The 56,044-nt window shown below is 73.0% G+C and carries 53 protein-coding genes (2 of these 53 cut by a window edge); 23 read left to right on the top strand and 30 right to left on the bottom strand.

The annotated features are described in order from the left end of the window. A protein-coding gene (locus ACWAT2_RS04560; RefSeq protein ID WP_402373345.1) for an ABC transporter substrate-binding protein crosses the window boundary here: on the bottom strand, positions 1-805 show its 5' portion. The gene continues 611 nt to the left of window position 1, outside the view; the window shows 805 of its 1,416 coding nt (coding positions 1-805); it begins with the start codon at positions 803-805; its stop codon lies beyond the left edge, outside the window. A gap of 156 nt (positions 806-961) precedes the next feature. On the opposite strand from ACWAT2_RS04560, the gene ACWAT2_RS04555 reads away from it, so the two are divergent. Then, entirely contained in the window at positions 962-1,918 is a 957-nt protein-coding gene (locus ACWAT2_RS04555; protein WP_402373342.1) for a sugar-binding transcriptional regulator, read from the top strand. Next, complete coding sequence (locus ACWAT2_RS04550) at positions 1,915-3,000, top strand: protein kinase family protein (protein ID WP_402373340.1); 1,086 nt, start codon at positions 1,915-1,917, stop codon at positions 2,998-3,000. The genes ACWAT2_RS04555 and ACWAT2_RS04550 overlap by 4 nt, the downstream gene beginning before the upstream one ends. On the opposite strand, the gene ACWAT2_RS04545 is transcribed toward ACWAT2_RS04550, so the two are convergent. The 4 genes from ACWAT2_RS04545 to ACWAT2_RS04530 form a co-directional block, all read right to left on the bottom strand. Next, entirely contained in the window at positions 2,983-4,245 is a 1,263-nt protein-coding gene (locus ACWAT2_RS04545; protein ID WP_402373337.1) for a type II toxin-antitoxin system HipA family toxin, read from the bottom strand. The two genes, ACWAT2_RS04550 and ACWAT2_RS04545, sit on opposite strands and share 18 nt — an antisense overlap. After that, positions 4,242-4,544, bottom strand: a complete 303-nt coding sequence (locus tag ACWAT2_RS04540; RefSeq protein WP_402373335.1) for a helix-turn-helix domain-containing protein — start codon at positions 4,542-4,544, stop codon at positions 4,242-4,244. The genes ACWAT2_RS04545 and ACWAT2_RS04540 overlap by 4 nt, the downstream gene beginning before the upstream one ends. Before the next feature lie 74 nt (positions 4,545-4,618). Continuing rightward, positions 4,619-6,109: a mannitol dehydrogenase family protein gene (locus tag ACWAT2_RS04535; protein WP_402373332.1), complete on the bottom strand. Its 1,491-nt coding sequence runs from the start codon at positions 6,107-6,109 to the stop codon at positions 4,619-4,621. Positions 6,110-6,202: 93 nt separating this feature from the next. Further along, positions 6,203-8,329, bottom strand: a complete 2,127-nt coding sequence (locus ACWAT2_RS04530; protein ID WP_402373331.1) for a prolyl oligopeptidase family serine peptidase — start codon at positions 8,327-8,329, stop codon at positions 6,203-6,205. A 172-nt stretch (positions 8,330-8,501) separates the two neighbouring features. On the opposite strand from ACWAT2_RS04530, the gene ACWAT2_RS04525 reads away from it, so the two are divergent. Continuing rightward, a complete protein-coding gene (locus tag ACWAT2_RS04525) occupies positions 8,502-9,674 on the top strand; it encodes an FAD-dependent oxidoreductase (protein WP_402373329.1) in 1,173 nt (390 codons plus the stop codon). Positions 9,675-9,702: 28 nt separating this feature from the next. Here the strand turns inward: ACWAT2_RS04525 and ACWAT2_RS04520 are convergent, their stop codons facing one another. Then, entirely contained in the window at positions 9,703-11,733 is a 2,031-nt protein-coding gene (locus ACWAT2_RS04520; protein ID WP_402373327.1) for a bifunctional copper resistance protein CopD/cytochrome c oxidase assembly protein, read from the bottom strand. 431 nt (positions 11,734-12,164) lie between these two features. On the opposite strand from ACWAT2_RS04520, the gene ACWAT2_RS04515 reads away from it, so the two are divergent. Further along, on the top strand, positions 12,165-13,415 hold the full coding sequence (locus ACWAT2_RS04515) for an ATP-binding protein (RefSeq protein ID WP_402373324.1): 1,251 nt from the start codon (positions 12,165-12,167) through the stop codon (positions 13,413-13,415). 13 nt (positions 13,416-13,428) lie between these two features. Here ACWAT2_RS04515 and ACWAT2_RS04510 read toward each other — a convergent pair whose 3' ends face one another. The 6 genes from ACWAT2_RS04510 to ACWAT2_RS04485 form a co-directional block, all read right to left on the bottom strand. After that, on the bottom strand, positions 13,429-14,898 hold the full coding sequence (locus ACWAT2_RS04510) for a dihydrolipoamide acetyltransferase family protein (RefSeq protein WP_402373321.1): 1,470 nt from the start codon (positions 14,896-14,898) through the stop codon (positions 13,429-13,431). A 23-nt stretch (positions 14,899-14,921) separates the two neighbouring features. Next, on the bottom strand, positions 14,922-15,929 hold the full coding sequence (locus ACWAT2_RS04505; protein WP_402373318.1) for an alpha-ketoacid dehydrogenase subunit beta: 1,008 nt from the start codon (positions 15,927-15,929) through the stop codon (positions 14,922-14,924). Then, the gene (gene pdhA, locus ACWAT2_RS04500; protein WP_402373316.1) at positions 15,926-17,080 is read right to left on the bottom strand and encodes a pyruvate dehydrogenase (acetyl-transferring) E1 component subunit alpha; all 1,155 of its coding nucleotides are present in this window, start codon (positions 17,078-17,080) and stop codon (positions 15,926-15,928) included. Before pdhA ends, ACWAT2_RS04505 begins: the two co-directional genes overlap by 4 nt. A 229-nt stretch (positions 17,081-17,309) precedes the next feature. After that, complete coding sequence (locus ACWAT2_RS04495; protein WP_402373313.1) at positions 17,310-17,894, bottom strand: PIN domain-containing protein; 585 nt, start codon at positions 17,892-17,894, stop codon at positions 17,310-17,312. A gap of 31 nt (positions 17,895-17,925) precedes the next feature. Then, positions 17,926-18,447, bottom strand: coding sequence for a helix-turn-helix domain-containing protein (locus tag ACWAT2_RS04490; protein ID WP_402373311.1), 522 nt, complete (start codon positions 18,445-18,447; stop codon positions 17,926-17,928). A gap of 123 nt (positions 18,448-18,570) precedes the next feature. Continuing rightward, on the bottom strand, positions 18,571-20,196 hold the full coding sequence (locus ACWAT2_RS04485; protein ID WP_402373309.1) for an ABC-F family ATP-binding cassette domain-containing protein: 1,626 nt from the start codon (positions 20,194-20,196) through the stop codon (positions 18,571-18,573). 305 nt (positions 20,197-20,501) lie between these two features. Between ACWAT2_RS04485 and ACWAT2_RS04480 the strand changes: the two genes are divergently transcribed. Continuing rightward, entirely contained in the window at positions 20,502-22,211 is a 1,710-nt protein-coding gene (locus ACWAT2_RS04480; RefSeq protein WP_402373306.1) for a CocE/NonD family hydrolase, read from the top strand. 30 nt (positions 22,212-22,241) lie between these two features. Here ACWAT2_RS04480 and ACWAT2_RS04475 read toward each other — a convergent pair whose 3' ends face one another. Both ACWAT2_RS04475 and ACWAT2_RS04470 read right to left on the bottom strand, forming a co-directional pair. Further along, positions 22,242-23,456, bottom strand: coding sequence for a pyridoxal phosphate-dependent aminotransferase (locus ACWAT2_RS04475; protein ID WP_402373303.1), 1,215 nt, complete (start codon positions 23,454-23,456; stop codon positions 22,242-22,244). A 93-nt stretch (positions 23,457-23,549) separates the two neighbouring features. Next, positions 23,550-24,230: a pyridoxamine 5'-phosphate oxidase family protein gene (locus ACWAT2_RS04470; protein WP_402373300.1), complete on the bottom strand. Its 681-nt coding sequence runs from the start codon at positions 24,228-24,230 to the stop codon at positions 23,550-23,552. 58 nt (positions 24,231-24,288) lie between these two features. Between ACWAT2_RS04470 and pdxR the strand changes: the two genes are divergently transcribed. After that, positions 24,289-25,755, top strand: a complete 1,467-nt coding sequence (gene pdxR / locus ACWAT2_RS04465) for a MocR-like pyridoxine biosynthesis transcription factor PdxR (RefSeq protein WP_402373298.1) — start codon at positions 24,289-24,291, stop codon at positions 25,753-25,755. 36 nt (positions 25,756-25,791) lie between these two features. Beyond that, positions 25,792-26,997 carry a Fic family protein gene (locus ACWAT2_RS04460; protein ID WP_402373295.1) on the top strand — a complete coding sequence of 402 codons (1,206 nt, stop codon included), beginning with the start codon at positions 25,792-25,794 and terminating at the stop codon, positions 26,995-26,997. A gap of 12 nt (positions 26,998-27,009) precedes the next feature. On the opposite strand, the gene ACWAT2_RS04455 is transcribed toward ACWAT2_RS04460, so the two are convergent. The 3 genes from ACWAT2_RS04455 to ACWAT2_RS04445 are packed head-to-tail and all read right to left on the bottom strand — an operon-like array spanning position 27,010 to position 29,270. Beyond that, entirely contained in the window at positions 27,010-27,609 is a 600-nt protein-coding gene (locus tag ACWAT2_RS04455; protein WP_402373294.1) for a class I SAM-dependent methyltransferase, read from the bottom strand. A gap of 39 nt (positions 27,610-27,648) precedes the next feature. Beyond that, positions 27,649-28,563, bottom strand: a complete 915-nt coding sequence (locus tag ACWAT2_RS04450; protein WP_402373291.1) for a transketolase family protein — start codon at positions 28,561-28,563, stop codon at positions 27,649-27,651. Next, entirely contained in the window at positions 28,560-29,270 is a 711-nt protein-coding gene (locus tag ACWAT2_RS04445; RefSeq protein WP_402373288.1) for a thiamine pyrophosphate-dependent enzyme, read from the bottom strand. The genes ACWAT2_RS04450 and ACWAT2_RS04445 overlap by 4 nt, the downstream gene beginning before the upstream one ends. 58 nt (positions 29,271-29,328) lie before the next feature. Between ACWAT2_RS04445 and soxR the strand changes: the two genes are divergently transcribed. From soxR to ACWAT2_RS04425, 4 genes are all read left to right on the top strand, one after another. Next, entirely contained in the window at positions 29,329-29,814 is a 486-nt protein-coding gene (gene soxR, locus ACWAT2_RS04440; RefSeq protein ID WP_402373285.1) for a redox-sensitive transcriptional activator SoxR, read from the top strand. A 42-nt stretch (positions 29,815-29,856) separates the two neighbouring features. After that, entirely contained in the window at positions 29,857-31,077 is a 1,221-nt protein-coding gene (locus ACWAT2_RS04435; RefSeq protein ID WP_402373283.1) for an NAD(P)/FAD-dependent oxidoreductase, read from the top strand. A gap of 4 nt (positions 31,078-31,081) precedes the next feature. Then, positions 31,082-32,005: an RNA polymerase sigma-70 factor gene (locus ACWAT2_RS04430; RefSeq protein ID WP_402373280.1), complete on the top strand. Its 924-nt coding sequence runs from the start codon at positions 31,082-31,084 to the stop codon at positions 32,003-32,005. Positions 32,006-32,088: 83 nt separating this feature from the next. Beyond that, complete coding sequence (locus ACWAT2_RS04425; RefSeq protein WP_402373278.1) at positions 32,089-32,751, top strand: SDR family oxidoreductase; 663 nt, start codon at positions 32,089-32,091, stop codon at positions 32,749-32,751. Between the two features lie 46 nt (positions 32,752-32,797). Here the strand turns inward: ACWAT2_RS04425 and ACWAT2_RS04420 are convergent, their stop codons facing one another. Further along, positions 32,798-33,136 carry a nuclear transport factor 2 family protein gene (locus tag ACWAT2_RS04420; RefSeq protein WP_402373276.1) on the bottom strand — a complete coding sequence of 113 codons (339 nt, stop codon included), beginning with the start codon at positions 33,134-33,136 and terminating at the stop codon, positions 32,798-32,800. Between the two features lie 129 nt (positions 33,137-33,265). On the opposite strand from ACWAT2_RS04420, the gene ACWAT2_RS04415 reads away from it, so the two are divergent. Next, entirely contained in the window at positions 33,266-35,005 is a 1,740-nt protein-coding gene (locus tag ACWAT2_RS04415; protein ID WP_402373274.1) for a pyruvate dehydrogenase, read from the top strand. 4 nt (positions 35,006-35,009) lie between these two features. On the opposite strand, the gene ACWAT2_RS04410 is transcribed toward ACWAT2_RS04415, so the two are convergent. The 3 genes from ACWAT2_RS04410 to ACWAT2_RS04400 all read right to left on the bottom strand — a co-directional run bounded on the left by ACWAT2_RS04410 (position 35,010) and on the right by ACWAT2_RS04400 (position 38,122). Continuing rightward, positions 35,010-35,633 carry a hypothetical protein gene (locus tag ACWAT2_RS04410; protein ID WP_402373272.1) on the bottom strand — a complete coding sequence of 208 codons (624 nt, stop codon included), beginning with the start codon at positions 35,631-35,633 and terminating at the stop codon, positions 35,010-35,012. A 38-nt stretch (positions 35,634-35,671) separates the two neighbouring features. Beyond that, a complete protein-coding gene (hisC, locus tag ACWAT2_RS04405) occupies positions 35,672-36,748 on the bottom strand; it encodes a histidinol-phosphate transaminase (RefSeq protein WP_402373938.1) in 1,077 nt (358 codons plus the stop codon). 75 nt (positions 36,749-36,823) lie between these two features. Then, entirely contained in the window at positions 36,824-38,122 is a 1,299-nt protein-coding gene (locus tag ACWAT2_RS04400; protein ID WP_402373269.1) for a glycosyltransferase, read from the bottom strand. Between the two features lie 59 nt (positions 38,123-38,181). Between ACWAT2_RS04400 and ACWAT2_RS04395 the strand changes: the two genes are divergently transcribed. Continuing rightward, the gene (locus tag ACWAT2_RS04395) at positions 38,182-38,568 is read left to right on the top strand and encodes a phage holin family protein (protein WP_402373267.1); all 387 of its coding nucleotides are present in this window, start codon (positions 38,182-38,184) and stop codon (positions 38,566-38,568) included. A gap of 40 nt (positions 38,569-38,608) precedes the next feature. On the opposite strand, the gene ACWAT2_RS04390 is transcribed toward ACWAT2_RS04395, so the two are convergent. Then, positions 38,609-40,162: an alpha/beta fold hydrolase gene (locus tag ACWAT2_RS04390; RefSeq protein ID WP_402373264.1), complete on the bottom strand. Its 1,554-nt coding sequence runs from the start codon at positions 40,160-40,162 to the stop codon at positions 38,609-38,611. Further along, a complete protein-coding gene (locus tag ACWAT2_RS04385; RefSeq protein WP_402373262.1) occupies positions 40,159-40,389 on the bottom strand; it encodes a hypothetical protein in 231 nt (76 codons plus the stop codon). The genes ACWAT2_RS04390 and ACWAT2_RS04385 overlap by 4 nt, the downstream gene beginning before the upstream one ends. A gap of 175 nt (positions 40,390-40,564) precedes the next feature. On the opposite strand from ACWAT2_RS04385, the gene purB reads away from it, so the two are divergent. Next, positions 40,565-42,079 carry an adenylosuccinate lyase gene (purB, locus tag ACWAT2_RS04380; protein WP_402373261.1) on the top strand — a complete coding sequence of 505 codons (1,515 nt, stop codon included), beginning with the start codon at positions 40,565-40,567 and terminating at the stop codon, positions 42,077-42,079. Here the strand turns inward: purB and ACWAT2_RS04375 are convergent. Further along, positions 42,067-42,912, bottom strand: coding sequence for a helix-turn-helix transcriptional regulator (locus ACWAT2_RS04375; protein ID WP_402373258.1), 846 nt, complete (start codon positions 42,910-42,912; stop codon positions 42,067-42,069). The genes purB and ACWAT2_RS04375 overlap by 13 nt on opposite strands. Positions 42,913-43,026: 114 nt before the next feature. Between ACWAT2_RS04375 and ACWAT2_RS04370 the strand changes: the two genes are divergently transcribed. Next, on the top strand, positions 43,027-43,794 hold the full coding sequence (locus tag ACWAT2_RS04370) for an SDR family oxidoreductase (protein ID WP_402373256.1): 768 nt from the start codon (positions 43,027-43,029) through the stop codon (positions 43,792-43,794). 6 nt (positions 43,795-43,800) lie between these two features. On the opposite strand, the gene ACWAT2_RS04365 is transcribed toward ACWAT2_RS04370, so the two are convergent. Further along, complete coding sequence (locus tag ACWAT2_RS04365; protein ID WP_402373254.1) at positions 43,801-44,955, bottom strand: SH3 domain-containing protein; 1,155 nt, start codon at positions 44,953-44,955, stop codon at positions 43,801-43,803. Positions 44,956-45,133: 178 nt separating this feature from the next. On the opposite strand from ACWAT2_RS04365, the gene ACWAT2_RS04360 reads away from it, so the two are divergent. Both ACWAT2_RS04360 and ACWAT2_RS04355 read left to right on the top strand, forming a co-directional pair. Then, on the top strand, positions 45,134-45,304 hold the full coding sequence (locus tag ACWAT2_RS04360; protein WP_402373251.1) for a hypothetical protein: 171 nt from the start codon (positions 45,134-45,136) through the stop codon (positions 45,302-45,304). Between the two features lie 9 nt (positions 45,305-45,313). Further along, positions 45,314-46,921, top strand: coding sequence for a Na+/H+ antiporter NhaC family protein (locus tag ACWAT2_RS04355; protein ID WP_402373248.1), 1,608 nt, complete (start codon positions 45,314-45,316; stop codon positions 46,919-46,921). Here the strand turns inward: ACWAT2_RS04355 and ACWAT2_RS04350 are convergent. Continuing rightward, positions 46,904-47,377 (bottom strand): nitroreductase family deazaflavin-dependent oxidoreductase, encoded by a 474-nt coding sequence (locus tag ACWAT2_RS04350; RefSeq protein WP_402373245.1) that lies wholly within the window; start codon positions 47,375-47,377, stop codon positions 46,904-46,906. The genes ACWAT2_RS04355 and ACWAT2_RS04350 overlap by 18 nt on opposite strands. A gap of 67 nt (positions 47,378-47,444) precedes the next feature. Here ACWAT2_RS04350 and ACWAT2_RS04345 point away from each other — a divergent pair, with 67 nt between their 5' ends. Next, positions 47,445-47,993: a PadR family transcriptional regulator gene (locus tag ACWAT2_RS04345; RefSeq protein WP_402373242.1), complete on the top strand. Its 549-nt coding sequence runs from the start codon at positions 47,445-47,447 to the stop codon at positions 47,991-47,993. A 57-nt stretch (positions 47,994-48,050) separates the two neighbouring features. Next, positions 48,051-49,733, top strand: a complete 1,683-nt coding sequence (pgm, locus tag ACWAT2_RS04340) for a phosphoglucomutase (alpha-D-glucose-1,6-bisphosphate-dependent) (RefSeq protein WP_402373239.1) — start codon at positions 48,051-48,053, stop codon at positions 49,731-49,733. Between the two features lie 19 nt (positions 49,734-49,752). On the opposite strand, the gene ACWAT2_RS04335 is transcribed toward pgm, so the two are convergent. Beyond that, the gene (locus ACWAT2_RS04335) at positions 49,753-50,049 is read right to left on the bottom strand and encodes a GNAT family N-acetyltransferase (protein ID WP_402373237.1); all 297 of its coding nucleotides are present in this window, start codon (positions 50,047-50,049) and stop codon (positions 49,753-49,755) included. An 82-nt stretch (positions 50,050-50,131) separates the two neighbouring features. Here ACWAT2_RS04335 and ACWAT2_RS04330 point away from each other — a divergent pair, with 82 nt between their 5' ends. Further along, on the top strand, positions 50,132-50,845 hold the full coding sequence (locus tag ACWAT2_RS04330; RefSeq protein ID WP_402373235.1) for a hypothetical protein: 714 nt from the start codon (positions 50,132-50,134) through the stop codon (positions 50,843-50,845). A gap of 16 nt (positions 50,846-50,861) precedes the next feature. Here the strand turns inward: ACWAT2_RS04330 and ACWAT2_RS04325 are convergent, their stop codons facing one another. After that, positions 50,862-51,995 carry a VIT1/CCC1 transporter family protein gene (locus tag ACWAT2_RS04325; RefSeq protein ID WP_402373232.1) on the bottom strand — a complete coding sequence of 378 codons (1,134 nt, stop codon included), beginning with the start codon at positions 51,993-51,995 and terminating at the stop codon, positions 50,862-50,864. Between the two features lie 201 nt (positions 51,996-52,196). On the opposite strand from ACWAT2_RS04325, the gene ACWAT2_RS04320 reads away from it, so the two are divergent. Next, positions 52,197-52,826 carry a ribonuclease H family protein gene (locus ACWAT2_RS04320; RefSeq protein WP_402373229.1) on the top strand — a complete coding sequence of 210 codons (630 nt, stop codon included), beginning with the start codon at positions 52,197-52,199 and terminating at the stop codon, positions 52,824-52,826. Positions 52,827-52,884: 58 nt separating this feature from the next. Here the strand turns inward: ACWAT2_RS04320 and ACWAT2_RS04315 are convergent, their stop codons facing one another. Together ACWAT2_RS04315 and ACWAT2_RS04310 are read right to left on the bottom strand one after the other, a co-directional pair. Beyond that, entirely contained in the window at positions 52,885-54,345 is a 1,461-nt protein-coding gene (locus ACWAT2_RS04315) for a flotillin family protein (protein ID WP_402373226.1), read from the bottom strand. Positions 54,346-54,390: 45 nt separating this feature from the next. Then, complete coding sequence (locus ACWAT2_RS04310) at positions 54,391-54,861, bottom strand: NfeD family protein (protein ID WP_402373223.1); 471 nt, start codon at positions 54,859-54,861, stop codon at positions 54,391-54,393. Between the two features lie 116 nt (positions 54,862-54,977). Between ACWAT2_RS04310 and ACWAT2_RS04305 the strand changes: the two genes are divergently transcribed. Continuing rightward, positions 54,978-55,625 (top strand): histidine phosphatase family protein, encoded by a 648-nt coding sequence (locus tag ACWAT2_RS04305; RefSeq protein ID WP_402373221.1) that lies wholly within the window; start codon positions 54,978-54,980, stop codon positions 55,623-55,625. A gap of 4 nt (positions 55,626-55,629) precedes the next feature. After that, positions 55,630-56,044: the 5' portion of a PH domain-containing protein gene (locus ACWAT2_RS04300; protein WP_402373218.1), read on the top strand. 116 nt of this gene lie beyond the right edge of the window; the window shows 415 of its 531 coding nt (coding positions 1-415); the start codon lies at positions 55,630-55,632; its stop codon lies off the right edge, out of view.

The following is a 56,044-nucleotide window of genomic DNA, read 5'->3' as shown; positions in this document are numbered from 1 at the left end:
CGAACCCGGACGTCGCCGCACCGGGCTGGCCGTACTGCTGGACGGTGTCGACGTACGTCTCGACGGCGGCCCGGACCTCCGGGCTGTCGAGCTGCGCGTTCCAGCCCTCGTCGAACCAGCGCCCGCCGAACGTGTTGATGACGGTGCCCATCGGGGCCATGACCTCACCCCAACCGGCCAGGCCGCGCAGGCACACGCCGGCGAAGTCCTCGGCCGGGTCGTGGAGCTCGGCGGCCAGCTCGCGGACGTCCTCCCAGGTGGGCCGGTCCGGCATCTCCAGGCCACGCTCGGCGAAGAGGTCCTGCCGGTAGGCGAGGAACGACGACTCGCCGTAGAACGGCACGGAGTAGAGGTCGCCGTCGACCGAGAGTGCCTCGCGGACGCTCGGGATGAAGTCGTCCGGCTCGTACCCCTCGGTGGCGTCGGCGTACGGCTGGAGGTTCTCGATCCACCCGTTCTCGGCCCACATGGGCGTCTCGTAGTTGGAGATCATGACGACGTCGAACTCGCCGCCGCCGGTCGCGACGGACGCGGTGATCTTCGCGCGGGCCTCGTTCTCGGGGAGGCTGACGAACCGGACGTCGACTCCGGGGTGCTCGGCCCGGAAGTGGTCCTGCAGGGAGATCGCGTCCTGCATCTGCGGGTTAGAGACGATGGCGACGACGATCTGCTCCCCGTCGCCTCCGACCGCACCGGCACCGGCGCACCCGGCGGCGAGACCGAGGGTGAGGGCCGTGGCCCCGGCGGCGAGCCGTGAAGCCCTGCGTCGATCGGGTCGGCGCCGCGCGCCGGGTGGTTGGAACATCGTTGTCCTCACGTCGAGTCGATCCGCTCAGATGAGAGCAGCAGTGGTGCTCATCTGAAGCGACCATAGTTCGATATGCTCACGTGAGCAAGACCATCCGCTCAAACTTTCGCGCACCGTCGCCGAGGAGCGGCGCTGCCGGAGAGACGAGGACCCGTGACCGACCCCGAGCACACCCGCCTCCTCGTGGAGGTGAGCACGGACTACTACCTCGACGGACAGTCGAAGGTCGAGATCGCCAAGCACCGCGGGATCTCGCGGTTCCAGGTGGCCCGACTGCTCACCGAGGCCCGCGACGCCGGCGTGGTGCGCATCGAGATCGCGGCACCGGCCCACCTCGACACGGGCCGTGCCCGGCACCTCGCGGAGCGGCTCGGCGCCCAGGAGGTCGTGCTCGTCCCCGGAACCAGCGACCGGGACACGACGCGCGAGGTCCTCGCCCGCGAGCTCGCGCGCGTCATGGCCGCCCGGGTCCGCGCGGGGACGACCGTCGGCGTCTCGTGGTCGCGCACCATCGAGGCGGCGGTCCGCACCCTGGGTACCCTGCCGCCCTGCGAGGTCGTCCAGCTCGTCGGCGCCCTGCCCGTGCACGGCAGCGGCAACTCGCTCGAGCTCATCCAGCGCTTCACCAGCATGGAGGGCGTACGCACCTGGCCCGTGTGGTCACCCCTGCTCGTCGGCGACCCCGCGACGGCACGCGGCATGCGCCAGCAGCCGGAGATCGCCGCCGCGCTCGACCGAGCCGACGTGCTCGACCTCGCCGTGGTGTCGATCGGCAGCTGGAACGCCACCGGCTCCACCGTCTACCCCCAGGTCACCGACGCCGAGCGGCGCGCCGCCACCGAGGCCGGCGCCGTCGGCGAGTGCTCCGGCCGGCTCTTCGACGCCCGGGGGCGTGCGGTGGTCACGCCGCTCGACGCCCGGGTCGTCGGCGTCACCCTCGACCAGCTCGTGCGCACCCCTGAGGTGGTGGCGATCGGCTACGGCGCGGAGGCCGCCGTCGGGCTGCGGGGCGCCGTCCTGGGCGGCATCGCCACCGTGCTCGTCATGGACGACGCCGCCGCGGTCGAGCTCGAGCACCTGCTGGCGGACCCGCCCGCAGGCGCGCCGTGACCACGGCCGACAGGACCCGGAGCGCTCGCCTGGCCGCCCACGGGGCCGTCTCCACCGCGCTGTCGCTGTGCAGCGACCACCGGCTGCGCGAGCTCGTCGACGCCGCCGTGCCGATCGGTGCCGGCATCGGCGGGAAGACCCTCCGGCTGGACGTCGACGGCACGCCGGTCTTCGTCAAGCAGGTGCGCCTGACCGACCTCGAGCGGCGACCGGAGCACGTCCGCTCCACGGCGAACCTGTTCGGGTTGCCGAGCTTCTGCCACTACGGCATCGGCACCATCGGTGGGCCGGGGTGGGGCGCCTGGCGCGAGCTCGCCGTGCACACCATGACCACGGGCTGGGTGGTCGCGGGCGACCACGAGGGCTTTCCCCTGATGCACCACTGGCGTGTGCTCCCGGACGCGGGCCACCCGCTGCCCGCGGAGCTGGCCGACGTGGAGCGAGCCGTCACCTACTGGGGTGGCGGACCGGCGGTGCGCCGGCGGATCGAGGCCCTGCAGGGGTCGTCCGCGAGCCTGCTGCTGTTCCTGGAGTACATCCCCCAGACGCTGCACGACTGGCTGAGCGCCCGGATGGACGCCGGCGGCGAGGCCGCCGAGCATGCCCTCGCCTGGGTGGACGACGAGCTGAGCGCAGGCGTGTCGTTCATGAACGGCCACGGGTTGCTGCACCTGGACACCCACTTCGAGAACATCCTGACCGACGGCCACCGGCTCTACCTCGCCGACTACGGGTTGGCGATCTCCTCGCGCTTCGACCTCACGACGGACGAGGCCGCGTTCGTCGCCGAGCACGAGGCCTACGACCGGGACTACGTCGCTACGTATCTGGTGAACTGGCTGGCCGTCGCCCTGTACGAGTACCAGGGCGACGAACGGCGGGCGTTCGTGCGCGCCTGCGCCGAGGGGAGCGCCCCAGAGGGTGCGCCAGCGGCGGTCGCGGCGATCCTCGCGCGCGACGCGCCCGTCGCCGCAGTGGTGGGCGGCTTCCACCACCGCTTCCAGCAGAAGAGCCGGGAGACGCCCTACCCGCGGGAGGCAGCCCGGCAGGCGGCCCGAAGGGGGCTAAGAGCTCCGAGCTGACGCGCTCGCCTCGCGCGCGAGGCGAACTCCGGACTCGAAGACATTCCTGAACTGCCGTTGCTCACGCTCCCCGATTCCGTTCCGGGCCGCTACCGCCCGCCATCTGTCGACGACCGAGGCCACGGCCTCCATCGCATCACCGGCATCCGCCATCGACACGCCGAACTCGGCCGCCACCTCGATCAGTGCATCGAAGCGGCTCGCCCGATCCCCGCTCACGAAACCGATCGAGGTCGCGGGTGCACGGTCGTACGGGTCGGGATTGACATCGAAGGCGGGCGCCAGCCGCCATCCACCACGTGCACGGAGGAAGCCGTGGTTCCGCAGGTGATCGTCGGTGTTGTTGACCACCACGAAGAACAGGGCGCGCAGCCACAGTTCGCGCAGGTCCGCCACGACGTCGCTCCCGTGGGTCGCGAGCGACTCTGCGACCTCCAGGTAGTCGAACGATGCGCCGTCGACGCCGCCGACCAAGGACATCGCGCTCGCGTAGGCACGCCGCCGCCCTTGCCCGTCGCGGTCGAACCGGTCCAGGACCAGGACCGACCGGCCGTCGACCGTGAGTAGACGACGCCCTGGTACACGGATGCCGGCCTGCTCGGCGAGGTCGAGCATGGTCATCTCCCAGGCCATCACGTCCCAGCGGTCACCCGGGTGCGGGAACTTCGCGATCTGCAGCTGGTGACCGTCACGGACCGACGCCTTGGGCCGCGCCCCACCGAGGGAGCCGGTCCCTGCGTCGAGGAGGAGCTTGACCTCGGCAAGGTCGTCGCTGTCGCTGGCCACGCGCTCTGCTGCACGCAACAGTCTCGGCAGCTCGATGAGCCGCGGGACGTTCGGGTCGGGTGCGAGGAAGACGGCGTCGTCGGCGGCCGTGTACCGCAGCGCGCCCTGCCGGGTCAGGTCGGCGACACCGAGCAGGTAGTCGACCTCACGGACCGTCGCCGGCGCGTGGTCGTCTCGCGCCCGGTACCGAACCCGTTTGTCGATCAGGTTGCGACCCCACCGGTCCGGCGCGGTGTCGGCCAAGGCGCCCGGCAGTCCGGCGACCTGGTGGCGCGAGACGGTCACCGGCAGGTCAGGGCTGATGCTGAACGCGTCGCGCCGCCCGAGGAACGCGGGGTCGTAGACGAACGACGTGGACGTGGTGCCACGCCTCTCCGAGATGTAGGCGGTGCCGGCGCGAACGGTGTCGCCGGACAGCTGCACGTGGACGTCGATCTGGACGACTCCGGCACGGCTCATCGACGCACCCGCTGCGGCAGGGACTCGTCAGCCCGGGCCCGCCCCAGGTCCGTCTCGTAGGGGTCGAGCGCCTCGACGACGCGATCGAGCTGGCCCAGCGCACGAAGGACGGACAGGAGGACGCCGCTCCCCACGGCCGGGTCGCCGTGCTCGAGCCGACGAAGAGTGCCCCGGTTGATCCCCGCGCGCTCCGCGAGCTGCTCCGCCGTCAGCCCCTGCAGCTTGCGCCACGTGACCACGTGCTCGCCGAGCTGAGCAGCGGACCGGCGAACGCGCAGTGAGAGAGGTCGAGTCGCCATGGGTGCTCCAATGTCTGCTGTGAGCACCACTATCGCACGTAATGGTGGCTACGCCAACCATTAAGCGCCCAAAATCAACCCCCCAGCGCCTCCACCGTCGCCCGCGCGCCGTCCCGGTGCAGCGACCGCAGCGCCACGAGGTACGCCTCGGTGAACCGTGGGGAGTCGACCAGGTCGCCGAACAGCTCGCGGTCGCGCAGGAACGCGAGCGGGTCGTCGGCCTGCCGCGCCGCTGCGGCCCGGAGGCGGTCGGCCAGGCGGTCCACGATCTCGATCGGCTCGCCCTGCTCGTCGACGCCCTCGTCGTAGCGGGCCCACGCGGCGACGACGGCGGCCGCCCGGTGGATCTCGCCGTCGGCGGCCAGGTTCTCCCGCACCACGGGCAGCAGCCACTTGGGGATGCGGTCGGACGACTCGGCGCACAGCCGGGCGAGGGTGTCCCGCACGGCGGGGTTGGCGAACCGCTCGATGAGGGTGCGGCGGTAGTCGTCGAGGTCGATGCCGGGGACCGGCTGCAGCGTCGGCGTCGCCTCACGCTCCATGTAGTCGAGCAGGAACCGCACGAACGTCTGGTCGGCGCAGACCTCGTGGGCGTACCGGTAGCCGGTCAGGTAGCCGAGGTAGCACAGCGCCTGGTGGCTCGCGTTGAGCAGCCGCAGCTTCATGAGCTCGTAGGGCTCGACGTCGTCGACCACTTGCACGCCGACGTCCTCCAGCGGCGGGCGGCCGTCGACGAAGCGGTCCTCGAGCACCCACTGGGTGAAGGGCTCGGCGACGACGGGCCACGCGTCGTCGACCCCGAACCGTTCGGCCACCATCGCGCGGTCCTCGTCCGTGGTGACGGGCGTGATCCGGTCGACCATCGAGTTCGGGAACGGCACGTGCTCCTCGATCCACGCACCGAGCTCGGGGTCCTTGAGCCGCGCGAACGCACCGAACATGCGGTGCGCGACCTCGCCGTTGCCCTGGATGTTGTCGCAGCTCATCACTGTGAAGGGCGTGATGCCGCGGTCCCGGCGACGCCGCAGCGCCTCGGTCACGAGGCCGAACGAGGTGGCGGGCACGGCGCCCGGTGCGAGGTCCGCCTGGACGGCCGGGTCGGACTCGTCGAACTCCCCGGTGACCGGGTGCACGTTGTAGCCGCCCTCGGTGACCGTGAGGGAGACGATGCGGATCTGGGGCGAGGCCATCTTCTCGATGACCGCCTCCGGGTCGTCCGGGGCGAGCAGGAAGTCCACGACGGAGCCGATCACGCGGCCTTCCAGGGTGCCGTCCGGGTGCTTGAGCACCAGGGTGTAGAGGCCGTCCTGGGAGACGAGGGCGTCGCGCATCCGGGCGTCGTGCGGCAGCACCCCGACGCCGCAGATCGCCCAGTCGAGCGCCTTGCCCTGGGACATCAGCCGGTCGAGGTACATCGCCTGGTGCGCCCGGTGGAACCCTCCGACGCCGAGATGGACGATCCCCGCGCGCAGCGCGGAACGGTCGTAGCCCGGCACCTCCAGGTCGCCGGGGCCTCCCCCGGTGCCGTGCAGGGTGCCCAGGGTCTCGTCGGTGAGTGCGGTCATGGCGCGTCCTTGCTCCGTCGGGTCCAGGAAGAACCAACGTAACAGATGAGCGCTGCCGCTCGCCCAGATGAGCGACCGCCCAGTGGTGGGGCGTCAGCCGAGCGTCGTCGGCAGGACCCGGTCGCCCTCCCCCTCGGGCACCTCGAGCACGTGCTCGGCCAGGAAGGCCAGCACGCCCGAGTACCAGACCTTCGCGTGCTGTGGCGAGAGCACCCAGTGGTTCTCCTGCGGGAAGTACAGGAACCGGTGCACCGTCGACCCGTCGTCCGCCGCCGGCAGCCCGGAGTGCGTCAACAGCTCGCGCCACAACCGCAGCCCCTCGCCGATCGGTACCCGGTAGTCCTTGTCGCCGTGGATCACGAGCATCGGCGTCCGGATGTCGCCGACGTAGCGGTGCGGGCTGTGCGCCTCGGCCATCTCGGGAGTCATCTCGCGCGCCCAGTAGTACGCGTGGTCCGTCGTCGGCCCGAACTGGTCGAGCGCCCACAGCGAGGCGTGCGTGACGATCGCGCGGAACCGGTCCGTGTGCCCCGCCACCCAGTTGGCCATGTAGCCACCGAACGAGCCGCCCATCGCGGCCGTGCGCGACCCGTCGATCTCGTCGAGCGTCTCCGCTGCGTCGGTGATCGCCAGCAGGTCCGTGTAGGGCTTACCGCCCCACGCACCCCACCCGCGCTGCACGAACTCCTGCCCGTACCCGGTGGACAGCGCCGGGTCCGGCAGCAGCACCGCGTAGCCCCGCGCCACCATGATCCACGGGTTCCAGCGCCACGACCACGCGTTCCACGAGCCGAGCGGCCCGCCGTGGATCCACAGCAGCAGCGGCGCCGGGTCCGACGCCGACGCCCCGGCCGGGAGCGCCAACCAGGCCCGCACGCGCGCGCCGTCGGCCGCCGTCGTCTCCACCTCGGTGAGGCGGCCCGGCAGCTCCGGCGCGGGCACCGGCGACGGGAGCGCGACGGCGGTGACCGGCTCCCGCTCCCCCGGCCCGCCGGACGCGACGAACTCCGCCAGGCCGACCCTGACGGGCTCCGACGGCGCCGCGTAGGACGTGCGCAGCGCGTAGAACGCCGACCCGTCCGGAGACACCTGGACGTCGGTGAACGTCGCGGCGTCCGCCGTGACCCGCTCGACGCTCACCGGGCCCTCGCCCGGGGCGCCGTCGAACGTGAGCAGGAAGACCGGGCTGCGGCCGTCCTCGTCGGCCGTGACCAGCAGACCCGACGCGTCGGGCAGCCACGTCAGCGAGCTGGGCCAGCGGTCCCAGTCGTCGGCCAGGATCTCCGGCTCGCCGCTCCCGTCCAGCGCCACCAGGCCCGTACGCGTCACCGGCGGCTCCGTCGGCGAGGTGAGGGTCGTCGTCTCGTAGGCGACCCAGCGGCCGTCCGGCGAGACGATGGGCGAGACCACCTCAGCGTCGGGGTCGTCCACCAGCGTGCGCCGCTCCCCCGTCACCGTGTCGATCGCGACCAGGGTCTCGCGCCGGGCCGTGCCCGGGTCGGCCACCGTCCAGACCGTCACCAGCGTCCCGCCGTCCGGCGACAGGGCGGCCTCCGCCTCATCGAGCTGACGGCCCGCCCCGGTGAGCTGACGGAGCTCCGCACGCTCGCCCTCGACGAGCCCGCCGAGGGACAGCGCGAACCGCCGGTCCGCGTCCGGGCCCAGGTCGTGGTCCCAGTGCCGCACCGGGTAGCCCGTGTGCCAGACGGCGTCCACCTTCAGCTCCTTGCGGGCCTTGCGCAGCGTGTCGTCCTCGGTGAGGTCCGCCGCCGAGGGCAGCACGGGCGCCGTCACCGACACGACGTCGGCGTCCCGCGCCGTGCAGATGCCGCCGACCCCGCCCGGAGCGGTCGCCACCACGCGTGCCTCGCCACCCCCGGCGGGCAGGCTCCACAGCGCTGCGGGTACGTCGTCGTCGGGCTTGCCCTCCGGGTCCGGACGGGCCGAGGTGAACAGCAGGTCGCCGGCGGCCGTGAACGCCGCGGAGGACTCGCCCTTCGCACTGCGGGTGAGGCGCCGTGCCGGGCGTTCACCCCCCGGGTCGACCTCCCAGAGCGCCGAGACGTAGCCCGTGCGCCGCCGGTCGAGGCTCTGCACCGACGTGACGAGCCGGGTGCCGTCGGCGCTGAGCACTAGCCCGCTGACCCGGCCGAGGGCCAGGTACGCGTCGAGGTCGTGGAACGAGGTCTGCGGGGTCTCCGCCGGAGTGTCCTGGGTCACGCAGACGGGTCTACCACAACCACCCGCGCCCGCCCCACGGATATCTCCGCGCGAGGGCGTCGCAGCCCTGCGGGAACGCCGGGAGGAACCCCAGGTGAACACTGGCCGAACACCTTGTCCACAGGCCACCCCCGCCTTGAACGCCGGCCACGTGCTCAGGCAGATTCTGGACGTGGACCACGACAGCGCCCTGCCCCCGCTCCCCGCCAAGGTCGACCTCGCGGTCGTCGGAGCGGGCGCGGTCGGGCTCGCGCACGCCGTCGAGGCGCAGGCGCGTGGGCTGTCGGTGCTCGTCGTCGACGCCGCCCGGCGCCCCGTCGGCAGCACCGCCCGGCGCGGTGGACACGTCGCGATCACGACGCAGGACTCCACCGCGCTCGCCTGCGCCCTCGCCTCCCGGGAACGCTGGCTCAAGCTCGGCCGGGAGGCGGGCTTCGGCGTCCGGGAGAGCGGCGCCGTCGTCGTCGCCCGCCACGCCGACGAGCTCGCCGTCCTCGACGACCTCGTCGCCGCTCGTGCCGGGGACGCCACGATCCTGACCGCCCGCGAGGTCGCGGACCGCACACCTGTCGCGGACTCCGCCGGAGGGGCGTTCCTGCCCCTCGACCTGCGGGTCGAGCCCGCAGCGGCGCTCGGCATCGTCGCGGACTGGCTCGGCGGGCGTCCCCAGGCGCACGTCGCCTGGTCCACCGCCGCCCAGACCTTCGACGCCGGCAGCGGTTGCACGCTCGTGCGGACCTCGCGCGGGGAGGTCGTCGCCAAGCGCGTCGTGGTCGCCGTGGGCCACGACGTGGGCCAGCTCTTCGGCAACGTCGGGGACGCGCTGCTCCCCGTGCGCCGCCAGATGCTGCGGATCGCGCCCCCGCTGCCCGACGCCGGCCCACCGGCCGACCGGCTCGCCACCGGTCCCGTGCTGGTCGGTGCCAGCACCCTCCTGCGGGACCGCGCGTACCTGCACAGCCGCGCCCTCGGCGAGGTGCGCGAGCGACTGCGCACCCGGCACCCCGACCTCCTGGCGGCCGAGATCCACCTGACGCTGACGGCGCAGCACGACGGCTCCGTCGTCGTCGGCGACGGGCGGGCACCCGCCGACGCGACCGGCCGCTCCGAGGACGTCGACGAGCTGCTGCTGCGCGAGACGGCGGCTCTGCTGGGCACCGGCCGACCGTCCGTCCGCAGCCGCTGGTCGGTGACGGAGGTCGTGCGCGTCCCGGGACGCGGGGCGCACGACCCGTTCGTGCTGACGGAGCCCATGCCCGGGGTCCGCACGGTGACGGTCGCGGACGGCCTGGCGACGACGACGGCGCTCGGCCTGGCTCCGCGCGTCCTCGACGCGCTGGTCTGAACGCCGAAGGCGTGGCCTGGACGCGCGGTCAGCGGCCGGCGGTCTCGTCGCGGTCGGCCATCCGAGCCAGCATGTCGTTGTAGGCGGTGAGCTCCGCGTCGCCGTCGCGCTCGGCCTGCCGGTCGCGACGCCGGGCCTCCCGCTCGTCCGAGCGGGTCCACTGCACGGCGACGATGATCGCCAGCGCGAGGGTGGGCAGCTCGCCGATCCCCCAGGCGATGCCGCCGCCACGCTGCTGGTCCTCGATGGCGCTCAGGCCCCAGTCGCGACCCATGTTGCCGTACCAGTCGGCGACGAGCAGCGACGTGCCGGTGGTGAGCACCACGCCGAAGAACGCGTGGAACACCATCGTGGCGAAGAGCAGGACGAGCCGCATCGGGTAGCCGGGCCGCTGCGGGCCAGGGTCGATGCCGACGAGCGCGTTCGCGAACAGGTATCCCACGAGCGTGAAGTGCACGACCATCCACAGGTGCCCCAGGTGGTTCGTCAGCGCGAACTCGAACAGCGGGGTGAAGTAGAACGCGATCATGCCGCCCGAGAAGAGCACGGCGGCCACCACCGGCCGCGCGAGAAGCTCGCCCACCCGGGAGTGGACCAGTGCGAGCACCCACTCCCGCGAGCCGCGCGAGCCGTCCTTGCGGGCGGGCACCGCGCGCAGCAGCAGCGTGACGGGGGCGGCGAGCACGAGCAGCAGCGGCACCAGCATCGCCAGGGTCATGTGCTGGATCATGTGACCGCTGAAGATCACGTGCCCGTAGACGGTCGGTGCACCGTTGGTGGTCCAGAGCATCAGGAGCATCCCCGCGCACCACGTCAGCGTCCGTCCCACGGGCCAGCGGTCCCCGCGACGTCGCAGCCGCAGCGCCCAGCGCACGTAGACGACGATCCCGGCCAGGCACGCGAAGGCCAGGACCGGCTCCGCGGCCCACTCGGTGAGCCAGCGCGCCGCCGTCGGCTCCGGTGGCAGGGGGTAGCCGGTGAGCTGGTAGGCGGGCGAGGCGTCCGCGGGGACGTCGTCCGGCACGGGCGGTGCGGTGGAGCCGAGCGCCACCGCCACCCCGGACACCGCACCGATGACGAGCAGCTCGACGGCGAGGAGCTGCCAGAACAGCCGGCGTGCCGGGGACGCTGCGCGCTCCAGCCGGCCGATCACCCAGGTGCGGTGCATCAGGCCGAGGACGCCGAGGGCCGCGGTCAGCAGGATCTTCACGACCAGCAGGACGCCGTAGCCCGTCGTGAGGTCGTCGAGGCTCTCCATGCGGATCCAGGCGTTCGCGACGCCGGAGACCCCGACCGCGACGAGGCACCAGGCCGCGACGGGCGAGTACCGCGCCACGGCGGCGGTGGTGACGTCGTCGAAGCGGCCGACGACGAGCACGGCCATCGCCGCGAGCCCGCCGACCCACAGCGCGGCACCCATGAGGTGCAGCCACATCGCGCCGATCGCCAGGAAGTGGTCGGCGGCCCCGGCGGCGTGACCGGTGGTGGACTGCAGGGTCAGCGCCGCGACCGGCAGCAGCGCCGTCCACAGCGCGCCGACCGGTCCGCGTACCGCGAGCGCGACGCCCGAGGTCAGAGCCGCGATCGCGATGATGGCGACGGAGATCTGACCGAGCTCGACGTCGGTGACGAACTGCGACAGGCCTGCGCCGAAGTTGTCCGCCGTCGGGGACTGCGCCGAGACCACCGAGTACTGCAGGACGAGCTCGACCACCGCGGCGATCGCCCAGACGGCGGCGGCCCATCCCGCGACGTCGAGCAGGCGTGCCTGGCCCCGTCCGGGCCGCACCAGGCACGCCGCGGCGAACAGGCTGCCGAGCGTCACCGCCACGCCGAGCTCCGCCAGCACGGTGGCGAGCGGCGACCCCCAGCGGGCGACCGCCCCGGGGTCGGAGAACGTCCCCAGCGCCTCGAAGGCGCCGGACCAGGCGCCCGCGAGGAGCAGCGCGACGATCGCGGCGACGACGGCGCCCGGCCCGGCGGCGATGATCCACCAGGGCCGGGCGGGCGCGGGGGCCGTGTCGTGCGAGAGCGGGCCCGCAGGAGCTGTCGAGGTCACCCGTCCAGACTAGAGGGGCCCGCTGGTGCTCCCGGACCCGTCAGCTGTGACGCTCCCCCGACTCTGCCGAGTGTCATGGTCTGGACCGCTTTGACGCGTCAAAGCGGTCCGAACCGTAACGTTCGGCTGGTGCCTCACCGGCGGCCTCAGTGTCCCGCGCGGTCCAGTAGTCGCCCCACCACGCGAACGGGAGGGTCGCCGCGCCGTCGGTCGACGGCGTCCTGCACCAGATGCTGGCAGCCGGAGTGAGCGACGGGGGGCGAGCGGACAAAAACGTGCACGGACCGGGCGCCGAGCGGTCCGACCATCAGCGTTCCACCGCAGCAGAACAACCTGTCGGTCGACAGTAGTGCAATCTGTTGACCTGTGCGGGTACGATCTGTCTAGAGAAAATGGTGCAAGCTGTCGATCGGACCGTCCGAGGAGGGGTGATGGAGTACTCCCGGCGCATCGTCGACTCCGAGCTGGAGCTCGCGCTGCGGACCTCCGGCGCCACGTTGATCGAGGGAGCCAAGGCCTGCGGGAAGACCGCGACAGCGCTCCAGGTGGCAGCGACGACCGTCCGCCTCGACACGGACCGCGCCGCGCGGGAGGCAGCGTCGCTGGCCCCGGAAGCCGTCCTCGGCGGCGACTCGCCCGTCCTGATCGACGAGTGGCAGCTCGTGCCCGAGATCTGGGATCACGTACGCCGAGCCGTCGACGACCGCTCGCCCGCTCGAGGCCAGTTCATCCTCACGGGCTCGGCCACCCCGTCCGACGACGTCCGTCGTCACTCAGGTGCGGGCAGGTTCGCCCGGGTCCGTATGCGTCCGATGAGCCTCTTCGAGTCCGGTCACTCCACCGGAGAGATCTCTCTCCGTGACCTCTTCCACGGGGCGAGCCCGAGTGCCGCCACCAGCCTGACCGTCGACGACGTGCTGGAAAGGATCGTCGTCGGGGGCTGGCCCGATCGGCAGGACCTGCCCGTCGACGTCGCTGCTCGGGAGTCGGAGAACTATCTGAGCCTGATCACCGAGGTCGACGTCTCCGAGGTCGGCGGTGTACGCCGCGATCCCTCCATGGTGCGCCGCGTCGTGGCGGCGCTCGCCCGCAACGTCGCCACGGAGGCACCGATGACGAAGATCGCAGCAGACACCGTAGGACCCGACGACGGCGTCTACCGCACGACGACGGCGCAGATCGTCGGCGTGCTCGAACAGCTCCAGATCGTGGAGAACGCCCCGGCATGGGGACCGCACCTACGGTCACGCATCCCCCGGCGCACCTCACCGAAGCGACACTTCGTCGACCCCTCGTTGGCGACGGCAGCCCTGCACACCGGTCCCGAGAGACTCTGGCGCGACCTGCGGTGGACCGGGTTCCTCTTCGAGTCGCTCGTCGCGAGAGACCTGCGTGTCTACTCCCAACCCTTGGGCGGGCACGTCCTCCACTTCCGCGATGCCAAGGGGGTCGAGGCGGACGCGATCGTCGAGCTCGCCGACGGCACCTGGGGAGCGTTCGAGGTCAAGCTGGGCGCATCCCGCGTCGATGAGGCCGCCAGTTCTCTCCTCCGGTTCGTCGAGAGGATCGACACCACACGCTCCGGAGAACCGGCCGTCCTCGGAGTGATCACCGCGACCGGCTACGGGTACCGGCGCGACGACGGGGTCCAGGTGATCCCGATCGGCGCGCTCGGCCCCTGACTCCGACCCGGGATCAGCCCCAGACGAGGCCGTGGGCCGGGTCCTCCAGCACGCGCGCGACGTCGGACAGGAAGCGCGACCCGAGCTCGCCGTCGACCAGCCGGTGATCGAAGCTCAGCGCGAGCTGCGTGACCCAGCGCGGCTTGATCTTGCCCTTGTGCACCCACGGCTGCTGCCGGATGGCACCGAACGCCAGGATCGCGGCCTCGCCCGGGTTGAGGATCGGCGTGCCGGTGTCGATGCCGAACACGCCCACGTTCGTGATCGTGAAGGTGCCGCCGGACATGTCGGCCGGGCTGGTCCGCCCCGCGCGGGCGGTGGCCGTCAGCTCACCGAGCGCACGGGCCAGCGGGAGCAGCTCGTGCCGGTGCGCGTCCTTGACGTTGGGCACCACGAGGCCGCGCGGGGTCGCCGCGGCGATCCCCAGGTTCACGTAGTGCTTGTAGACGATCTCGCGGGCCTCGTCGTCCCAGCTCGCGTTGATCTCCGGGTGGCGCTTGATGGCGAGCAGCGCCGCCTTGGCGGCGATCAACAGCGGGGTGACCCGCACGTCGGCGAAGTCCCGGTCGGCCTTGAGCTTCTCGACGAGCTTCATCGTCCGGGTGACGTCGACCGTCCGGAACACGGTGACGTGCGGGGCGGTGAACGCGCTGGTCACCATGGCCTCAGCGGTGCGCTTGCGCACGGACTTGACCGGGACGCGGGTCTCACGGCCGTCGTTCGTCACCGACCCGGAGGCGAGCCACGGCTGGTCGTCGTCGGGGTAGGTCGCGAGGGTCTTCGGCTCGGCGGCCTCGGCCCGGGCCACCACGTCCTCGCGGGTCACGATGCCCCCGGGTCCGGTGGGCTGCACCGATGCCAGGTCGACGCCCAGCTCCTTGGCGAGCTTGCGCACGGGCGGCTTGGCGAGCACGCGGATCCGGCCGGCCGGCGTCGTGCCCGACGGCGCGGCACCGGCCGTGTCGGCGGCAGCGGGCACGCTCATCATCGGCTTGGCGATACCCGGTGACTTCGCCGGTGCGGGTGCAGGTGTCGCGGCAGGTGCGGGTGCGGGGACGGGAGGCGTGGTGGGGGCCGGTCCCTCCGGGGCCTCGGTGCGGCGGCGGCGCCGGCGCGACCCGGCGGCGGCGTCGCCGGTGCCGTAGCCCACCAGCACGGACCCGGAGCCCGCACCGTTCGTCGAGCCGACGGAGGCGGCCTCGTCGGCGGGCGCGCCGGGTGCCGGATCGGGCGCGGAGGCGTCCGCCGACCCGACCTCGATGATCGCGGTGCCGACGTCGACCGTGGTCCCCTCCTCGGCGAGCAGGGCCACGACCGTCCCCGCGAACGGCGACGGCAGCTCGACCAGGGACTTGGCGGTCTCGATCTCGACGATGACGTCGTTGACCGCGACGGTGTCGCCGACGGCGACCTTCCACTCGACGATCTCCGCCTCGGTCAGTCCCTCACCGACGTCCGGGAGGGGGAAGCGCTGGGTGCTCATCTGTCTCCTCGTTCGCAGGCCGGTCAGTGGGCCAGGGCGCGGTCGACGGCGTCGAGGACGCGGTCGGTGCTCGGCAGGTAGTCGTGCTCGATCTTCGCCACGGGGTACGGCGTGTGGAACCCGCCGACCCGCAGCACGGGCGCCTCGAGGGAGTAGAAGCACTCCTCGGTGACGCGGGCGGCGAGCTCGGCACCGGCACCGAAGAACGTCGGGGCCTCGTGCACGACGACGCAGCGCCCGGTCCGGCGGACCGAGCCCACCACGGCGGGCACGTCCATCGGGGACAGCGACCGCAGGTCGACGACCTCCGCGCTGGTGCCCTCGGCGGCCAGCGCGTCGGCGGCGGCCAGCGCGGTGGCGACGGTCGGCCCGTACGCGACCAGCGTCACGTCCGTGCCGGCCCGAGCGATCCGGGCCTGGCCGAGCGGGTCCGCCGTGCCGCCGTCGGCCCCGGACGTCGCGACGGGGCTGCCGAGGTCCACCGCGCCCTTGGACCAGTACCGGCCCTTGGGCTCGAGGAAGATCACGGGATCGGGCGAGGTGATCGACGAGCGGATCATGTCGTACGCGTCCTGCGGCGTGGCCGGCGAGACGACGCGCAGCCCGGGAGTGTGCGCGAACAGCGCCTCCGGCGACTCCGAGTGGTGCTCGACGGCGCCGATCCCGCCGCCGTACGGGATGCGGATGACCACGGGGACCTCGAGGCGCCCGGCGGAGCGGTAGCGCATCTTGGCGAGCTGGGTGGTGATCTGGTCGAAGGCGGGGAAGACGAAGCCGTCGAACTGGATCTCGCAGACCGGCCGGTAGCCGCGCATCGCGAGACCGATCGCGGTGCCGACGATCCCGGACTCGGCCAGCGGCGTGTCCACGACCCGGTGCTCGCCGAAGTCCTTCTGCAGACCGTCGGTGATGCGGAAGACCCCGCCGAGCCGGCCGACGTCCTCCCCCATGATCAGCACCTTGTCGTCCGCCTCGAGGCTGGAGCGCAGGCCCTCGTTCAGCGCCTTCGCGAAGGTGAGGTTCTCGCTCATCGGGCCGCCTCCGTCGTGGTGCCTGCCGTCTCGGACTCGTAGCGTTCGAACCAGTCGCGCTCCACGGTGACCTGCGCGTGCCCGGCCGCGTACACGTGGTCGAACATCGACGCCGGGGACGGGTCCTCGATCGCCCGGACCTCGGCCCGCAGGCGCTCGGCCATCGCGTCGGCCTGCGCCTCCACGTCAGCCGCCCACACGTCGTCCCAGCGGCCCTCGGCGTGCAGCAGGGCGGCGAGCCGGTCGATCGGGTCGCGCAGCGCCCACTCCTCCTCCTCGGCGAGCTCGCGGTAGCGGGTGGGGTCGTCCGACGTCGTGTGCGCGCCCATCCGGTAGGTGTAGGCCTCCACGAAGGTGGGGCCGTCGCCGGCGTAGGCACGCTCCAGAGCCTCGGTCATCACCGCGTAGGACGCCAGGACGTCGTTGCCGTCCACGCGCACGCCCGGGATGCCGAACCCCTCACCGCGCCGGTACAGCGGCCAGCGCGTCTGCCGCGACGTCGGCTCCGAGATCGCCCACTGGTTGTTCTGGCAGAAGAACACCACGGGGGCGTTGTTCACGGCGGCGAAGACGAGCGCCTCGTTGACGTCGCCCTGGCTCGAGGCGCCATCGCCGAAGTACGTCACGACGGCGGTGTCCCGCTGCGGGTCACCGGTGCCGACCAGCCCGTCGCGCTGCACGCCGAGGGCGTACCCGGTGGCGTGCAGGGTCTGCGAGCCGAGGACGAGGGTGTTGAGCTGCACGTTGTGGTCGGCCGGGTCCCAGCCGCCGTGCTCCGTGCCGCGGTAGATGCGCAGGCGGTCCACCGCGTCGACGCCGCGGACCTGCATCACGCCGTGCTCGCGATAGGAGGGGAACACGAAGTCCTGCGGGCGCAACGCGTACGCCGAACCGACCTGGGCGGCCTCCTGGCCGCGCCCCTGCGGGTACAGGCCGAGCTCGCCCTGCCGCTGCAGCGCCGTCGACTCGTCGTCGAACCGTCGGGTCAGCACCATGTCGCGGTACATCGCGCGCAGCTCGTCGGTGCCGAGGTGGGCCACGCGGTCGCGGTAGGCCGCGGCCCGCGGGCCGTCGGTGCGGCTGCCGTCCGGGGCGACGAGCTGCACGAGGTCCTCCACGGCTGCCGCGCTCTGAGGGGCGTCGGGGTTCACACGGTCTCCTTCCCTGCCGGGCGGCTGCGCCGCGTCCAGGTCCGGTGCCCGTGTCTCGAGCAGGTGCCGAACCTACGCCTTCGTAGCCTACGCAAGCGTAGGTTGTCAGCACCCCGTCCTGGCTCCCGGTGCGGCAGCCAACGCTCACCGCCGGCCTTTGGAGGTTTCCTCCAACACGGTCGGGGAGTGGCCGACATCGGTCGAACCTGCTGTGGTGCTCCCCGGAGCGCTACCGGGTGAGATCTGCGTCGCGGACGAGGTCCACCACCGCATCCATGCCGTAGCGGGCTGCGAGCAGCTCGAGCAGGTCGTCGACGCTGCGACGTGGCTTGCGATACCGGCCAGCCATCTGCCGAAGAGCCTGGAGGGCGAGCTCGGGGGCGAGCTCGACTGCTTCCATCGCGAACTCCGCCGAGGTCTTCACCTGGATATTGGAGGGCACCTGATTCGGAGGGAAGTCCCTGAAGTTCGCAGTCACGATCGCGCCGGCCCCGCCGACAACAGCGGCGGCCACCACATGCTCGTCGTCAAGGTCGGGGAGGCCGAATGTCCCGTCGAGTGGCTCCCAACCCTCGACGCAGGCGTCGTCGAACGCTCCGCGCATCGCCGATATCAGGGCCGCAGCAGACGCGGCCGCCGCGCTGGGCTCGAGGTCTCCGCGCGCAACGAGCTTCCGCGCCTCGTGTTCCTCCAGCTCGGCAAGGATCGCCGACGACCACAGAGGCCGGTACAGCCCCTCGATGGCCAGGCTCAGCAGAAAGTCCCGCTGCAGGCTGGGCCACAGCACGCAGGTATCGAGCACGACGGCGAACACGCCGGCGATTCTTGCAGGTGGCGGCCGTTGGTCAACGACGACGCCGCGCGGCCACGGCCTTCCGCACCGCTCGAAGCTGGGCCGCAACCTCCGCTGCGTCGCCCTCGTCGTCGATGTCGACCGCGGTTGCCGCAAGCATGTCGTACTGACTCTGGCGTCGACTTTCGCGGTAGTCCAGCACATCGCTGAGCAGGACCTTCCGACGCGTGCCTGGCCGCTCCGCCGCCAGCTGGCCGGTGTCGATGAGGCGCACGACCGTGGGCCGGGACACCCCGAGAAGATCGGCCGCCTGCTGCGTCGTGAGCGTTGTCGAATGCGGCGCCACGGTGACCGCACGCCCGGCGCGCATGGCTTCGACAACCTGCAGAAGGATCGGGTACATCGAGGCAGGGAGCTCGACCTGATCACCCTCCGCCTCTCCCACCAAGAGGCAACGTGGGGCCACTGCTGTGCCCCGAGCGCGCTCGTGCGCCTCGAGAAAGTTGTGCACCTCGGCCAGTCCCTCTGCCTCGCTCGGCAGATAGGTCCGTTCCATCAGTTCCGCAGCGGCCATCGTCGTGCACACCACCCTCGTCGCTTCGTTACGGAAGAAGCGTACGCGTATTCGCAGTTTTCGTAAACCGTGGATCGCCGTCGTCCTCAGGCATTGCCCACCGGGATGACCGCGGCAGCGGGGTCACGCCGCCGTCAGCGTCCCGTCCGCCCTCATCGCCAGCTCCGCCGTCAGCCCGACCCGCTCCAGGAACGCCCGGTCGTGGCTCACCACCAGCAGCCCGCCGCGATAGGACGCCAGCGCCTGGACGAGCTGGTCGGTGCTGGCCAGGTCGAGGTTGTTCGTCGGTTCGTCCAGCACGAGGAGCTGGGCCGGCGGGTCGGCCAGCAGCAGGCTCGCGAGCGCCACCCGGAACCGTTCGCCGCCCGAGAGGGTGCGCACCGGCCGGTCGACCTGGTCGCCGCGGACCAGGAACCGCGCCAGGCGGTTGCGCAGCTCCCCCGGCACGACGTGCGGCGCGCGGCGCCGGACCTCGTCCAGCACCGTGGCGGCGTCGTCGAGCCCGTCCAGCCGCTGGGGCAGGTATCCCACGCGCTCGGTGAGCCGCCGCGCCGTCGCCCGCGAGGCGCCGTCGGGCCTGGACGTGTCGGCGCCGACGAGCTGTTCGAGCAGCGTCGTCTTGCCGACACCGTTGGGGCCGGTCAGCGCGACCCGCTCGGGCCCCGCGAGCACGGTCTCGCGGCCGTCGGACCCGCGCAGAACGGCGAGGCGCCGGCCGGCCGGAACGTCCGGGTCGGGCAGGTCGACGGCGATGCGGTCGTCGTCGCGCACTGCCCGCTCCGCGGCCGCCACGGCGTCGCGTGCCCGCGACTCCGCCTCCACCGCGGCACCCCGCCGGGCACCCTGCGACTTCTGTGCGGCGTTGCGGCGGTCGTTGATCACCGCCTTGACGTACCTGCGGTCGGCGGCGTCCTTGCGCCCCTGCCGCTCGGAGTGGGCGATGCGCTCCTGGGTCTCGATGCGTTGTCGCTTCTCGCGCCGCAGCGTCTGCTCGGCGTCGCGCAGCGCCGAGCGCGCGGCCTCCTGCTGCACGGCCAGCCACTCCTCGTACTGCGCGTACGTGCCGCCGAACGTGGTCAGGCCGCCCGTGCGGAGCTCCGCCGTCGTGTCCACGAGCTCGAGCAGCTCGCGGTCGTGCGACACCACGACCAGTGCGCCGCGCCACGTGCGGACCAGCTCGTGCAGGCGCTCGCGGGCCGAGCCGTCGAGGTTGTTCGTCGGTTCGTCCAGCAGCGCGACGTCGGCCGCGCGCAACCGGATGCCGGTCACGGCGGTGAGCACCACCTCGCCGCCGGACAGGGTGCCGACGCGGCGGTCGAGCACGCCGGCCCTCGTCGCGCTGCCGGGGAGCACGTCGGCCGCGGCGAGCGCGGCGACCGCCCGTTCCTCCAGGTCCCACCCGTCCGGGCCGACGACGTCGAACAGCTCGGGGCGGACGTCACCGTCCGCGATGGCCCGCACGGCGTCGACGACAGCACGCACGCCGAGCAGGTCGGCGACGGTCGCGCCGGTATCCAGCGTGATCCGCTGCGGCAGGTGGTCGGCGGTGCCCGCGACGGTGACGGAGCCCGAGGTGGGCCTCAGCCGCCCGGCGACCAGCCGCAGCAGGGTCGACTTGCCCGTGCCGTTGAGGCCGACCAGACCGGTACGGCCGCGGGGGAAGGTGCCGGAGATCCCGGCTATCGGGGTGGCCCCGTCGGGCCAGGAGAAGGTGACGTCCTTGAGGACGACGGCGGGGGTGAGGGGCACGGGAGCCTCCGGGGAACGCTGCGGCGTGCGCCGACGTCGTCCACCCGCCAGGAGGGTGCACCGGTCCGGGTGCGGGCGAGCAGGGGTCAGCGCGAGGTCGTGGGACCGCCGTGCGTGTCCGTCACCGTGCTTCCTTCCGTCCGTCCCCTGTCACGTGCGGCCGGCCCGCGGGGACGGCCACGACACTGCCATCCGTCCGGGCGAGGCGCAACGGGATTCCGTTGTTGCGGGCTCACGGTGCCCGTGGTTGCGTCATTGGCGCCTGGATCGCCGAGCAGCCGTGGTGCGACGGCAACGTCGGGATGATGGGCATCTCCTGGGGCGGGTTCAACAGCCTCCAGGTGGCCGCGGTGGCGCCGCCCGCGCTCAAGGCGATCGTCAGCGCGTCGGCCACGGACGACCTGTACGTCGACAACATGCACTACATGGGCGGTTGTCTGCTCGCGGACAACCTCTCCGAGGCGACCGTCATGTTCGCCTTCAACAGCCTGCCGCCCGACCCCGCCGTCGTCGGCGACCGGTGGCGCGAGATGTGGCGTGAACGCCTCGAGGGCAGCGGCCTCTGGCTGGACACCTGGCTGCGGCACCAGCGCCGCGACGACTACTGGAAGCCGGCGTCCGTCAACGAGGACTACTCGCGGGTGCAGTGCCCCGTCATGGCGGTCGGCGGCTGGGCCGACGGCTACACCAACGCGATCTTCCGGCTCCTGGAGAACCTCGACGTGCCCCGCAAGGGCCTCATCGGCCCGTGGGGCCACCGCTACCCGCACCTGGGCGTCCCCGGCCCGGCGATCGGCTTCCTCCAGGAGGTCGTGCGGTGGTGGGACCACTGGCTCAAGGGCGTGGACACCGGCCTGGAGGAGGAGCCGATGCTGCGCGCCTGGATGCAGGACGCTCAGCCGCCCAGCGCCTCCTACGAGGACCGCCCCGGCCGGTGGGTCGGAGAGCCGAGCTGGCCGGCACCCGGCGTGGAGGACCGCGAGTACCGGTTCACGGCGCACCACCTGCAGCAGGTCGGCGCCGCACACCTGGAGCGGGACGACGACGGCGGGGACGACGACGGCGAGCGCCACGTGACGCTGCGCTCACCCCTCAGCGTGGGGATGTTCGCGGGCAAGTGGGCGTCCTACTCGGCGGTGCCCGACCTGCCGTACGACCAGCGCGAGGAGGACGGCGGTGCGCTCGTCTTCGAGACCGGTCCGCTGACCGAGCCGGTGGAGATCCTCGGGCTCCCGCGCGTCGAGCTCGAGGTCTCGTCCGACAAGCCGGTGGCCCAGCTCGCCGTGCGTCTGTCCGACGTCGCCCCGGACGGCGAGGCGACCCGGGTGACGTACGGGGTGCTGAACCTGACGCACCGGGACGGCAGCGAGAACCCGGAGCCGCTGGAGCCCGGCCGGCCCTACCCGGTGCGGATCGAGCTCAACGGCATCGCGCAGTCCGTGCCCGCCGGCCACCGCCTGCGGATCTCCGTCTCGACCTCCTACTGGCCGTTGATCTGGCCCTCCCCGGAGCCGGCGACCGTCACCCTGACGACCAGCCGCAGCTCGCTGCACCTGCCGGTCCGCCGGCCGCGGCCCGAGGACGACGAGCTCCGCCCCCTCGGCCCGCCCGAGGCCGCCGAGGAGGCGGAGACGACCGTGCTCGGCACGGGGCAGCACTCGTGGCGCGTCACCCGGGACCTGGCCACCGACGTCTCGACGCTGGAGATCGTCAACGACCAGGGCACCTTCCGGATCGAGGACACCGGGACGAAGATCCACCGGGACACCCGCGAGTGGTACAGCTTCCGGTGGAACGACGTCACGTCCGTGCGCGGTGAGACCCGCACGGTGCGGCGGCTGGAGAACGGTGCCGACTGGCGCGTCGAGGTCGTCACCCGCACCGTCCTGACGTGCACCGCGGACGACTTCCTGGTCAACGCCCAGCTCGACGCGTACGAGCTGGACGAGCAGCAGGGAGACCCGCGCGTCTACTCCCAGAACTGGGAGCGGCGCATCCCGCGCGATCTGGTGTGAGCCGGGCGGCTCAGCCGCGCGGCGGCGCCGTCACCGCCGCGTGGCCAGAAACTCCGCGATCCGGCCGATCGCCTCCTCGAGGACCTCGACGTCGGGCAGCGTGACGAGCCGGAAGTGGTCGGGCGCCGTCCAGTTGAACCCGGTGCCGTGCGTGACGAGGATCTTCTTGGCGCGCAGCAGGTCGATGACGAAGTCCTGGTCGTCGTCGATCGCGTAGACCTCCGGGTCGAGCCGCGGGAAGCAGTAGAGCGCGCCGCGGGGTCGCACGGAGGACACGCCGGGGATCTCGTTCAGCAGCCGGTCGGCGAGCATCGTCTGCTCGTAGAACCTGCCGCCGGGCACGATCAGCTCGTCGATCGACTGGTAGCCGCCGAGCGCCGTCTGGATCGCGTGCTGGGCCGGCACGTTGGAGCACATGCGCATGTTGGCGAGCAGCGTGAGGCCCTCGAGGAACTCGGTGGCGGTCTCCTGGGGTCCGGAGATCATCACCCACCCGGCCCGGTAGCCGCACACGCGGTAGGCCTTGGACAGGCCGCTGAACGTCAGGCACAGCACGTCGTCCCCGGCCGCGGTGGCGGCGTGGTGGTGCACGGCGTCGTCGTAGAGGATCTTCTCGTAGATCTCGTCGGCCAGGACGACCAGGTCGTGACGGCGCGCGATGTCCACCATCGCGGCGACCATCTCCGGGCTGTACACCGCGCCGGTGGGGTTGTTCGGGTTGATGATCACCAACGCGTGGGTGTTCTCGGTGATCTTCGACTCGAGGTCCGCCAGGTCGGGCATCCACCCGTTCGCCTCGTCGCACGCGTAGTGCACGGGGGTGCCGCCCGTGAGCGTGACGGCCGCCGTCCACAGCGGGTAGTCCGGGGCGGGCACGAGGATCTCGTTGCCGTCGTCGACGAACGCCTGCAGCACCATCGAGATCAGCTCGGAGACGCCGTTGCCGATGAAGACGTCCTCGACCATGGTGTCCCGCAGCCCGCGCGACTGGTAGTACTGCGCGACGGCGGTGCGGGCCTCGTAGATGCCGCGCGAGTCGCTGTACCCCTGGGCCTCGGGCAGGTGGTGGACCACGTCGGCGAGGATCGCCTCGGGTGCCTCGAAGCCGAACGGGGCGGTGTTGCCGATGTTCAGCTTGAGGATGCGGTGGCCCTCGGCCTCGAGGCGCTGGGCCTCGGTGAGGATGGGGCCACGGACGTCGTAGCGGACGCCGCGGAGCTTTCGGCTCTGTCGAATGGTGCGCACCGCCCCATCCTCGCCGGTCCGCACCGCTCGCGCGAACAGCCAATCCGGAACACGTGGCATTCCTCCCGGCGGCACTGCTCGGCCCGTAGATCGTCAGAGCCGCGGCGCCAGCGCACTGACCGACGGCGGCACGGGCGTTCCCGCGGACAGCGGGCTGGGTTCCGGGACCCCCGCCGCCACCGACAACGGCAGCACGCCGGCCCACGCGCCGTGGTCCTCGCCGTCGTCCGGGTCCTCGCCCACGCCGCCGGTGCGGGTCTTGACGCTCACGCGGTCGAGCGGCACCTGGAGCACCTGCGTGGCGGCGACCTCCTTGGCCGTCATCTCCCGCACCTCGGCCCGGCGACCCGGCATGAGGTGGTCGCCGATCTGCCACAGCGCCTCGACCCGCAGGTCGCGCGGGACCACGGTGGCGCGGCCGGCGACCATCGCGGACCGGTAGTTGGCCGAGCTGTCGTTCAGCGACCGGGCGTAGACGAGCCCGTCCAGGTGGGAGATCCCCACCGAGACGGGCACGCCGTCGGGGCCGGCGTCGAGGAACAGCCCGGCCCCGGTGGAGCCGTGGAGCAGGAGCCTGCGGCCGAGCCCGTCGCCCAGGTCGCCGACGCCGTACAGGTACGGCAGGACGACCGGGTACCCGTCGCGGAGCATCGCGACGTGGGCGAGGAACCCGTCGGCGAGGATGCCGTCGAGCACGGCGGGGTCGTCGGTCTGGCGGTCGGGCTTGCGGCCCACGGCCATGCTCGGGCAGCCGGGTGCGGTCTCGATGCTCACGTCGCCGACGGTACGGAGCCCGCTGGACTACGCTGTAGTCCACTCTCCGCCAGAACGGATGGACCACTTGGACGCCAACCAGCAACCCACCAAGGTCGCGCGCGTCGTCGACCTGATCCGCGGCATGGTCCACGACGGCCGTCTGGCCGAGGGCGACCCGCTGCCCTCCACCCGTGCGCTCGCCGGCGAGCTCGGCCTCGCCCGCGGCACCGTCACCGCCGCCTACGAACAGCTCGACGGCGAGGGGTACGTGGTGCTGCGGCACGGCGCGGTGCCGCGGGTCGCGGCGACCCTCGGCGCGCTCTCCACCGCCACGCCGCCCGCCGGCGCGGCAGGGCTGCGGCCGGGAGCGGCCACCGCTCCCGTCCCGACCGTCCGGACCGTGCCGCCCGCCGCCGTCGTCGACCTGACGCCCGGCGTCCCCGCCGTCGCGGCGGTCTCGGCACGGGACTGGCGCGCGGCCTGGCGTCACGCCGCCGCCCAGCCCCTGGTCGCCGCGTACCCGGACCCGGCCGGTGAGCCCGTGCTGCGGACGCAGGTCGCGAACCATCTCGCGCTGAGCCGGGGGTTCGCGCCGGACGCCGGACGCGTCGTCGTGACCGCCGGCACGACCGAGGCGATCTCGCTGGTGACCGAGTCGCTGGCGCGCCGGACGGCGGCACCGCGGGTCGCCGTGGAGAACCCCGGCTACCGCGCGGGCCGCCGGGCCGTCGCCTCGGCGGGAGGCACCGTCGTGCCCGTGCCGGTCGCCGACTCCGGCATCGACCTCGACGCCCTGCGCGCCGCCCACGCCGGCGAGCGCCTCGACGCCGTGCTGGTCACGCCGAGCCACCAGTACCCGCTGGGCGGGGCGATGCCGGTGGCCGCGCGGCACGAGCTGCTGGCGTGGGCCGCCGCCGAGGACGTCCTGGTCCTCGAGGACGACTACGACTCCGAGTTCCGCCACCGCGGCTCCCCGCTGCCGGCCCTCGCCGCGCTCGACGGTTCCGGCGTGGTCGTGCACGTCGGCTCGTTCTCCAAGGTGCTCGACCCACGGTTGCGCTGCGGCTACCTCGTCCTCCCGGCGGGCAACACCGTGCCCGACGGCGGCACCCCGGCCGCGGCGGGGATCCGCGCCGCGCGCTCGGGCCGTGGCGCCACGGTGGCGAGCGTGACCCAGCACGCGCTGGCCCACCTCATGTCCACCGGGGCGCTGCGCCGTCACGTGGCCCGCTGCCGCCGCGACTACCGGACCAAGCGCCGGATGGTGGCCGAGGCCTTCGAGGGTGTGCCCGGCGTGCGGGTCCGGGCGCTGGACGGCGGCCTGCACGCGGTTCTCGAGCTCGAGGACACGCCGACGGCGGACCTGGTCGCCCGCCTGGCGGACCGGGGGGTGCTGGTCGCCGACCTCCAGGACTACGCGGTGCCCGGGTCCGGCCTGGAGCTGAACGGCGTCGTCCTCGGTTACGCCCCGCCGTCTGGCACGGAGCTGCGCGCCGCGCTGCGCACGATCCGCACCGAACTTGGACCAGCACCACCTTCTTGATCCAGGTTTCGACCAAACATGGATTAAGATGGGAAGGTGCTCCAGGTTCCACCCCAGACCTACACGGACGACTACTGGGTCGCCGAGTCCCACGGGATGGCGAGCCGGTCGGCGATGGCCGCTGCCTCCGGGCCGTACCGGTCGTCGATCCCGCCCTCCATCAGCACGTGGGTCCCGTCGATCCCGGCGGACCTGACCGCGGACGCTGAAGAAGCGGCAACGTCGCTCAGCCGGTTCGACACGTACGCCGCTGTGGGCCTCGGGGCGGCGAGCCCGTCGCTCGGTCCGATGAGCTCGATCCTGCTGCGCACCGAGTCGACCTCGTCGTCCCAGATCGAGAACCTCACCGTCGGCGCCCGGCAGCTCGCTCTCGCCGAGCTCGACCAGTCGTCCTCCGAGAACGCCCGGACGGTCGTGGCCAACGTGCGGGCGATGGAGGCCGCGCTCGACCTCGCCGCGCGGTTCGACACCAGCGCGATCCTCGCGATGCACCAGGCGTTGCTGTCCGGCCAGCGAGGCGGGGAGGACCACGCCGGACGATGGCGCGAACAGCTGGTGTGGATCGGCACGAGCGCACTCAGCCCTCGCGGCGCCTCCCACGTCGCACCGCAGGCTCCGCTCGTCGCGCCGGCCATGGAGGACCTCGTGCGCTTCGTCGCCCGTGAGGACCTGCCGGTCCTTGTCCAGGCCGCCGTCGCCCACGCCCAGTTCGAGACCATCCACCCGTTCACCGACGGCAACGGGCGGACCGGGCGCGCGATGGTCCATTCGATCCTCCGAGCGAAGGGCGTCATGACAGAGACGATCGCCCCCGTGTCCGCCGGGCTGCTGACGCAGACCGACCGGTACTTCGACGCTCTGACGGCCTACCGGGACGGCGACGCGCGACCGATCGTCGAGCGGTTCGCCGAGGCAGCCCGGTTCGCGGCGACGTCGGGGGCACGGCTCGTCGATGATCTCGCCGCGCAGGTCGAGTCGTCCCGGGAGCGGCTCCAGGGACTCCGCCCGCAAGCCGCGGCGTGGAAGGTGCTGCCTCACCTCGTCTCCCATCCGGTGGTCAACGCACGGTTCCTCACCACGCACCTGGCCCTGGGGAACCAGAGCGCCCACAATGCCTTGACGCAGCTCGCCGACGCCGGAGTCCTGATCGAGTGCACCGGCCTGCGCCGCAACCGCGTCTGGCAGCACCCAGGGATACTCACCGTCCTCGACGAGTACGCCCGGATGCTGCTGCGCCAGTAGGCCACGACCTCTTCAGACCCGGCGCGCGACGACGGCCGCGTGCGGGCGGTGACCGTCGGCGGTGCGCTGCTCGACCTCCTCGACCTCGAACCCCGCCTTCTCGAGCCGCGTCCCCATCTCCTCGACGGGCCAGGTCCAGGCGGTCGTCACGGCGTGCTCGAAGGATTCGACCCGCGGCCCCGCGAAGAACCCCTGCAGGAGGCTGCCGTCGGGCTCGAGGGCACGCGCGAGCTCGCGCAGGACCGCGTCCAGGCGCTCGGGGCGAGTGTGGATCACCGAGTACCAGGCCAGCACTCCGCCCAGTCCTTCGTCGGGGACGCCGAGCGCCTCCAGCGGAGCCTCGCGGAAGCTGAGGGCGGGGTACCGGGAACGCGCGTGCTCCAGGAACGGGCGGGTGATGTCGACCCCCTCGGCGTCACAGCCGTGCCGCGCCAGGAAGTCGGTCCAGTGGCCCGGGCCGCACCCGGCGTCGACGACCGGCCCGGTGAGGCCGCCGGCCCAGCGCGCGATGCGGCTCCGGTCCGGCTCGGCCATCGCGTCGACGGATCCCAGGCGATCGATGTACTCCGTCGCGCGCCCGGCATAGGCCGCGGACACCTCGAGGCTCGTCATCCGGCTGATTCTGGCAGCCCGTGACCGGGACGGTGCCACTCAGCCCAGCAGCGCCTTCACCTGCCGTCGCACGCCCGCCGCGTCGAGGCCGTGCGCGGCGGCGTGGTCGCGCGGCGTGCCGTAGCGGCGCAGCTCGGCGTCCCGGGGCACGCCGACGTGCAGCACCCGGGACGGCCGGTCGGCCAGCGCCGCCGCGACCCCTGCCGCGCTGGTTCCCGCCAGGTACGGCTCCACCACGGCGAGCGCCGGGGTCGGCCCCGCCAGCTCGCGCAGGCCGTCGGCGTCCAGCGGGTGGGGCGTGTTGGTGTGGGCCACGCGCACGGGCAGGTCGCGCGTCGCCTCGAGGACGACGTCGAGCATCGGCCCGACGGCGAGGACCAGCGGTGCGCCACCCGCGACGCCTCCCGAGACGTCCCGCACCAGGTGCACGCGCCCGTCGACCGGCTGCGGCCGCGCGTTGTGCTGCCCCGAGAGCCGCACGTACACGCGGCCGGCACCGGCGGCCTCGCGGCGCAGAAGCTCCGCGACCTCGTCGCCGTGGCCGGGCACGTGCACCGTCCACCCCGGCAGCGCGGAGACCAGGGCGACGTCGCCTGGCGCCTGGTGCGTGCGTCCGCCGGCGCTGACGTCGTACGACGCGCCGGCGCTCACCAGCAGCGCCCCGACGTCCTGGTGGCCGAGGTCCAGCTTGATCTGCTCGTACGCCCGCTCCACGAGGAACGGTGCGAACGTGTGGACGATCGGCCGGCGCCCGGTCAGCGCGAGCCCGCCCGCCACACCCATCATGGCCTGCTCGCGGATCCCGACGTCGACCACCTGGCCGGGCCGCCGCGCGATGGTCTCGCTGACGTAGCCGGACCCGATGACGGCCAGCACGAGGGCGGCGTTCGGGTTCGCGGCGAGCACCGGGTCGAGCTCGGCGTAGAACCGGGTCCGCATCTCTGCCGCGCTCATGCCGCCACCTCCTGGCCGCGCACCCCGGCGTGAAGCGTGGTGTCCACGACGACGGCGGTGGGCCGGTCCGGTGCGACGGTCCGCAGCGCGCCCGCGAGCGCCGCGTGGTCGTGCGCGGCGACGTCGGCCACCTGCCAGCCCTCGAGCGCGAAGCGGGCGGCGATCCCGCCGGGCCAGCCGAGGTTGTCGCTGTGGTTGTCGACGACGACGCAGGTGAGGTTGTCGAGGCCGAACCGGCCCGCGACGGCGATCGCCTCGGCGTTGCTGCCCTCGTCCAGCTCGGCGTCGCCGACGAGCACGACGACGCGTGCCCGCGACCGGTCCCGCAGCCCGAGCGCCATGCCGACGGCGATCGGCAGGCCGTGCCCGAGCGACCCGCTGCCGATCTCGATGCCGGGCACGAGCGTCCGGTCGGGGTGATGTCCGAGGCGCGAGTGCCAGGAGGCGACGTCGTCGAGCCATCCGACCGGGAAGAACCCCTTGGCGGCGAGCACGGCGTAGGTGGAGGCCGGGCCGTGCCCCTTGGAGAGCAGGAACCGGTCACGGTCGGGATGGTCGGGTGCGTCGGGAAACACCCGCAGCACCTGGTCGTACAGGACCCAGAGGACGTCGAGGGTGGAGTTCACGCTCGGGTCGTGCTTCTCGTCACCGGTCATGCGGGCGACGAGCTCCACGACGGACGGTGGGACGGTGTCGATGTCGGTCATGCTCCGATCGTGTAAGTTAAACCTCGCTTGAGGTCAAGACCCGACCCCCTGGAGTACCGTGGCGATCGAGCGATACCTGACCATCGGCGAGGTCGCCCGCCGCAGCGGCGTGGCGCCGTCGGGCCTGCGCTACTACGAGACGCTCGGGCTCATCTCCTCGGAGCGCACCACGGGCAACCAGCGCCGCTACGAACGCACCACGCTGCGGCGGGTGGCGTTCATCCGCACCGCCTCTCGGGTCGGGCTCACGCTCGAGGAGATCGGCGACGCGCTCGCGACGCTGCCCGAGGGGCGCACGCCCACCGCCGACGACTGGACCGGGCTCTCCCGCTCGTGGCGCCCTCTGCTGGACGCCCGCATCGCCGCCATCGAGCGGCTGCGCGACGACCTCGACTCGTGCATCGGCTGCGGCTGCCTCTCCCTGGAGCGCTGCGTGCTGCAGAACCCCGGCGACCGTGCGGCGACGCTCGGCCCGGGCGCCCGCTACCTGGAGGGCGACAGCCCCTCGGACGCCGCCCGCGCGGCCGGCCAGGACGCCACCTGAGGGTGCGTGTCACACCCGCGCGCGCTGGCTCGTCCCGTGGGTATGAGCACACACACGACACACAGCACACCCACCACCCACGTCCTGATCGTCGGCGCCGGGTTCGCCGGCGGCATGGCAGCGGTCCGGCTCGCGGGACGCTCCCGCGGCCGGGTGGCCGTCACCGTCGTCAACCCGCGGCCGACGTTCGTCAACCGCCTGCGCCTGCACCAGCTGGCCGCCGGGCAGCAGGTCCCCGCCCCGAGCATCCGCCGGATGCTCGGCCCGGACGTCACGTTCGTCGAGGGCTACGTCACCTCGCTCGACCCGGACGGCGGCCGGGCCACCGTCCACGGGCCGGACGGCGTGCGACAGCTGCTGTTCGACCGCGCCGTCCTCGCTACCGGCAGCACCACCGAGCCGGTGCCCGTCCCGGGCGGCGAGCACACGCACGGCGTCGCGGACCTGGCGGCGGCCGAACGGCTGCGGCACGCCGTCGCGAGCCTGCCCGCCGGGGCGGACGTCGCCGTCGTCGGCGGCGGGTTCACCGGCCTGGAGACCGTCGGCGAACTGGCCGCGACCCGGCCGGACGTCAAGACCCGCCTCGTCACCTCCGGAGAGGTCGGCGGCTGGTTCAACCCCCGGGCGGCCGCCCACGTGCGCACCAGCCTGGAGGGCCTCGGCGTCGAGTCGGTCGGGGGCGCCCGCGTCCGGGCCGTCGAGCCCGGCCTGCTCCTGCTGGACGACGGCGCCGAGGTCCCGTCCGACCTGACCGTCTGGTGCGGCGGCTTCGCCGCGCCGCCCCTCGCCCGCGAGTCCGGGCTCGCCGTCGACCCGGCCGGCGCCGCCCGCACCGACGCCGCCCTGCAGTCGGTGTCCCACCCGCAGATCATGGCGGTGGGCGACGCCGGGCACACGGTGGCTCCGCACGGCGGGCGGTACTCCATGTCCTGCCAGCTCGCGTTCCCCTCGGGGGCGCACGCCGCCGACGTGCTCTCCGCCGAGGCCCGCGGCACCGCCGACGGCGGCCCCGCGCCGCTGGACCTCGGGTTCCAGGGGCGCTGCGTGAGCATCGGCAGCCACGCCGCCGTGCTGCAGCTCACCGACCGTGACGATGTCGCGGGCGACCGCGCGCTGACCGGCCGCACCGCCGTCGCGCTGAAGAAGTTCCAGGTGCGCGGCGTGGTCGCGGCCATCGGCATCGCCCGCCGCGCGCCGGGAGCGATCCGCTGGCCCGGGTCCGGCCGTGCGCCGAGCCCCGTCCAGGCGCCGGTGGCAGGCTGAGAAGATGTCCCGCACCGAGGAGTTCACCGCGCTGCGGCCGCTGCTGTTCGCGATCGCCTACCGGATCCTGGGCAGCGTGACCGAGGCCGAGGACGCCGTCCAGGAGACCTGGTTGCGCTACGAGGGCACGACGGCGGAGCCGACGTCGGTCAAGTCGTTCCTGTCCGCCGTCGTCACCCGGATCTCGATCGACGTGCTCCGCTCGGCGCGGGTGCGCCGCGAGGAGTACACGGGCACCTGGTTCCCCGAGCCGCTGCTGGACGACCCGTACGAGGACCCGGAGCGCTCCGCCGAGCTCGCCGACTCGGTGTCCATGGCGGCGCTGCTCCTGCTCGAACGGCTCAGCCCGCTCGAACGGGCGGTGTTCGTGCTGCGCGAGGTCTTCGCGTTCGACTTCGCCGAGATCGCCGAGGCCGTCGACCGCTCCGAGTCGGCGTGCCGGCAGCTCGCGGTGCGGGCACGCCGGCACATGGCCGAGGGCCGGCCCCGGTTCGACGCCGACCGGCGCGAGCGCGAGGAGCTCACCGCCCGGTTCGTCGAGGCCTTCCGCGCGGGGGACGTGGACGGCCTGACCGAGCTGTTGGCGGCCGACGTCCAGGTGACCGGCGACGGCGGCGGCAAGGCCCCCGCGTTCCCCCGTCCGGTCGCCGGCCGGGAGAAGGTGCTCCGGGCGTTCGTGGCCTTCGCCGACCTGCTGTCGGCGGGCGACCTCGTGATCGAGCAGCACGAGGTCAACCACGAGCCGGGCATCGTCATCTCCACCACGGACCACGAGCTTCTCGCCGTCCTGGCGGTCGACGTGCTCGACGGTCACATCCAGACCGTCCGCGGCGTGATGAACCCCGACAAGCTCGCCCACCTCGGCCCCGTGGCGGACGCGTGGGCGGTGCAGGCCCGCGCGGTCCAGGCCCGGCGCGAACGGTCCTGACCTCCTCGCTGGCGTCGGGCGCCGACGTAGGACACGGTGGGAGGCATCCGCCCCAGCTCCCCCGAAGATCCTTGGAGGTCGTCATGAAGATCGTGGTCGTCGGTGCGCTCGGCAAGGTCGCGCGACACCTGCTCCCGCTGCTCACGAAGAGCGGGCACGACGTCGTCGGCGTGGTCCGCAAGCCCGAGCAGCTCGACGCCGTGACCGACCTCGGCGCCGAGGCGCTGCTCCTCGACGTCGAGACGTCGAGCACCGACCAGATCGCGACGGCGCTCGACGGTGCCGACGCCGTCGTCTGGTCCGCCGGGGCAGGCGGCGGCAATCCCGACCGCACCTACGCCGTCGACCGGGACGCCGCGATCCGCTCCATGGACGCCGCGGCGCTCGCCGGGGTCCGCCGGTACGTCATGGTGTCCTGGATCGGCTCCGTGCCCGACCACGGGATCCCCGAGGACTCGAGCTTCTACCCCTACGCGGACGCCAAGCTCGCCGCCGACGACCACCTGCGGGGCACCTCGCTGGACTGGACGATCCTCGGGCCGGGCAGCCTCACCGACGACGCCGCCACCGGCCGGATCGAGCGGGTCGCCGACGGTACGGCTCTCGAACGCGGCGAGGAGTCGGCCGTCCCGCGCGCCGACGTCGCCCAGGTGGCGGCCGACACGCTGCGCGAGCCGTTGACCGTGGGCGCGTTCGTCCGCTTCCGCAGCGGCGAGACGCCGATCCCGGACGCGCTGCGCGGCTGACGGCGCGGCTGACGGCGCGGCTGACGTGCCGGCCCGCGCGGGCCGGTCAGTCCGGCGTGTGCTGGTGCAGCAGCAGCCGCCACCCGTCGGCGCACACGTACGTGCTGGCCAGGGTCGCGACGTAGGTGTCCTCGCCGCGGCGCCCGGTGAACCGGTAGACGATCGTCGCGGTGTCGCCGCCGCGCACCAGCCGGGCGTCGTCCAGGTCGGCCTCGTCCCAGCCGGGCGAGGCGTCCATCGCGGCGACGCAGCCCGCCTTGTCCAGGACCGCACCCGGCACGACGACGAGAGCGTCGTCGTGCAGCACCTCCGCGTAGTCGGGGCCCGCACCGCGTGCGAGGCGGTCGTCGATCGCCAGGAGCTCGTGGAGCATCGCCTCGTCCATCCATCGACCGTAGGCTCGGGGCGGCCGCCCCGCAGCGGTGACCGACGCCACCGCGCTCCCCCGCGCGGGCACGGCCCGGCTGGGGCAGCATCGCAGGAAGCCGTCACCCGCTCCCCGGAGGTCACCGTCATGGCTCGCACCGTCGCCGAACACCTCGTCGACCAGCTCGTCGCCGCGGGCGTCGAACGCATCTACGGCATCGTCGGGGACTCGCTCAACCCGATCGTGGATGCCGTGCGCCGCACCGAAGGCATCTCCTGGGTGCACGTGCGCCACGAGGAGGCGGCAGCCTTCGCCGCCGCCGCCGAGGCCGAGGTGACCGGCAAGCTCGCCGTGTGCGCCGGGTCGTGCGGCCCGGGGAACCTGCACCTCATCAACGGGCTGTACGACGCGAACCGCTCCAAGCTCCCCGTCCTGGCCATCGCCTCGCACATCCCGAGCTCCGAGGTCGGGACGCAGTTCTTCCAGGAGACGCACCCCGACCGCCTCTTCACCGAGGCCTCCGTCTTCTCGGAGATGATCTCGACGTCGGCGCAGCTGCCGCGCGTCACCCGCTCCGCGATCCAGCACGCGCTCGCCGAGCCGGGCGTCGCGGTCCTCACCCTGCCCGGCGACGTCGCGGACGAGGAGGTGGCCGACGACGACGCGCCGATCCTCATCCCCGGCGCCTGCCCGGCGCGCGTCGTGCCCAACGGCACGGACGTGGCGGCGCTGGCGCGGGCGATCGACGACGCCCAGAAGGTCACCCTGTTCGTCGGAGCCGGTGCCCGAGGTGCGCGGGACGAGGTGCTCGAGCTCGCCGACCTCGTCGCCGCACCCGTGGGCCACTCGCTGCGCGGCAAGGAGATCATCCAGTACGACAACCCCCACGACGTCGGCATGTCCGGCCTGCTCGGCTACGGCTCCTGCCACCAGGCGATCCACGGGGCCGACCTCCTGGTGCTGATCGGCACGGACTTCCCCTACGACTCGTTCCTGCCGGACGACGTCCCGACGGCGCAGATCGACATCGACGCCTCCCACCTGGGTCGGCGCACCCGCCTCGACCTGCCCGTGCACGGCGACGTGGGCGAGACGCTGCGTCTGCTCAACCCGCTCGTGCAGCGCAAGACGAACCGCAAGTTCCTGCGCCGGATGGTCGACAAGCACGCCGAGAACATGACCAAGGTGGTCGGCGCCTACACGCGCAAGGTGGAGAAGCACACGCCGATCCACCCGGAGTACGCTGCGGTCCAGCTCGACGAGACGGCGGCGGACGACGCCGTGTTCACCGTCGACACGGGGATGAACAACGTCTGGGCGGCGCGCTACCTCACGCCCAACGGCCGACGGCGCGTCATCGGCTCGTTCCTGCACGGCTCGATGGCCAACGCCCTGCCGCACGCCATCGGGGCGTCGATGGCCCAGCCGGACCGGCAGGTGGTGGCCCTCGCCGGCGACGGCGGGCTGTCCATGCTGCTCGGCGAGCTGATCACCGTCCGCGCCTACGACCTGCCCGTGAAGATCGTGGTGTTCAACAACGCCTCGCTGGGCATGGTGAAGCTGGAGATGCTCGTGGAAGGGCTGCCGTCGCACGGCACCGACTCGCCCGAGGTGAACTACGCGGCGATCGGGACCGCCGTCGGCATCCCGTCGCAGCGCGTCGAGAAGCCGAAGGACCTGCGCAAGGTGTTCGCCGAGCGCCTGGACGCTCCCGGACCGGCGCTGGTGGAGGTCATGACCGACCCGAACGCGCTGTCCATCCCGCCGTCGATCACGTCCGGGCAGATCCGCGGGTTCGCGACCGCCATGACCAAGGAGATCCTGGGCGGCGGCATGGGCGAGGTCATGTCGATGGCTCGCTCGAACCTGCGCAACCTGCCGCGCTGACGGTTCAGCCGGCGGCGGCCATGGCGGCCACCAGCGCGTCCGCCGCGTCCCGGTCGCTGAACGCCGCGAAGTCCGACTCGTCGAGGGAGTTGATCTCGAGCACCACGGCGGCCAGCGCGTCCTCGTCGAGGTACAGGACGCGGTAGGCGCCCTGCGGGTTCGACGGGATCCACCGGCGCAGCACGCTGACCTCGAGCCGCCCGGACGTCACGGTGGTGACCTCGTTCTCCTGCACCGCCGTGCTGGTCTGCGCGTCGAACTCGTCCACGAGGAGGCTGCCGGCAGCCGCGTCGGCCACCTTGATGACCTGGAGCTCCCCGGCATACCGGTCCGGGGACCACAGACCGCACAGGTACCGGTAGGAGTCCGGCGCGGCCGGGTCGTCCCCGTAGGGTCCCCAGCCGACGTCGGTGTACCCGCCCTGCACGCCGAGCATCTCGGGGGGCTCGTCGCCGAGGAGACACCCGCCGCGCCCCAGGTGCGGCATCGCCTGCCCGTACCCGTCGGAATCGGCCCAGCCGTCGGCCGTGTCCTCGAGCCAGGACTCCGGGACGCCGGTCACGTCGGCGGGTTCGGTGCCGCCCGCCGAGCACGCCCCGAGACCCAGGGTGGCGACCAGGGCGGTCACGACAGGAGCAGCCGCGGACGCGGTCCGTCGGTGGCCCCTCACCGGACCCAGTCTGCGGCCAGCGCCAGGAACGCGTCGTTCGCCGCGACCTCACCGATGCTGACGCGCATCCCGTCACCGGCGAACGGCCGCACGAGGACGCCCGCCGCCGCGGCCTGCGCCGCCAGCTCTGCCGTCCGCTCCCCCGTGCCGAGCCACACGAAGTTCGCGTGCGTGGCCGGCACGTCCCAGCCCTGCTCGCGCAGCGCGTCCCACACCCTGGTGCGCTCGGCGACCAGCACCTCGACGTGGTCGGTCATCTCGGCCAGGGCCGGAGCCAGCAGCGCGGCGATCCCGGCCCGCTGGGCGAGGTGGTTGACGCCGAACGGCGTGGAGGTGGCACGGATGCCCGCGGCGAGGTGCGGCTCCGCCAGCGCGTACCCGACGCGCAGGCCGGCGAGCCCGTACGCCTTGGACAGCGTGCGCAGCACGACGACGTTCGGGTGGCGGCGCAGCACGTCGAGCCCGTCCGGGGACTCGGGGTCGCGCACGAACTCGAGGTACGCCTCGTCGACGACGAAGAGCACGTCGCGCCGGACGGACGCGAGGAACGTCTCGAGCTCGTCGGCGTGCACCACCGGACCGGTCGGGTTGTTGGGCGTGCACACCAGGACGGCGCGGGTGCGCTCGGTGACGGCGGCCGCCATCGCCGGCAGGTCCAGGCGGCCGGCGGCGCTGACCGGCACCGTCACCGCCGTGCCGCCGGCGACGGCCGTGATGATCGGGTAGGCCTCGAAGGAGCGCCACGGGAAGACGACCTCGTCACCCGGCTCGACGACCGCCTCGAGGACGTGCTGCAGCACCGCGACGGACCCGTTGCCCACGACCACCTGGTCCGCGCCGACGCCCACGTAGCCCGCGATGGTCTCGACGAGCTCCGTGGCGTACATGTCGGGGTAGCGGTTGACCTCGGCGGCTGCCGTCTGGATCGCGGCGAGCACCGACGGCAGCGGCGGGTACGGGTTCTCGTTGGACGAGAGCTTGTACGCCCGTCCGCTCGGGCGCGCGCCGGGGACGTAGGCGGGCAGGGCCGCGACGGCGGCACGCAACGGGACGGACGTGTTCGGGTTCGGCATGTTCGGCACGGCCCCAGGATCTCATCGGTCCGCCACGGCCCCGGTCCGAAGACTCCCGACGGCCCGGGCCCGGCGTCAGCCCGCGGCAGCGTGCGCCTCCAGCAGGTCCGCGGCGGCTCGCGTCCCCCCGGCGGCGCGCAGCTCGGCACCCAGCCGCTGCGCCGCCCGCCGATGGCTGCCGCCGGTCAGCACGCTCTCGACGGCGGCACGCACCGCGGCGGGTCGCGGCGTCCCGGTCCGCAGGTCCGCGCCGGCGCCGTGCCAGGCGACCCGGGCCGCGATCTCCGGCTTGTCGAGGTCTCCACCCGCGACAACCAGCGGCACGTCGTGGCGCAACGCCTGCAGCACGCCACCGAATCCCCCGTTGGTCACCATCACCGACGTCCGGGGAAGCAGCTCGGGATAGGGCACCATCTCGGCGACCCGGACGTTGGCGGGCAGCGGTCCGGGCAGCGGGTCGGTGCGGCTCCCGAGACCGACGACGACGAGGACGTCGGCGTCCGCGAGCGCACGGACGGTCGGCAGGATCAGGTCGTGCGGGTCGACGTTCGCGGTGCCCTGCGTCAGGTGGACGACCGGTACCTGCGCGTCGAGGACGTCGGACCACCAGCCGGGCCGTGCCGTCCCGGACGGCGTGCGGCCACCGTCGTCGGTCAGGTCGCCGACGAAGCGCACGTGCGGGCCGATGTCGTCGCGCGGGTAGTCGAGGCCGGGGACCCCCGCCGCCACGACGAGCTGCGGCGAGTACCACATCGCGTCGAACGACTCCTGGCCCGGACCGAGCCCCGCCTCCCGACGCACCCGCTCGTAGGGGCGCACGAGCGCGGTGTTCGCCAGGCGTGTCGTGCCGCCCAGGACGGCGTCGCGGAGCCGGCCGGCCGGACCGGTGGCGGGTCGCAGCCCGAGGCCCGTGGGCGGGATGCCCGGCCCGGGCGGCCAGTACGCGATCGGCGAGACGGTCGCCCAGGGTGCGCCCGCGCCGTCGGCCGCGAGCCGTTCGGCCGCCAGCCGGGTGCCCAGGGCCATCGGGTCGCCGGCCAGCAGGTCCCACGGTTCGGCGTGCGCGAGCGCCAGCAGGTCGGTCTGCTGGGCGACGGCCGTCCCGAGGAACAGCTCGCGCAGGTTCGTCACGACCTGCGCGAACCCCTTGCGCCCCCGCATGCGGGGGAAGGTCGCGGCGAAGTCGCGCTCGTCGAAGTCCGGCGCGACCTGCCAGGGCACGCCGCGCGCCCCGACGTCGTCGAACATCGACACGTGCGCGCGGCCGGTGTACACCCGCACGTCGTGACCGCGGCGGACCAGCTCTGCCGCGACCGCGCGGATCGGCCGGGCGTGCCCGGCGAACGGCATGGCGGTCATCATGATCGAGGCCATGCGCCGATCATGGCACCGCGGTTGTTCCCGTGGACGCCCGCCCGTGCCACGATGCCGTCATGAACCTCATCGCACGGATCGTCGTGACCTCGCTCGCGCTGTGGATCTGCGACCTGATCTTCGACAACCTCGAGATCTACGGCGGCGACGACGCGCTCGGGCGCATCCTCGTCATCGTGGGCGTGGCGACGATCTTCTCCTTGGTCAGCATGATCGTGAAGCCGATCGTGTCCCTCATCTCGCTGCCGCTCCTGATCCTCACCCTCGGCCTGTTCTACCTGCTGATCAACGCGCTGATGCTGTGGATCACGGTGTGGCTCACGGACCAGATCGGGGACTGGGGTCTCGACATCTCCGGCGGCTTCTGGTGGTACCTGTGGATCGCGCTGATCCTCGCGGTCCTGCAGACCGTCATCGGCTGGGTCGTCCCCGGCAAGCGGGACTGACGGGTCGGGCCCGACGGGGCGACCGCGCCACCGGGACAGGTCACTGCCCGGGCTGCCCACGCCGGACCGTGTAGAACGTCGTCTCGGACCGGTCGCCGTCCAACAGCTCCTCGATCGGCCGGACCACACCGGCCACCTGGACGTTGCCCACGGCCTGCGCGTGCGCCAGCGTGCGCAGGTGCGTGGGCACGGAGTGCGCCTTCCCGACGTTGCCGGACGCCGCGCGGTCGTGCGGGTCGTCGGAGGCTGACAGGTCACGACTCACCGTCACCCGATCGGGGGTCGCCGGGTTCTCCGCACCCGACCGTCCGTCGAGCGGTGAGACCAGCTCCTCGGTGTTCTCGACGTGCAGCGCCGGAACCCCGGGGGGCGTGCGGAAGGTCGCCGTCGGCGCCCCGGCCGTCACGACGCCGCCGACGCGGTGCTTCTGCCGGAACGACGGCGACGCGGCCAGCGCCGTCGCGGCGATCCCGCCGAGCGAGTGGCCCACGAGCACCACCGGCTCGTCCGGGGAGGCTCCCGCGTCCGCGAGCGCCTGCTCGACGGCGACCATCACGTCGGCCGTCTCGCCCGCCATGAGGTCGAGGTCGGTGGCGCCGTCGAACGGGTTCCGGGTGGACAGCACCTCCTGCGTCCCGGGGATCAGCACGGTCCAGCTCACCGTGCCGTCGGCGTGCTCGACCCGCTCCACCCCGACCGTGCCCGGCGGCGGCCCCGGCGCGGGCCGCCCCGGGATGCTGCTGCCGTGCGAGTACAGGTCCGCGGTGCGGGCCAGCGCCTCGGCCACGCTGCCGGCGCACGACCCCTGCCAGGCGGGCGGGCCGCCCGTGAACCGTGCGGGGTCCAGCGGCTCCACCGTGACGTCGACGCGGGGCAGGACGCTGTGCACCGCGCCGGAGAGCACCCGCGCGCCACCGGTCACGGAGAAGTCGCCGCGGGCCGCGAGCGGTGCCCCGGCAGCGACCCCGACGCCGCCGCCCAGGATCGCCTCGTCGGCGTACGGTGCCGCACCTCGCAGGATCCACCCGCCGATCCCTCCACCACCGGACGGTTCGACGTCGGCGGGAACGGTGGCGGCAGGTTCCTGCGGCCCGTCCGGGTCGGGCGCCAGCACGGCGGCCATGCCGATCCCGATCCGTCCGCCCCAGCGCGCCGGCAGGCCGAGCAGCGGGTCGGTGACCAGTCCGGTGACCACCCCCGCGACGGCCCCCGAGCCCACCGCCACGACGGCTCCGACGAGCTTCTCCGCGGCGGACTCGGCGTGCTCGTAGAGGCCCGCGGCGACCAGGAGCCGGTGCTCCAGGCTCGCGCAGGTGTCGGCGCGGGCGGCGAGCGCGACGGCGGCGTCGTCGGCGAGCGCCCGTGCCCAGCGGACCCGGCCGGGGCGACCGGGGTCCGTCTCCCCGAGGGGTGCGGGGCTCCACAGGTCGCGGTCGAGGGCGGTCCGGGCGGCGGCGCAGGCGGCCGTGGCGACGCGCAGGTCGTCGGCGGCGTCCGCGAGCCGGAGCGCCGCCGTGCGGATGTCGGTGGCGTCGACGTGCGCGACGGGTCGCCCGCCGACGACGACGAGCGTCTCGCGCGGGTCCCGGCTCACGGCGTCTCCAGGGCCGCGGTGACCCGGACGGCCTGCTCGACCGCGCCGGAGTCGGTGGCGAGGATCGTGAGCAGGTCGCTGATCGCGGCCCGGCAGTCGTCGCCGGCGGAGGAGTCCCAGGCGAGGACGGCGGCGCGGCGCAGCAGGGCAGCGGAGTCGTCGAGCGCGGCGTGGGCGTCGCGGAGCCGGGTGGCGGCCACGGCGACGTCGGAGGTCGGCATGAGCATGGCCCGGACGCTAGGGCGCTCGGGTGCCGACCGCCCCGGCCGACCCGGTCGCCTGTGGACGGTGGCAGCCTGTGGACGACCTCCCTCGACGGAGCGCTCGCACCACGACCGGTGCCCGACGACGGCGGCTCGGCCCGTGAGACCTGCGGGCCGGGCCGCCGGGCCGCGTGGGAGAATGCAGGGCGTGACCTCCACCGCGCCGCAGCCTGACCAGCCCACCCGTGTCGACCTCGCCGACGTCACCCCGCCGATCGCGCTGGGGCCGCTCGACGGCCGCTACCGGGGTGCGGTGGCGCCGCTCGTGGACCACCTGAGCGAGGCCGCGCTGAACCGGGCGCGCATCCACGTCGAGGTCGAGTGGCTGATCACGCTGTGCAACGGCACGGCGGGCAACGGCACGGCGGGCGACGGCACGACGGAGGCACCGGGCGCGGTGGTGCCCGGCGCTCCCACCCTGACCGACGCGGAGATCGCGTACCTGCGCCGGATCCCGGCGACGTTCGGCGCGGACGAGATCGCCGAGCTCGCCGAGATCGAGCGCGAGACGGTGCACGACGTCAAGGCCGTCGAGTACTTCATCAAGCGCCGCATCGCCACGGCGCCCGACGAGCTCGGCGACACGAACCTGCCGGCCGCGAGCGAGCTGGTGCACTTCGCGTGCACGTCCGAGGACGTCAACAACCTCAGCTACGCGCTGATGGTGCGCGGCGCCGTCGTCGACGTGTGGCTGCCGGCGGCCGAGGGCCTGGCCGACCAGCTCGCCGAGATGGCGCGTGAGCACGCCGACGTGCCGATGCTGAGCCGTACCCACGGCCAGCCGGCCACGCCGACGACGATGGGCAAGGAGCTCGCCGTGCTCACCCACCGGCTCCGCCGTCAGCTCCGCCGCGTCGCGGGGGCGGAGTTCCTCGGCAAGCTCAACGGCGCGACCGGCACGTACGGCGCGCACACCGTCGCGGTACCGGGTGCCGACTGGCCGGCCGTCTCGCGGGAGTTCGTCGAGCACCTGGGCCTGACCTGGAACCCGCTGACCACGCAGATCGAGTCGCACGACTGGCAGGCCGAGGTCTACGCCGACATGGCGCGGTTCAACCGGATCCTGCACAACCTCGCGACCGACGTGTGGACGTACATCTCGCTCGGGTTCTTCACGCAGATCCCCGTCGCGGGCGCCACCGGCTCCTCGACGATGCCGCACAAGGTGAACCCGATCCGGTTCGAGAACGCCGAGGCCAACCTCGAGATCTCCTGCTCGCTGCTGGACACGCTCTCGGCCACGCTCGTCACCAGCCGTCTGCAGCGCGACCTCACGGACTCCACCACGCAGCGCAACATCGGCCCTGCGTTCGGGCACTCGCTGCTCGCCATCGACAACGTGCGCCGCGGGCTGAAGGCCCTCGCCGTCAACGCCGACCTCATGGCCGACGACCTCGACCACAACTGGGAGGTCCTCGGCGAGCCGGTCCAGTCGGCGATGCGCGCCGCGTCCGTGGCGGGGGTCGAGGGCATGGAGAACCCGTACGAGCGCCTCAAGGAGCTCACCCGCGGCCAGCGCGTCGACGCCACCCGCATGCGCGAGTTCGTCGGCACGCTCGGCCTGCCCGACGACGTCGCGGCGCGGCTCGCCGAGCTCACCCCCGCCGCGTACACGGGCATCGCGGCACGGCTGGTCGAGGACTACCTCGACTGAGTCAGCTGCTGCTGCCCGACGACGGACAGCAGCGCGAGCTTCTCCGCGTCGACGGAGCGCGGCGCGGCGGTGAGGACGAGCAGCGCCTGCGTCTGGTCCTGCGTGAACAGCACCTGGCAGTCGAGCTCGATCGGGCCGACCTCCGGGTGCACGAGCGTCTTGTGGTCCTCGTACCGCCGGGCGACCTCGTGCCGCTCCCAGATCTCGACGAACTCCTCGCTGGCGTCCTGCAGGACCCGCACCAGCTCCCCGGCAGGCGAGCCGGGCCCGAGCAGCCCGACGGCGGCCCGCAGGTTCGCGACGACGGCCCGGCCGTGCCGCGCACGGTCCGCGGCCGGGTAGATCTCCCGGCTCGCCGGGTCGGTGAACCACCGGTAGTACTCGCTGCGAGCCCAGCCGGCGGCCTGCGAGTGGTCGCCGAACAGGGCGACGGCCAGGGGGTTGGCCGTGAGCGCCTCGCCCACGCAGGACAGGATGAGGGCGGGCGTGTCGTGGAGCCGGTCGAACACCCGCCGCAGCGCCGGTGCCACGTGCGGGTGGCACACGATCCGGTCGGGCGTGCCGCGCCCCGCCGTGCGGAACAGGTAATCAGTCTCGTCGTCGGTCAGGCGCAGCGCCCGGGCGATCGCGGCAAGCATCTGCTCGCTCGGCTGCGGGCCGCGCTGCTGCTCGAGCCGCGTGTAGTAGTCGACGGACATCGCGGCGAGCGCGGCAACCTCCTCGCGGCGCAGGCCGGCAGTGCGCCGTCGGGCGCCGGGGGCGAGCCCGACGTCGGCGGGCTGCACCGCCGCGCGGCGGTGACGGAGGAAGGCGGCTAGCGCGGCTCGGTCCATGCCCACCATGGTCCGACGGCGGCACCCCGGCACGCCAGTGCCCAGCCAGGGATCGCCGGTCCCCCGACGAGGGGTCCTCTCCCGCCGTCGTGCCGTGGCGCGCACCGTGGAGCCATGGACATCACGAACAGCACCGTCTTCATCCCCGGCGCGACCAGCGGCATCGGCCTCGCTCTCGCGCAACGTCTGCACGCGGCCGGCAGCACCGTGATCGTGGGTGGGCGCCGCACCGAGCGGCTGGCCGCGATTGCTGCGGACCACCCCGGCATCGACACCGTGCAGATCGACACGACCGACCCGGCGAGCGTCGAGGTCGCCTCGCGGGAGGTCCTCGCGAAGCACCCGGACCTGGACGCCGTCGTCGCGATGGCGGGCATCATGCTCACCGAGGACTGGCGGTCGGCGGACGTCCTCGCCACGGCCGAGCGGGTCGTCACCACCAACCTTCTGGGCCCGTTGCGGCTCCTGGCCGCCTTCACCGAGCACCTGCAGGGCCGCGACGGCGCCACGTTCGTCACGGTGTCGTCCGGCCTGGCGCACGTGCCGCTCATCGCGACCCCCGTCTACAACGCGACCAAGGCCGCGATCCACAGCCTCTCGGAGGGCGTGCGGCTGCAGCTCGAGCCGGTGGGCGTGCAGGTGGTCGAGATCGTCCCGCCGGCGGTGTCCACCACCCTGACACCGCACCTGGCGGACAACCCCGCCGCGTTGCCGCTCGACGCGTTCGCGGACGAGGTCATGGCTCTGCTGGCAGCCGACCCGGACGCGCACGAGGTCCTGGTCGACGCCGTGCAGCCCCTGCGGCGGGCCGAGCTCGACGGCCGGTACGCCGAGACCCTCGCGCAGCTCAACGGGCTGGACCTCCCGGCCGCCGCCCGCTGAGCCGCGCTACGGCTTGTCCGAGGTCAGGTACCGCGAGGCGACGTATCCTCGCTTCTTCCCGTGCTTGACCTTGATCCAGCCGTTCTGCATCTTGCCGAGGTGCCGGACCCGCTGGTCGCGGCGCAACGTCTTGACCTTGGACGTCGAGGTGGAGGCGCCCTTGCGCAGGTGGAGCTTCTTGACATCCACCCAGGAGTGCGTCTTCCCCGACGCCTTCGGCACCACCCGGGCGCCGTCCCGGGTGTCCGAGAGGTACCGCGCGTGCAACCACCCGTTCTTGCTGCCGTAGCGGACGCGCTGCCAGTTGCCCTTGATGCCTCGCAGCATCGTGACCCGAGCGTCCGCGGGAACGGTGCGCCGGACCTTCGACGACGTCGACGGCTTGGCGCGCATGTTCAGGGAGGTGAGCGTGTAGCGCGTGCCCTGCGAGGTGTAGCCGGGCGAGACGTAGTCGCGGTGGATCCAGCCGGTCCGTCCGGAACGCGTGACCTTGCGCCAGACGCCGGACCCGTCGCCCGGCTTGGCCTTGAGGACCACGTTGGGCTGCAGGGTGCGCAGCACTCCGTAGCCGGTCCCCGGGCCCTTGCGCAGCTTGACCTTCGCCGCCGTGAAGTACTTGCACGACGTCGCCACGGTGCGCGCGTAGTTGCGCGTCGAGCGCTGGGTGAGGTCGATCCCCCGCTTCTTCAGGAACTTCAGGGGGTCGACGGCCTTGCCGTTGGGGTAGCCGCCGCGCCAGATCTCCAGGTGCAGGTGGGGTGACGTCGACGTCCCGGTGGAGCCGACATCGGCGATGTGCTGCCTCTTGCGGACCTTCTGGCCCTTCTTGACGCGACCGTCGCCGTCGATCACGTGGGCGTACAGCGAGGAGAACTTCACACCGCCCACCTTGTGGTCGATCACGACCCACTGGCCGAAGCCCCTGACCGTCCCGGCCCGCGACACGGTGCCGGCGGCGACGGCGCGCACGTCGGTGCCCGACGACGCCCCGAAGTCCTGACCGAGGTGGAACGTGGAGGAGCCCCGTACGGGCATGCAGCGCGGCCCGTGGTAGGAGGACAGGACGTAGGTCTTGTTCTTCAGCGGGGCGGCGACGGCGTTCGCGGCCTGCGCGGGGGCTGCGGCGACCGCTCCGGTGAGCGCGAGTCCCACGGTGGTCACCGCGGCGAGCAACAGTGTGACAGCCCTGCGTCGGGTCTGATTCATGGCCAGTCTCCAAGCCGGTCGTGGCGCGAACTGTTGCTCGCGCGCATCATCATATGGCGGCTCCCTCCGCTGCGCACCGGCAGTGCACGCGACGTGCGCTACGCCTACGGTGGCAACGACGAAAGGAGATGTCATGACCACCTATGCACCGGAGCGCGACCCACGCGTCCCGCCGAGCGCCTTCGCCCTCGAGCTGGTCAGGCGCGACTCGACGGTGACCGACCCCCGGTTCGCCGACAAGCCTCCCGTCGAGGACCCCGGCGAGACCAGCGAGGCGGGAGAACGTCGGTTCGACGCCGGCTGACACCCGCGCATGCTCGAGAACCACCCGGTCCTGACGCTGCTCCCGCCGGTGATCGCCATCGTCCTGGTGGTGATCACCAAGAAGGTCCTCGTGAGCCTGGGTGCAGGGATCCTGGCGGCGGCGCTCCTCGTGGCGAACCTGGCCCCGCTCGAGACCCTGCGCCTGCTCTGGGACTCGTTCGCGGCGATCTTCTGGACCGACGGCGCCGTGAACACGTGGTACGTCTACATCCTCGCGTTCACGCTGATGCTGGGCGTCATCGCGGCGTTCATCATGATGTCGGGCGGCACCAAGGCGTTCGCCGACTGGGCCGTGGAGCGGATCCGGGACCGCCGCGGTGCGCAGGTCCTGCCCGCCGTGATGGGGATCGTCATCTTCATCGACGACTACTTCAACGCACTCGCCGTCGGGCAGGTCTCGAGGCCGGTCACGGACCGCCACCGCGTCTCGCGCGCGAAGCTCGCCTACATCATCGACTCGACGTCCGCACCGGTCGCCGTCCTCGCCCCGTTCTCGAGCTGGGGCGCCTACATCATGGGGCTGCTCGCGCCGATCATCGCGGCGTCCGCCCTGAGCCTGTCCAGCGTCCAGGCGTTCCTCGGCGCCGCGGCCGCCAACTACTACGGGATCGCCGCCGTCCTCCTCGTGTGGCTGACGATCGTCCTGCACCTCGACGTCGGCCCGATGCGCCGGGAGGAGGAGCGCGCCGTGGTCGACGGCCGCACCTTCGCCGACGACGCCACGGTGCCCGGCCAGCTCTCGGAAGACCTCCCCGTGCACGAGCCCGGTGCCCGCCGGGCTCTCGTCGTCCCGTTCATCCTGCTGGTGCTCGGCGTCTTCGCCAGCATCGTGTGGACGGGGTACACGGCGGCCGGCTCCTGGTCCGTCGTCGACATCCTCGCCGAGACGGACACCAGCGCGTCACTCATGGTGGGCGGGGTGCTCGGGCTCGTCGCGGCCGTCTACTACTACCTGCGGTACACCGCGCCGAACCCGCGGTTCTCCGGCAAGCACTTCGGCCGCGGGTGGGTCGAGGGCTTCCGGGCGATGTGGCCGGCGGTGAGCATCCTCGTGCTGGCGTGGATGCTCACGGGGCTCATCGACCAGCTCGGCACCGGCGCCTACCTCGGCGGGCTGGTCGAGGGCGCCGACATCTCCAGCTCCTGGCTCGTACCGGTGATCTTCGTGCTCGCCGCCGCCATGGCGTTCTCCACCGGGACGTCGTGGGGGTCGTTCGCGCTCCTGCTGCCGCTGGTCGGCGGCATCATGAACACCATCGGCGACACCGACCTGCTCCTGCCGGCCCTCGGTGCCGTCCTCGCCGGCGCGGTCCTCGGCGACCACTCGTCGCCGATCTCGGACACCACGATCCTGTCCTCCACCGGCGCCGGGTCCGACGTCATCACGCACGTGCTCACCCAGCTCCCCTACGCCGCGGTGGCGGCCCTGGCCGCGCTCGCCGGGTACGTGGCGATCGCACTCGGGGCGGGCACCGCCGTCGGGCTGCTCGTCGTGGTGGGCACCCTGGCGGTGCTGGTCGGTGCGGCCCGTGCCCTGCGGCGGCCGATCGACGAGACGGAGGACGCCGGACGCGCCGCCTCAGTCGAGCAGCCGTAGCTCGACCACCGGCACGAGGCGCTCCCAATGCTCCTCGCCCTTCGCCGCGGCCAGCGGCTGGGCCCACTCGGTCAGGACCGGACCCAGCGCCGTCCACGCGCGGGGGTGGTCGCGCGCGTAGGCGTCGAGGGTGCGGGCGGCCTCGTCCGGGGACAGCACGTGTGCCAGGGCGCGGACCTCGCGGCGCGCCCCGACCGACACCAGCACGCGCGGCTCCACCAGCACGTTGCGGTACCACTGCGCCCGGGGCCCCATCCCGGAGACGACGACGATCCGGTCCGGCGCGGGACGGTCCGTCACCTCCAGGACCACCGACCGGGCCTCGCCACTGACCCGACCCCGGTGCTGCATCAGCAGCATCCGATCACCCAGGAGGAAGCCGAGCCGGGCGCGGTACAGCCCGATCGGCGCGCGGACCAAGGGGCGGACGCGCAGCAGACGGGAGGCGAGGCTCATCGTCCGACTTTACCTGCCGCCCGCTCTCCGGTCGGTCCTCCGCGCCGGAACTCCTAGAGTGGCGCGCATGGCCCACGTGATCCTCGGACTCCTGCTGATCGCGCCCCAGAGCCTCTACGACCTCGTGAAGAGCTTCGAGGCCGGCGTCTCGCTCTTCTACAGCGCCAGCTCCGGGAGCATCAAGCGCGCCCTCGACGTCCTGCTGGACCGTGGCGCGATCGAGGTGGCCAGCGTCGACGCGGGTGCCCGGGGCCGCAAGGTCTACCGCGTGACCGAGACCGGGCGCCGGGAGTTCGACGCCTGGATGACCGGCGAGCTCACCGGCCCGGACATCGAGACGGCCGCCCTCTCGCGGCTCTTCTTCCTCGGGCTGCTGCCCTCGCAGGACCGTGTGCCCGTGCTGGAGGGCATCGTGCGGAGGCTCGAGGCGGAGCTCGCGCAGTTCCGCGGGCTCGACGCACAGCTCGACGGCGTCGAGATCCCCGCCGGGCTCGAGGACGTCGCCACCCACCAGCGCGCGACGCTCGGCTACGGCATCGCCTCCGTGCACCACGCGCTGGGCTGGTTCCGGGAGCACCTCGACCGCGAGCGGGCGCGCGGCCAGGCAGAACGCTGATCCGCCGGGCTGGCCGAGGGGGGAGACACACCTCGTCACGGCTGGCAGTATCGAGGCATGCACGAGCGCGCAGGGCAGACCGCCCAGGATCAGGACCTCATCGACGTCGACCAGGTGGTCGGCGCGTACTACGACCGCAAGCCCGACGTGGAAGACCCTGCCCAGCAGGTCGTCTTCGGCACCTCGGGCCACCGCGGCTCCAGCCTGGACGGCGCCTTCAACGAGGCGCACATCGCCGCCGTCACGCAGGCGATCGTGGAGTACCGGGCGGCCCAGGGCACGGACGGCCCGCTGTTCCTCGGCCGCGACACCCACGCCCTGTCGCGGCCCGCCTGGCAGACCGCGCTCGAGGTGCTCGCCGGCGCGGGCGTGACCGTCATGATCGACGCCCGCGACTCGTACACCCCGACGCCCGCGGTCTCGCAGTCGATCCTCATCCACAACGGGGCGGCGTCGGACGAAGGGCTGCGCACCGCGGGCCCGGGCGCCGCGGACGGGATCGTCGTCACGCCGTCGCACAACCCGCCGCGGGACGGCGGGTTCAAGTACAACCCGCCCCACGGCGGGCCCGCGGACTCCGACGCGACGAGCTGGATCGCCGACCGCGCGAACGAGCTGCTCCGGGCCGGCGGTCTCGCGCGCATCCACCGCGTCTCGCTGGACACGGCGCTGGCCGCCGCCACGACGCACAAGCACGACTACCTCTCGACGTACGTCGACGACCTCGCGAACATGCTCGACCTGGACGCGATCCGCGAGTCGGGCGTGCGCATCGGCGCCGACCCGCTCGGCGGGGCGTCCGTGGAGTACTGGGGCGCGATCGGCGAGCGCTACGGGCTCGACCTCACGGTCGTGAACCCGCAGGTCGACCCCCGCTGGGCCTTCATGACCCTGGACTGGGACGGCAAGATCCGCATGGACTGCTCCTCCCCGCACGCCATGGCGTCGCTCGTCGCCACCATGGCGCCCGACGGCGGGGCTGCGGCCCCGTACGACATCGCGACGGGCAACGACGCGGACGCCGACCGCCACGGCATCGTCACCCCGGACGCCGGCCTGATGAACCCTAACCACTACCTGGCCGTGGCCATCCAGTACCTGTTCGGCGGCGCGCGGCCCGACTGGCCGGCCGGTGCCGCCATCGGCAAGACGCTCGTCTCCTCGGCGCTGATCGACCGGGTGGCCGCGGGCCTGGGCCGCGAGCTCACGGAGGTGCCCGTCGGCTTCAAGTGGTTCGTTCCCGGGCTGCTGACCGGCGACATCGGGTTCGGTGGCGAGGAGTCGGCCGGCGCCTCGTTCCTGCGCCGCGACGGTCGCGTGTGGTCGACCGACAAGGACGGCCTGCTGCTCGCGCTGCTGGGCGCGGAGATCATCGCCACGACCGGGCGGTCCCCGTCGCAGCACCACGCCGAGCTGGTGGCCGAGCACGGCGAGTCCTGGTACGCCCGCGTCGACGCTCCGGCGTCGCGCGAGGAGAAGGGCCGCCTGGCGGCGCTCTCCCCGGACCAGGTCACCTCGACGACGCTCGCGGGCTCCGAGATCACCGCGAAGCTCACCGAGGCGCCCGGCAACGGCGCGAAGATCGGCGGGCTGAAGGTGACGACGGCGGACGCCTGGTTCGCGGCGCGCCCCTCGGGCACGGAGGACGTCTACAAGATCTACGCCGAGTCGTTCGTCTCCGCCGACCATCTGGCCGAGGTGCAGGCCGCGGCGAAGCAGGTCGTGGGCGAGGCGCTCTGACGGCGGGCCCGGGCCGCCGTCAGGCCAGCAGGTCCTGGTATTCAGGGTGCCGGTCGACGTACGCCTTGACGAACGGGCACCGGGGGACGATCTTCTCGCCGAGCGAGCGGACGTCGTCCAGGGCGCCGCGGGCCAGCGCCGAGCCGACGCCCTGGCCCTCGAGCTCCGGGGAGACCTCCGTGTGGGTGAACGTGACGACGCCGTCGCGACGCCGGAAGTAGGCACCGCCGGCCTCCGTGCCGTCGTCGAGCAGCGCGAGGTAGACGTTCCGGGCGGGGTCGGTGCGGACGGTCACGTGCGGGCGCGAGTCGTTCATCGTCCCATCGTGATGCACCGGTAACCTCCGAGCGACCTCTGACAGCCACCTGGGGACGGGCTGGGCACCTACGATGCAGAGCGTGAACGCCAACCTCCGACCGGGTCTGCTCCGCGCGGTCGGTCTCGCCGCCGTCCTGACGCTCTGCGCCTGCTCCGCCGAGCCCGAACCTGCCGACGCCGAGGACGGTCCGGGCAGCGCACCGCAGCACAGCGCCGCAGCCGAGCCCGCCGACGACGCCGGCCCAGACAGTGGGGCGGACGGCAGCGGGTCCGGCGGGACCAACACGGACGGACGGGCGCTGCCCTCGATCGACGACCTGCCGTCGTGCGGCGAGCTGCACGCGGCCCTCGGCCCCGCGGTGGCCGACCTGGTGGCCCACCCGGACGACCCGGACCCGGACCCGACGGCGGACGCGGTGCGGTACACCAAGCAGTGCACGTACTTCCCGCCCGCGATCGTCGACGGGTCGGCGGACTTCGAGCAGCTCATGACCGACGGCGGGTACAGCGTCAGCATCGAGGTCGCGCGGGAGGACGACGAGGCCGAGATGCGCGAGTTCGACCTCGTCGCGGACGAGCCGCGGCTCGCGGAGCACGACGGCTACATCGCCACGCTCGGCAACGAGTGGGTCGGCGGCGAGCAGATCGATCCGTTCGGCTACCACTTCGGCCGGTTCAACGTGATGCACGTCGCGACGTCGCTGTACCTGCAGGACCCGGACAACACTGCACAGCTCACCAACGACTGGGCCCTCGAGGCCTCGATCCGGCTGTACGAGGAGTTCTCGGGCTGAGCAGCCGGGCGGCGCGTCAGGCCACCGTGGTGCCGAAGGCCAGGCCCAGCGCGTAGGTGACCGCCGCCGCACCGAAACCGATGGCGAGCTGACGCAGCGCCCTCGTCACCGGGGAGGTGCCGGAGAGCAGGCCGGTCACCGCGCCGGTCACGACGAGGCACACACCGACCAGCACGGACGCCATGACGACGGCGCCGAGCCCCGACATCCCGAACAGGTACGGCAGCACCGGGACGATCGCCCCGGAGGAGAAGAACCAGAAGCTCGAGATCGCGGCGCCCCAGGCGGTGCCGTGCGTCTCGTGCGTGTCGGGGTGCCCCTCTGTGCTGTCCGACGGTTCCGGGGCGCGCGTGCCGCCGTCGTCGCCGAGGCTCTCCACCGCTCCCGTCGCGGCGAGGCGGGCGAGCACGGCGTCCGCACGGATCTGTGCCGCGTCGGCGTCCAGGCCGCGCGCCCGGTAGACGAGGGCGAGCTCGTTCGCGTCGACGTCGAGGTGCGGCAACGCGTTGACGGCCTCGGGGTCGGGCGTCGACGCCTCGAGCAGCTCTCGTTGCGAGCGCACGGAGATGTACTCCCCCGCGCCCATCGACAGCGCGCCGGCGAGCAGGCCCGCGACCCCGGTGACGAGGATGGTCCCCGTGGCGACGCCGGACGCGCCGATGCCGAGCACGAGCGCGAGGTTGGACACGAGACCGTCGTTCGCGCCGAAGACGGCGGCGCGGAACGTCCCGGACAGGCGGTTGCGGCCGCGCGTGGCGAGGCTGCGCACGACCTCCTCGTGGATCTGCTCGTCGGCAGCCATCTGTGCGGTGGCGTACTCCTCGCGCCCGTACGTCGAGCGCGCCTCGGCACGCTGAGCGAGCGCCAGGACGAAGACACCGCCGAACCGCCGTGCGAGGAAGGCGAGGAACCGGGTGCGCGGATCTCCCTGCAGCGGCATGCCGACGTCGTCGCCGAGCAGGTCGAGCCAGTGCTGCTCGTGCCGCCGCTCGGCCGCTGCCAGCGCGAGCAGGATCTCGCGCTCCTCACCACGACGGCGGGCAGCCAGGTCGCGGTACACGGCCGCCTCGGCGCGCTCGGCGGCCAGGTACCGGCGCCAACGCCGGACGTCGGCCGAGGTGCGTGCGGCAGCGGGTGTGGCGTCGTCCATGGGTCACCATGATCCCTTCCGACGGCGGCCCGTGGGTTCCGGTACGCCGTCGAGCGGTTTCCGGCGGCTCGGACCGCGGGTTTCGGTGATCCGTACGCGAGAGGTTCACCCGGATGTCACCGGGGCAGGGCACAATGTTCCCTGTCGCCCCACGAGGCGGCATACTCCGTGGGAAACCGAGGAACACCGAGGGACAACGGCGTGATCATTGTCAGCACCGACGGCTCCAGCCTGAGCGACACGGGCGGGGCGATCGGCTGGGCGTGGGTCGCACACGGCTCAGGCCGCTTCGACTCCGGCGGCGCCTTCGACGGCACCCCGCAGGTCGCGGACCTCACCGCGCTGTGCCGCGCCGTCGAGGCCCACCCGGGTGAGGAGCCGCTCTTCGTGGAGTCCGCGTCGCAGTACGCGATCCGCTGCGCCTCGGAGTGGCTCGAGGGGTGGAAGGCCCACGGCTGGCGGACGGCGTCCGGCGGCCCGGTGCAGCACCTCGAGCTCGTCCAGACTCTCGACCGGGCGATCACCGACCGCTCCGGCCCGGTCCGGTTCCGGTGGGTCCGTGGCCACGTCGACAGCCCGTTCACGGAACGCGCCCAGGAGCTCGCACGACTTGCCGCCGAGGACTGGGCTGCCGGGCGCGGCGCCGTCGACGGCCTGCTGCTGGACGCCGCCGACGCCGGCGTGGGGCGGGGCGAACCGTCGGGACGCACCGCCGCCGAGCAGTCGGCGCGCGACCCCGAGCCCGTCGGTGCGCGGTGCGGCGACGGCGACCGGTCCCGGACCTCGGCCACCTCCGGCCCGGGCTGGGAGCTGGACACGCTCTTCGACTGACAGACGCAGGAGGCCCGCACGATCCGGTGGGATCGTGCGGGCCTCCTGCGTGCGCGCGTCAGTTCGACGAACCGTTGGTGGCGACGGCCTGCGCCCCGCCGTCCTTGTTCGCGATGCCGGCGATGAGCTGGTTGATGTCCACGCCGGTCAGCTCCTTGACGACGGCCTGGCCCTCGCCGAGGACGCTGCTGACGTTCTTGGTGACCGCCGACGCACCGTCGGTGGAGATCACCGTCATGCCCTGGATGCTGGCGATCGGCTCGGCCGCGGCGCGGACGATCTCCGGCAGGCGCTCGATGAGCTCCTGGACCAGCGCGGCCTCGCCGTACTTCTCCAGCGCGATCGCCTTGGCGTCCGTGGCGGCAGCCTCGGCGCGACCCTCGGCCTCGATGGCGGCCGCGCGGGCCTCACCCTCGGCCCGGATACCGGCGGCCTGTGCCACCTGGCGGTCACGGTCGGCCTCACCGGCACGACGGACCGACTCGGCGGCGGCCTCGGCGTCCTGGATCGCTGCGGTCTTGTTCGCCTCGGCGATCGTCGTCCGCTTGAAGGCCTCGGCCTCGGTGGCCGCGTTCTCCGAGTCACGCCGCGCGTTGGCTTCCTGGACCTCGGCGTAGGCCTTGGCCTCGGACGGCTTGCGGACCTCGATGTCGAGGCGCTCCTGCTCCACGCGCGCCTTCTCCGACAGCGCCTCCCGCTCCTGCTGGGCGACGAGACGGTCCTGCTCCGCCCGGGCGAGCTGGCCGGAGGCGTCGGCCTCGGCCTGTGCGCGGTCGGTCTCGGCCTTGATGGAGGCCTTCTTGAGGTCGAGCGCCTTCTGACGCTCGGCGATCTGCTCGGCAGCCTCGATGACGGCGAACTCCGACGCCCGCTGCGCCTCCGCCTCGGAGACCTCGGCGACCTGGCGGGCGCGTGCCGACTCGGCGCGGCCCAGGTTGGCCAGGTAGTCCGAGCCGGGCGTCGAGATGTCGGAGATGTTGAGGATGTCGACCTGCAGGCCCTGCTCGGCGAGGTCCTTCTTGGTGGACTCGACGACGCGGTCGGACAGGCCCTTGCGGTCGGAGATGATCTCCTCGATCGACATGTCGCCGACGATCGAGCGCAGCGAACCCTCGAGGGACTCCGCGATGATCTCGGTGAGGAGCTCCTGCTGGGACAGGAAGCGCTGCGCCGCACGGCGCACGCCCTCCTCGTCACCCCGCACCTTGAAGTTGATCGACGCCTTGATGGCGATCTTGATGCGGTTCGCGTCGACGCCCTCGACCGTCATGCCGATCTGACGCTGCTCGAGGGAGATCGCGAAGCCCTGCTGCAGGATCGGCCAGACGAAGGTCCGACCGCCGATGACGACCTTCTGCCCGCTGACCTCCTTGCGCCCGGCGCCGCGGCCGACGATGACGAGGGCCTGGTTCGGCGGCACCCGGCGGATGCGCTGGGCGACGAAGATCCCCACCGCGAGGAACGCGATGACGATGGCGACCACCGCGATGGTGGTCACGAAGCTGGACGAGTCGGTCATGATGCGCGCCGGAGCGCGGCTCCTTCCGGGAGGGTGGTGCGGTGACTACGCCCCGGGCCGGTACGGCCCGACGCGCACGCTGTTGGGCTGGTGCTCGAGCACCACGACGCGCGTGCCCTCCGCGATCGGCTCCAGCGACCACGCGAGGCGCCGCTCGAGCTCGCTGACCGCGTCGAGGGAGACCTCGCCGGACGCCTGGCCGATGTCCGTGACGGCAGTGCCCTGCACCCCGACGAGCGAGACGTTCGCGTTGTCCTCGGTGGCGCTGAGTCGGCGGATCATGAGCTGGGCGACGACGGCGGCGAGCAGACCGACGACGGCCGACGCCGCGTAGGCGGTCCAGACAGGCAGCCCGTTGACGGTCACGATCGACCCCACGGCGCCGAAGACCACCGCCCCGACACCGAGCGACGTGCCGGACAGCGCACCGTCGCCCATGTCCACCAGCTCCCCGATGACGAGCGAGAGCAGCAGCAGCACGAGTCCAGCGGCACCGATGAGGACGAAGACGAGCACGCAGAGCTCCGAGCGTCGAGGTTCGAGGATGTGTCGAGCGTGTGAAGAATGCCAGATCCGGACCTCTCGGCGCGACTTCCTCCACCATCCGGCCGGATGTGGGCGACGATCGGAGCATGGACCTGCCACCCTCCTCCGCTCCTCGCCTCGTCCTCCTCCGCCACGGCGAGACGACCTGGTCGGCCGCCGGGAAGCACACCGGCCGGACCGACCTGCCGCTGACGACCGCCGGCGAGCGCGAGGCCCGGGACGCCGGACGCCGTCTGGCCGGGCTCTCCCCCGCCGTCGTCTACTGCTCGCCGCTCCAGCGCGCCCACCGCACCGCCGAGCTCGCGGGCTTCCCCGAGGCCGTCGTCGACCCGGACCTCGCCGAGTGGGACTACGGCCCCGCGGAAGGCCGCACGTCCGCCGAGATCACCGAGAGCATCGGCCGGGAGTTCGAGATCTTTCGCGAGGGCGTGGACGTCGTGCCGCCCGACCCGGCCGGCAGCGTGCCCGACGGCGGCACACGGCACGGCGAGAGCCTCGCCGACGTCCGGGCGCGCACCGACCGGTTCCTCGACCGGGCCCGCCCCACGCTCGACGACGGCGGCACCGTGCTCGTCGTCGCGCACGGCCACCTGCTGCGCGTCCTCGCCACGGCCTGGCTGGACGTCGACCCGACGTTCGGGGCGCGCCTCGAGCTCGGAACCGCCGCGATCTGCGCGCTCGGCACCTCGCACGGTCTGGAGTCGATAGAGGCGTGGAACCTGGTGGCAGGATGACGCCATGGCCCTGAACGAGAAGAACCTCATCGACGGTGAGCACGTCGTCATGGAGCTGCGGGAGCACACGAAGGCCCTGGTGTGGCCGGTCGTGGTGCTGATCGCCGCGCTGGTCGGTGCGGTCGCCGTCGTCACGCTGGTCCCCGACGGTCCCGGGCGGTGGGTCGGTCTCGGTGTGCTCGCGCTCGTCGCGGTGGTGTGGGTCTTCCTGCCGTGGCTGAAGTGGCGCACCACCTCGTTCTCCGTGACGAACCAGCGCATCGCCATGCGCTCCGGGCTGCTGACCCGCGTGGGCCGCGACATCCCGCTCCACCGCATCAACGACGTCTCGATGGAGAAAGGGCTCGTCGACCGCCTGTTCGGCTGCGGCACCCTCGTGGTCGCCGACGCCACCGAGAAGCGGGGCATGGTGCTGCACG

The sequence above is a fragment of the Isoptericola sp. GX10416 genome, from assembly GCF_056590155.1.
This window is presented reverse-complemented; position numbering and strand designations above follow the sequence as displayed.

Coding starts and splice junctions, on each gene's coding strand:
- ACWAT2_RS04385 (WP_402373262.1), bottom strand. CDS start 40,389: ATGCTCATGCCGACCTCCGACGTCGCCGTGGCCGCCACCCGGCTCCGC.
- ACWAT2_RS04335 (WP_402373237.1), bottom strand. CDS start 50,049: ATGAACGACTCGCGCCCGCACGTGACCGTCCGCACCGACCCCGCCCGG.
- ACWAT2_RS04535 (WP_402373332.1), bottom strand. CDS start 6,109: ATGACCGCACTCACCGACGAGACCCTGGGCACCCTGCACGGCACCGGG.
- ACWAT2_RS04515 (WP_402373324.1), top strand. CDS start 12,165: ATGGAGTACTCCCGGCGCATCGTCGACTCCGAGCTGGAGCTCGCGCTG.
- ACWAT2_RS04325 (WP_402373232.1), bottom strand. CDS start 51,995: ATGGACGACGCCACACCCGCTGCCGCACGCACCTCGGCCGACGTCCGG.
- ACWAT2_RS04400 (WP_402373269.1), bottom strand. CDS start 38,122: ATGGCCTCGATCATGATGACCGCCATGCCGTTCGCCGGGCACGCCCGG.
- ACWAT2_RS04345 (WP_402373242.1), top strand. CDS start 47,445: ATGGCCCACGTGATCCTCGGACTCCTGCTGATCGCGCCCCAGAGCCTC.
- ACWAT2_RS04315 (WP_402373226.1), bottom strand. CDS start 54,345: ATGACCGACTCGTCCAGCTTCGTGACCACCATCGCGGTGGTCGCCATC.
- ACWAT2_RS04305 (WP_402373221.1), top strand. CDS start 54,978: ATGGACCTGCCACCCTCCTCCGCTCCTCGCCTCGTCCTCCTCCGCCAC.
- pdxR (WP_402373298.1), top strand. CDS start 24,289: ATGGACCACTTGGACGCCAACCAGCAACCCACCAAGGTCGCGCGCGTC.
- ACWAT2_RS04430 (WP_402373280.1), top strand. CDS start 31,082: ATGTCCCGCACCGAGGAGTTCACCGCGCTGCGGCCGCTGCTGTTCGCG.
- ACWAT2_RS04425 (WP_402373278.1), top strand. CDS start 32,089: ATGAAGATCGTGGTCGTCGGTGCGCTCGGCAAGGTCGCGCGACACCTG.
- ACWAT2_RS04505 (WP_402373318.1), bottom strand. CDS start 15,929: ATGAGCGAGAACCTCACCTTCGCGAAGGCGCTGAACGAGGGCCTGCGC.
- ACWAT2_RS04420 (WP_402373276.1), bottom strand. CDS start 33,136: ATGGACGAGGCGATGCTCCACGAGCTCCTGGCGATCGACGACCGCCTC.
- ACWAT2_RS04480 (WP_402373306.1), top strand. CDS start 20,502: ATGGGCATCTCCTGGGGCGGGTTCAACAGCCTCCAGGTGGCCGCGGTG.
- purB (WP_402373261.1), top strand. CDS start 40,565: ATGCAGGGCGTGACCTCCACCGCGCCGCAGCCTGACCAGCCCACCCGT.
- ACWAT2_RS04370 (WP_402373256.1), top strand. CDS start 43,027: ATGGACATCACGAACAGCACCGTCTTCATCCCCGGCGCGACCAGCGGC.
- ACWAT2_RS04540 (WP_402373335.1), bottom strand. CDS start 4,544: ATGGCGACTCGACCTCTCTCACTGCGCGTTCGCCGGTCCGCTGCTCAG.
- ACWAT2_RS04510 (WP_402373321.1), bottom strand. CDS start 14,898: ATGAGCACCCAGCGCTTCCCCCTCCCGGACGTCGGTGAGGGACTGACC.
- ACWAT2_RS04415 (WP_402373274.1), top strand. CDS start 33,266: ATGGCTCGCACCGTCGCCGAACACCTCGTCGACCAGCTCGTCGCCGCG.
- ACWAT2_RS04360 (WP_402373251.1), top strand. CDS start 45,134: ATGACCACCTATGCACCGGAGCGCGACCCACGCGTCCCGCCGAGCGCC.
- ACWAT2_RS04545 (WP_402373337.1), bottom strand. CDS start 4,245: ATGAGCCGTGCCGGAGTCGTCCAGATCGACGTCCACGTGCAGCTGTCC.
- ACWAT2_RS04455 (WP_402373294.1), bottom strand. CDS start 27,609: ATGACGAGCCTCGAGGTGTCCGCGGCCTATGCCGGGCGCGCGACGGAG.
- ACWAT2_RS04445 (WP_402373288.1), bottom strand. CDS start 29,270: ATGACCGACATCGACACCGTCCCACCGTCCGTCGTGGAGCTCGTCGCC.
- ACWAT2_RS04435 (WP_402373283.1), top strand. CDS start 29,857: ATGAGCACACACACGACACACAGCACACCCACCACCCACGTCCTGATC.
- ACWAT2_RS04350 (WP_402373245.1), bottom strand. CDS start 47,377: ATGAGCCTCGCCTCCCGTCTGCTGCGCGTCCGCCCCTTGGTCCGCGCG.
- hisC (WP_402373938.1), bottom strand. CDS start 36,748: ATGCCGAACCCGAACACGTCCGTCCCGTTGCGTGCCGCCGTCGCGGCC.
- ACWAT2_RS04355 (WP_402373248.1), top strand. CDS start 45,314: ATGCTCGAGAACCACCCGGTCCTGACGCTGCTCCCGCCGGTGATCGCC.
- ACWAT2_RS04450 (WP_402373291.1), bottom strand. CDS start 28,563: ATGAGCGCGGCAGAGATGCGGACCCGGTTCTACGCCGAGCTCGACCCG.
- ACWAT2_RS04375 (WP_402373258.1), bottom strand. CDS start 42,912: ATGGACCGAGCCGCGCTAGCCGCCTTCCTCCGTCACCGCCGCGCGGCG.
- ACWAT2_RS04490 (WP_402373311.1), bottom strand. CDS start 18,447: ATGGCCGCTGCGGAACTGATGGAACGGACCTATCTGCCGAGCGAGGCA.
- ACWAT2_RS04395 (WP_402373267.1), top strand. CDS start 38,182: ATGAACCTCATCGCACGGATCGTCGTGACCTCGCTCGCGCTGTGGATC.
- pgm (WP_402373239.1), top strand. CDS start 48,051: ATGCACGAGCGCGCAGGGCAGACCGCCCAGGATCAGGACCTCATCGAC.